This is a genomic window from Pseudomonas sp. G3-19, assembly GCF_054855875.1.
Genome location: NZ_JBMPIQ010000001.1, coordinates 1 through 55,518, shown reverse-complemented (window position 1 = coordinate 55,518; position 55,518 = coordinate 1). Strand labels below are relative to the sequence as shown.

The window sequence follows — 55,518 nt, the reverse complement described above, 5'->3', positions numbered from 1 at the left end:
CTTCGTCGCGATCCGGCTGCAACTTGTCCCAGCTGTTGGCTGCGAATGTAGTGCCCGACACCGGCAACAAGCCGATACCGATGAAAAGAGCGAGGGCGGTGCTGGGGAGCAAATGCTTCATGCTGATTCGACGCGGGGACAATTGATAACGCATATTAGGCCGTCTTTGAAGTCGCCGGTTCTACGAGAGCCGGTCGCATAATGCAAAAAGCCCGGCGCTACAGCTTCGGGCTCAGTCCAGACTCACTATGGAGGCACTGTGAAGGCATTGCAAGGCGTTGAAGGTCAAGTGGCATGGCTTGAAGAGCCGAGTCCGGCATGTGATGTAGGACAAGTGCGCATTCGCGTGGCGGCTGCGGGCCTCAATCGCGCCGATTTATTACAGAAAGCCGGGCTTTATCCACCGCCGCCGGGCGCCAGTCAGGTGCTCGGTCTGGAGTGTTCCGGGGTGATCAGCGAAGTCGGCGCCGGCTCGTCCTGGCAGGTCGGCGACCGGGTCTGCGCCTTGCTGGCCGGGGGCGGAATGGCCGAGGAGGTGGTGGTCGACGGACGGCACGTGCTGCCGGTGCCCGAGGGCGTTTCGTTGATCGAGGCCGCGGCATTACCCGAGGTTTATGCAACGGTCTGGCTCAACGTGTTTCAACTGGCGGCGCTGAAACCCGGGGAGAAGGTTCTCCTGCACGCCGGGGCCAGTGGAATTGGTTCAGCCGCCATTCAGCTATGCAAGGCGTTCGGCAATCCCTGTTGGGTCAGCGTCGGGTCGGCTGAGCGATTGGCCTACTGTGAGGCGCTGGGAGCCCAGGGCGGCGTGGTGCGCACCGATGATCTGGAAAGCCTGCGCGACTTCGGGCCGTTTGACGTGATCCTTGATCCGGTCGGCGGCAACTATGCGGCACTGAACCTCAAGCTGACGGCGCTGGACGGACGCTGGGTACTGATCGGCCTGATGGGCGGACGTGAGGCCAAACTGGACCTGGCACAGGTACTGGCCAAGCGCGTGCAGTTGCTCGGTTCGACGTTGCGCAGTCGCGACGATCAGTTCAAGGCCGACCTGTTCAGCGATTTGAGCCAGCATGTGTGGCCGCTGTTTGCCGAAGGGCGGTTGAGTCCGCAACTGGCAAAAGCCTTCCCGGTGAAAGACGCCGAAGCGGCGTTTGCCGAGCTGGCGAGCAACAAAGTTGCCGGCAAACTGGTGCTGGTGGTCGACGAAAGCCTGACCTGAAAACACCGAAAAACCTGTGGGAGCGGGCTTGCTCGCGAAAGCGGTGAATCAGACACGAATTTATCGACTGACACTCCGCCTTCGCGAGCAAGCCCGCTCCCACAGTTGGATCTATGTTTACTTCCAGAGATGGATCGGCCAGCCTGCTTTTTCGGCGTGCTCCAGCAGGACCGGATCCGGATTCACCACATGCGGGAAATCCACCTTCAGCAGCAACGGCAAATCGTTGCGTGAGTCGGAGTAGAAACTCGCGCCTTCCAGATTCTCTTCCTCGGCGTCCAGCCATTCCAGCAGGCGGGTGATCTTGCCTTCGCGGTAGGTCAGCGTGCCGACGGTCTGGCCAGTGTAAACGCCGTGCGCAACGTCCAGTTCGATGCCGAGAATTTCGTCGATGCCCAGGCGCTCGGCGATCGGTTTGACCAGGTGCGTGCCGGAAGCCGAGATCACCAGAATCCGGTCGCCGGCCTTGCGGTGGGCGGCGATGGTTTTGGTCGCGTCGCTGAAGATGATCGGTTCGATGAAGTCTTCCACCCATGGGCCGACCAGGTGTTCGACCTCTTCCGGGGTGCGCCCGATCATCGGTTCGAGGCTGAATTCCATGTACTCTTCCATGCGCAATTTGCCATGGCTGTAGGCGTCCATCAGCTCGTTGTTCTTGCGCATGAACGACTCGGGATCGACCCAGCCCAGGCGCCCCATCTGCTCGCTCCAGAGGGTGGCGCAGTCGCCGTGGATCAGGGTTTCGTCCAGATCAAAAATTGCCAGGGCCATCAGTGCAGTTCTCTCTTCAACGTCAGCAAAGTCATCAGGCTACCTCACACAGGGCCGTCGGATCGATGGAAAGCGCCAGACGCTGACCGTCGGGATGCAGATCCGCCGCCGAGCGGTTGAGCACGTCCACCACCAGTTCCACGCCACGCGCCTCGACTCGATAGCGGATCACGTTACCGAGCAGGCTGTGGCTGCGGATCTGTGCATCGAGTTCGCCATTGAGGCTCAGTTCGATGGCTTCCGGGCGAATCGCGATGCGGTGGTTGATCGGCCGTTGCAGCAGCTTCGAGGCGCTCTCGGCGTCGAGCAGGTTGTAGTTGCCGATGAAGCCTGCGGCGAATATGTCCACTGGTGCGGTGTAGAGGGTTTCGGCATCGCCGCTCTGCACGATCTTCCCTTGGTTCATCAGGAAAATCCGGTCGGACATGGTCAGCGCTTCTTCCTGATCGTGGGTGACGAAAATCGTGGTCAGGCCGAGTTCGCGCTGGATCTGCCGGATCTGTTCACGCAGGTGTTTGCGGATACGCGCATCCAGCGCCGACAGCGGTTCATCCAGCAGTAACAGGCGTGGACGGGTCACCAGCGAGCGGGCGAGGGCCACGCGTTGACACTGGCCGCCGGAGAGCTGATGCGGATAGCGGCTGGCGAAGTCGTTGAGCTCAACCAGTTTCAGCACCTCGGCGACACGCTTGTGGCTGTCGTCCGAGTTGACTTTTTGCATGCGCAGGCCGAAGGCGACGTTCTGTTCGACGGTCATGTTGGGGAACAGCGCGTAGCTCTGGAACACCATGCCGATCCCGCGTTTCTGCGGGCTCAGCGGCACGATGTCGACGCCATCAAGCAGGATCTTGCCGCCATCCACCGGCGTCAGGCCGGCAATGCAGCGCAGCAGGGTGGACTTGCCGCAACCGGAAGGGCCGAGCAGGGTGACGAATTCGCCCTTGTTGATTTCGCAGTTGATGTCGCTGAACACGGTCGTGCCCGCGTAGTTTTTCTGCAGGTGTTGGACGCTGACATAGCTCATTCGCTTTTGTCCTTGTTCAAGATGTTGGCGATCCAGGTCAGGACCAGCACGAAAAAGAAGTACGAGATCACCAGCGCACTGGTGAAGTGGCCGCTGCTGTTGCGCATGTTGTTCAGGTACACCTGCAGGGTTTCGTAGCGCGTGCCAACGAGGATGTTGGCGAACACGAACTCACCGAACAGGAACGAGAACGACAGCAGCAACGCGACCATCAGGCCCTTGCGCAGGTTCGGCAGCACCACCAGAAATGCCGCCTGAAAGGTGCTGGCGCCGAGCAGTTGCGCGGCGTCCATCAGGTCGCGCAGGTTGATCGCCTGCAGGTTGTTGGTGATCGCCCGGTACATGAACGGCAGCGCCACGGTGAAGTAGCAACCGATCAGAATCCACGGTGTGCCGACCATCGCCAGCGGCCCGGAACCGTACAGTTGCAACAGACCCACCGACGACACCACCGGCGGCACCGCGAAGGGCAGCAGGATAAGGATGTTCATCAGCGCATCAAGTTTCGGGAAGTGGTAATGCACCACGAACAGCAGCGGCAGGATCAGCACCACCGACAGCACCAGCGCGCCGACGCACACCAGCAGCGACTGGCCGAAGGCATGCAGGAAGCGCGGGTCGCTCCACAACTGGAGGTACCACTTGAAGGTGAAACCGCTGGGGAGGATGGTCGCCGACCAGCTGCTGGCAATCGAGTAGATCAGCGTGCCTACCAGCGGCAGCAGCAGAATCGCGAACAGCAGATAAACCACGACGCGGTGGTAGACACCGGCCGGGCCGGATTCAGCGCGAGACATGGTAGCTCCTCTTCAACAGCAGTTGATGCACGACGGTGACGATGGTCATCAGCGCCACCAGCACCACGGCCAGGGCACTGGCCAGATTCGGATCGAGGGAAATATCCCCGGAAACCATTGCCGCGATGCGGATCGGCAGCACGTTGAAGTTGCCGGTGGTCAAGGCGTACACCGTGGCGTAGGCGCCGAGGGCGTTGGCCAGCAGGATCACGAAAGTGCCGAGCAGTGCCGGGGTCAGCACCGGCAGACCGATGTGGCGCCAGAACTGCCAGCCGTTGGCGCCGAGCAGCGCGGCGGATTCGCGCCAGTCTTCACGCAAGGCGTCGAACGCCGGGTACAGCAGCAGCACGCCGAGGGGAATCTGGAAGTAGGTGTAGAGGATGATCAGACCAGTTTTCGAGTACAGGTTGAAGTCCTGAATGATCCCGGCCTGCTTGAGCATGATCGTGATGCTGCCGTTGAAACCGAGCAGGATGATGAACGCGAACGCCAGCGGCACCCCCGCGAAGTTGCTGGTCATGTTGGCGAAGGCATTCACGAAGTTGCGCAGTTTCGAGTCGACCCGGCGCAACGAATACGCACCGAGCACGGCGATGATGATGCCGAATACGCTCGACCAGAAACTGATCTCCAGGCTGTACTGAATCGCCTGCAGATAGAACTTCGAACTGAAGATCTTGCTGAAATTGGCGAAGCCCCAGCCGAACTCTTCCGATTGCAGGCTGTTGATCATCACCCAGACCAGCGGGGCGATTTCGAACACGATAAAGAACAGGGCGAACGGCACCAGACACAGGGCCGCGAGCCATTTGCCGCGAGTCATGGCATTCACTTGAGCAGCTCCCGGCACACAGGTTTGTCATGGGGCACGCCGAGCAGTTCGCAGACGGTGCCGCAGATCTCGGTCTGCTTCGGCGCGGCGTCAGCGTTGAGGCTGAAGGCGTTGCCGAGGACGAACAGCGGCACCTGGCGTTCTTCCGGCAGCAGGCCGTTGTGCGAGCGGTCGTTGTTCATGCCGTGATCGGCAGTCACCAGCACCTGATAACCCGCGTCGAGCCAGCCTTGCAGGTAGTCGGCGAGGATGATGTCCGCCGAGCGCGCGCTGTTGCGGTATTGCGCGGAATCGAGGCCGTGCTTGTGGCCGGCGTCGTCGATGTTCATCGGGTGGATCAGCAGGAAGTTCGGCGCATGGCGCAGGCGCAGGTGTTCCGCGTCGGCGAACAGATGCGAATCCGGGTAGTGGTCACTCCAGTAGAAGTGTCCGTGCTGGATCGGTAACGCTGGATCGTCGGTATGACGGTCGCGGGCCGCTAGGAACGGTGAGCGGTTGTACAGTTCGCTGACCCAGTGATAGGCCGCTGCGGCGGTTTTCAGGCCGGCGTCGCGGGCGTAGTGATAGATGCTGCGCTGGTTGGACAGGCGCGCAACGTTGTTGTGGACGATGCCGCTGTCGATCGGCGGCACGCCGGTAAGGATGCATTCGTAAAGCGGTCGGGACAGGGCCGGCAACTCGCACTCCAACTGATAGAGCGCGGCGCGTCCTGCGCCAACGTAAGCCTGCAGATGCCCCATGGCGTGACGCGCGACCTCGTAATTGAGACCGTCGAGCACGACAAGGATGACGTTGTGCTTCATAGGGGCAAAAACTCCGCGAAAACAGGACATTTCAGATTCAACCTGGATCCCCTGTGGGAGCGGGCTTGCTCGCGAAGGCGGAGTGTCAGTCAATAGATGCTTGACTGATCCACCGCATTCGCGAGCAAGCCCGCTCCCACATTTGGATCTCCAATGGATCCAGCAGTGGGGATTTACAGGATTACTTCATCTCTACGATGACTTCTTCGTTCCACTTCTGCGGCAGGGCCTTGGAGGTTTTTTCCCAGGCGTCGGCGTCCTTGATCGGCGTGACCTTCTTGTACTGCTCGTTCGGCAGCAGCTTGGCCTTCACGTCTTCCGGCAGTTGCAGGTGTTCGGCGCGGATCGGACGAGCATTGCCGCGGGCGAGGTTGGTCTGGCCGGCGTCGCTGAAGATGTATTCGCGGGTCAGCTTGGCGGCGTTCGGGTTTTTCGCGTACTTGTTGATGATGGTGGTGTAGCCGGAAATCACCGAGCCATCCGACGGGATCAGCACCACGTAGTCATCCGGGTTGGCCATCTTGGCCTTGTAGCTCAGGCCGTTGAAGTCCCAGACCACGCCGACTTCGATTTCGCCTTTTTCCATGGTGGCGATGGTCGGGTTGGCCATCGACAGTCGACCTTGCTTGGCGATGTCTGCAAACAGCAGCAGGGCCGGCTGGATGTTCTTCTCGTCGCCACCGTTGGCCAGGGCAGCGGCCAGTACGCCGTTGGCGGCTTGCGCGGCGGTGCTCACGTCACCGATGGAAACCTTGTATTTGCCGCCCTTGAGGTCGGCCCATTTGGTTGGAACTTCGGAGCCGTGCAGCAGCTTCTTGTTGACGATGAAGGCGATGGTGCCGGTGTAGGCCAGTGCCCAGTTGCCGTCCTTGTCCTTGGCCCAGTCCGGGACTTGATCCCAGGTGCTTGGTTTGTACGGTTGCACCACGCCCTGCTTGACCGCGATCGGGCCGAAGGCCGCGCCGACGTCGCCGATGTCGGCAGTGGCGTTGTCTTTTTCGGCGGCGAACTTGGCGATTTCCTGGGCCGAGCTCATGTCGGTGTCGATGTGTTTCAGGCCATAGGTCTTGGCCAGGTCTTCCCAGGTGCCTTTCCAGTTGGCCCAGTCATCGGGCATGCCGACGCTGTTGACGGCGCCTTCCGCTTTCGCAGCGGCTTCGAGGGTTTTCAGGTCGGTACCCGCCGCCATGGCGGAGGTGCACATTGCAATGGTCGAGCCTAACAGTGTTGCCAGGAAAAGCTGTTTCATTCCGAAGCTCCTTGGTCGTGTTCAACGCTGCGATTGCGGTTTGTGTTGGTCTAGGTCAGCAATACCTGAGCCAATTTAAGGGGGCTGGATGACACTTTGATGTCGGCGGTCGCCCGGCAGGCCTTTTATTGGCCCGGTTTCGGCGCTTGCCCGGTAAGCGTAGACCAAGGTCAAAGCCCCGGCGGACAAGGCACTTGGCCGATGTATTGCAAGTCATGAGGGCGACCGTCGGGCGGGTTTGTCATCTCTCGGTCATCTGCACTGCCTAGGCTTGCAATACAAGGAAACGGCTTGCAGGCCGTACGGTTTTTGCCCCGAAACAGTGCTGGTCTAGTCCAGATAGGTAACGTTGATGCGCGATGAGGCAACAAAAGCGGTGACAGCGATTGGTCAGGTGCTGCAGGAGCAACTTGATCACGGCCTGCTCGCGCCTGGGAGCAAGTTGCCGGCCGAGCGCAAGCTCAGTGAGTTGTTCGGCACCACGCGCATTACTGTGCGTGAGGCCTTGTTGCAGTTGGAGGCGCAGGGGCAGATCTATCGCGAGGAGCGCCGTGGCTGGTTCGTTTCGCCGCCACGTCTGGCGTACAACCTGATGCAGCGCAGTCATTTTCACGCGATGGTCAGTGCGCAGGGGCGGGTGCCGTCGACCGAGGTGATTTCGGCGCGGTTGCAGCCGGCGTCGGTGGCGGTTTGTGCGTTGTTGCAGTTGCCTGCTTTGTCGAGCGTGATTCAGATTTGCCGGTCGCGGCGGATTGACGGGCGGCTGGTTTTGTATGTGGAGCACTATCTGAATCCGCAGTATTTTCCGGGGATTCTGGGATTTGATTTGAATCAGTCGATGACCGAGTTGTATGCGCGGCATTACGATTTGCGCTATGGGCGGGTGCGGTTCGAGATTGTGCCGACGTCGTTGTCGGTGGATGCGGCGGCGGCTTTGCGGGTTTCTGTCGGGAGTCCGGGGTTACGGATTGCTCGGGTCAATTATGATCAGCATGAGCGGTTGATTGATTGTGATCTGGAGTTTTGGCGGCATGATGCGATTCACGTTGGTGTAGATGTTGTTTGACCTTGGCGGCCTTTGGGCCGACCAGGTTCTTGGGGTTTTGGGTTTATATCCGTTGCTTCGGGTGTTGCCACTGGCGGTTTCGCTTTTACAGCGAGTCCCTTTGGCAAACGCCCCAAAGGAACCAAAGGTCTGTGCCCTGACGTTCGGCCCGCTCGCTAAAGCTCGGGGTTCCTTCGCTCCGGGATCGATCCGGGCGCATCGCCTCCGGTTTGCTTCGCTGCACCTCCTCTCGATGTGTTCGACTTCGTCGAACGGTCGCTTCGCTCCCACCCCCGGATCAATCCCTCCGCTCAGCCTGCCGACGGGCCGGTGAGTCAAGATCAAGAGCTTTCGGCGAGCTGACACTCGGCCATTGAGTGGTGAAGAGCCTGCGGTCGGCTTTTGCTTTTCTGTAGGAGTGAGCCTGCTCGCGATGGCGGCCTGAAAGCCGACCAATCACCAACTGCCTGCACTCAATCCAACTGTGGGAGCTGGCCTGCCAGTGGTGGTGACCTCCCAGCCGACCAACTCCAACAGCCCCCACCCAATCCCACTGTGGGAGCTGGCTTGCCAGCGATGGCGGCCTGACAGCCGACCAATCTCTAACTGCCTGCACCCAATCTCTCTGTGGGAACTGGCCTACCAGTGATGGTGACCTCCCAGCCGACCAATCTCCAACTGCCTGCACCCAATCTCTCTGTGGGAGCTGGCCTGCCAGTGATGGTGACCTCCCAGCCGACCAATCTCCAACTGCCTGCACCCAATCCCACTGTGGGAGTGAGCTTGCTCGCGAAGGCGGCCTGACAGCCGACCAATCTCCAACAGCCCACACCCAATCCACTGTGGGAGCGGGCTTGCTCGCGAAGTCGCCCGCACAATCACCCCATCTCTATCTGGCCAGCTGAGCATTCCCATACAAATAATCCGTCGCCAACGACGCCATCGTCCTCACCCCAACCACCAGCGCCGACTCATCCACAAAGAATCCCGGATTGTGATTCGGCGCCGCCTTACTCATGTCCTGATCCCGTGGCGTCACCCCGAGAAACACGAACAGTCCCGGCACTTCCTTGGCAAAGAACGAGAAGTCTTCCGCGCCGCCCACCAGCGGCGCATTGACCACGTCATCCTTGGCGGCCCACTTCAACGTCGGCAGCATTTTTTCCGTCAGTGCCGGGTTGTTGATCGTGGGGTCGTATTTTTCGATGATGGTGACGTCGGCTTTCGCGCCGCCGCTTTCGGCGATTTTTTCGATGGTCTGGCGTACGTCGGCGTGGAGTTTCTGGCGGATGCCGTAGTCGTAGGAGCGGATGGTGCCGCTCATGTCCACGGACTCGGGAATGATGTTGTAGCGGGTGCCGCCGTTGATGGTACCGATGCTGACCACCGACGGGTAGGACGAAATGTCGGTGCGGCGGCTGACCACGGTTTGCAGGCCGACGATGGTTTGTGCGCCGACGGTGATCGGGTCGATGCCGTCCCACGGGCGGCCGGCGTGGGTCTGTTTGCCGAGGATTTTGATGCGCAGGTCGTCGGAGCTGGCCAGAGTGGCGCCGGGGCGGTAGGCGATCTGGCCGGCGGGGACGCCGGCCCAGACGTGGAGGCCGAAGACGGCGTCGGGTTTGGGGGATTTCATCACGCCTTCTTGCACCATCATTTTCGCGCCCCAGGTGTTTTTGCCGTCGGGGATGAAGTCGCTCGGGCCTTCTTCGGCGGGCTGGAAGTAGAACACCACGGTGCCGGGCAGGGTGTCGCGCAGGCCAGTGAGAATTTTCGCCGTGTTCAGCAGGATCGCAGTGTGGGCGTCGTGGCCGCAGGCGTGCATCACGTCGACTTCTTTGTCCAGATAAGTGCCTTTGGCTTTCGAGGCGAAGGGCAGGTCGGCGACTTCCTTGACCGGCAACGCGTCCATGTCGGCGCGCAGGGCCACGGTCGGGCCGGGCAGGGCGCCCTTGAGGATGGCAACCACGCCGGTGCGGGCGACGTTGGTTTTGACTTCCAGACCCATGGCCTTCAGTTGTCTGGCGACCAGTTCCGCGGTGCGTTTCTCGGTGTTGCCCAGTTCCGGATGCGCGTGGATGTCGCGGCGGGTTTCCAGCAGTTGCGGTTCAAGTGCCTTGGCTTGCGTGGCGATCTGTTCGCGGGTGCTGTCCAGGGTGGCGGCGCTGGCGGTGCCGGCCAGCAGGGTGAGCAGAACGGACTGGGCGATACGTGTCAGCTGCATCGGGTGTCTCCATGGTTATTGTTTTTCTGGCTTCCCTGCCTGTGACCCGAGTGTCTGCGCGAAGTGCTATTCCTTCGGCTGGCCACCGCCGGCAGTGATGACCTGCACGCTCATGCGTGGCGTCGCCAGATCGAGTCCGGCTTCGTCCAGATGGCGTTTGAGCGACAGGTTGAACGCTCGGGAAACTTCCCATTGTTTGATCGGTGCAGTCTTGAACCGCGCGCGCAGGATCGCGCTGCCGGATTCGAAACTTTCCACGCCCTGGATCTCCAGCGGCGACCAGATGTTCCGCCGTTGCAGTGGGTCGGTACGCATTTTCTGGCCGACTTCGCGCATCAGTTTGATCGCGTCGTCGATTTCCATGTTGTACGGCACCGCCACGCGGAAGATCGCGTAGCCGAATTCCCGCGAGTAGTTCTTGATGCTTTTGATTTCGCTGAACGGAATGGTGTGGACGATGCCGTCGATATCGCGCAGGCGCACGGTGCGGATGGTCAGGCCTTCGACGGTGCCGAGGTGGCCGCCGACGTCGACGTAGTCATCAATGGCCAACGAGTCTTCGATGATGATGAAGAGGCCGGTGATCAGGTCCGCCACCAGCGACTGCGCACCGAAACCGATGGCCAGACCGATCACACCGGCACCGGCCAGCAGTGGCGTGACGTTCATGCCCATATTCGCCAGGGCGACGATCAGCGCGATGATGAAAATCGCCACGAACAGCACGTTGCGGATCAGCGGCATCATCGTCTGCGCGCGGGCATTCGCCAGGCCTTTGCGCGAGCGGGTGAGGGCGTGGTGCACGGCGGTGTCGGCGAGGATCCAGATCAGCCAGGAGAAAATCAGCGTGCCGATCAGGCTGAACAGTTTGACGCTGACGTCATGCCCTTCGCCCTCGGCAAAGCCGATCAGCGACTTGCCCCACACGCGCAGGCCGAGCTCGATGAAGATCAGCCACACCAGCAGGTGGGCGAGGGTGTAGAAGAAGCTTTTCAGGCGCTCCGAGTACAACGCATGGCGCTTCGGCCCGCGTTGCGGTTTGAGTGAATGACGGCGCACGAGGCCGTTGATCACCATGCACATCACCAGCAGCACCGTGCAGATCAGCGACTGACGCAGGGCGGTGCTGGTGTCGCCGGCGGAGACGAAGGTGGCGAACAGCGAGATGCCGACCAGCACCAGCGCCGGCACGTACCAGAAGGTGCCGAGGATATCGATGGTGTCGCTGAGGGCGCGGCGGGTCAGGCGGCGGGACAACGGCTGGTTGCGGATCAGGTGCGCGATCGGCCGGCGGAAACGCAGGATGAACAACCCGGTGAACAGCGCCGCGAGCACGTTGGTGATGGTCGCGGTGGTGTGCGCCAGGTGCACGCCGAGGCCTTCGACCAGGCGCGGGTCACTCAGCGCTTCACCGAATGCGGCGAAGCTGCCGATCAGCCACAACGGACGGAAGGCCTGATGCCGCAGGATGTACAGCGCCCGGTGCCGGTGCGGGCCGTCGAGCAGCGAGAAGGCGATCACGCAGATCGCCGAGAAACAGGTGCCGACCACCAGCGCATAAGCCAGCACCATCGCCAGGCTTTTACCCAATGACGACGGCAGCGCGTAGCTCATGTAAACGGTGATGACCAATGCAATCAACCACGGTCCGAGCTTGCGCAGGGCGAAGCGCAGCATGTCGAGGGCCTTGGGGTGTTGCGGCAGTTCTTCGGTCAGGCCGAAGCGCATGCGCACCCGGTGACCGAGCCAGATCAGCGCGGCGGCGAGCAGGCTCCAGACCATCAGGATCACCGCGAAGCCGAAGATGATCGGCAGCCATTCGCTGGCCGGCAACATCAGGTTGTCGAGTTCGTCCCTGGCCAGATCGAACTCGTCGGACCAGCGGGTCAGCGGGCTGTCGTCACCGGAGAACTGTTTCTCGAAGCTGGCCAGGGTGCCGCCGATCAGGCCCAGCACGCCTTCTTCCGGTGAAGCCTGGGCTTTCTTGGTGGCGTCGCGCAGCTTTTTCAGATCGCTCAGCAATTGTGCGCGTTGCTTGTCGTTTTCCAGCGACTTGATGACTTCATCCAGCGACTGGCCCAGCGGCTCTTGCGCCTCCGGCTGCGTCTTGGTGGTGTTGAGCAGGCCCGGCAACCCGACCGCCTGGGCAGGGGCCAGCGGCAGCAGCGTCATCAGGCAGACAAGGAACAGGCAGGGCAGAGCAAACAGACGAGCGAACACTAGGCGGTCAACCTCGCAAAGGGGCGAATTGAGCGAGTGTACGAGGCAGCCAGAATCAATGCGAGCCGGGCGCGGATTTATTCGTTGAGTTTGGCGAGGATCTTGTAGACCACGGTCGCCAGGATCATCAGCATGCCGACCCACATGGCAAACACACCGGCGTTCTTGTCGCGGAAGTTGAAACCGATCGCCAGCAGGATCATCCCGGACAGTATCGGAATGAGCATGGCGTGGAAGGAGGACATCGAAATCATGGTGACTGCCTTGTCGAAGGGAATGATTTAAGTCTAGGTCGCTTTCTGCAGCGAGGAGTGATGTGTATCAGGAATGATTCGGTTCTACGATGAATCTTTGTTGTCTGCACGAGCGCTTTCGCGAGCAAGCCCGCTCCCACAGGTTGAAATGCATTCCAATGTGGGAGCGGGCTTGCTCGCGAAGCTTTTCAGCTTTTAAGGCAACTCGCGGCTGGCGTAGAACGCGCTCAGCACTTTGACCAGGTGCGCCAGATCGTGGCTGCCGCACAGTTCGCGGATCGAGTGCATGGCGAAGGTCGGCAGGCCGATGTCGACGGTGCGCACGCCCAGGTGGCTGGCGGTGATCGGGCCGATGGTCGAGCCGCAGCCCATGTCGCTGCGCACCACGAAGCTCTGTACCGGTACTTCTTCGGCCATGCACAGGTGGCGGAAGAACCCGGCGGTTTCGCTGTTGGTGGCGTAGCGCTGGTTGCTGTTGACCTTGATCACCGGGCCGGCGTTGAGTTTCGGACCGTGGTTGGCGTCGTGCTTCTCGGCGTAATTGGGGTGCACGCCGTGGGCGTTGTCGGCCGAGACCAGCAGCGATTTCTGGATGGTGCGGACGAACTCGTCACCTTCCGGCAGCAGGCGGCGCAGGGTCTGTTCGAGCATCGGGCCATCGGCACCGCACGCCGAGCAGGAGCCGACTTCTTCGTGGTCGTTGCACACCAGCACGCAGGTTTCTTCGGTGTCGGCGGTGAGCAGGGCTTGCAGGCCTGCGTAGCACGACAGCAGGTTGTCCAGGCGCGCACCGGCGATGAAGTCGCCATGCAGGCCGATGACCGCCGCGCTCTGGGTGTCGTAGAAACTCAGCTCGTAATCCAGCACCACATCGGCGTTCAGGCCATGTTCGCGGGCCAGTTGATCGGTCAGTACCGCACGGAAGTCGACGCGCTCGTCACCGGCGAACTGCGCGAGGATCGGCGGCAGCTCCGTCTGTGCGTTGATCGCCCAGCCTTGGTTGGCTTCACGGTTGAGGTGAATCGCCAGGTTGGGAATGATCGCGATTGGCGCCTTGAAGTCGATCAGCTGGCTTTCGACCTTGCCGTCGCGACGGAAGGTGACGCGCCCGGCCAGCGACAGGTCGCGGTCAAACCACGGCGCCAGCAGCGCGCCGCCGTAGACTTCAACGCCCAGTTGCCAGAAGCCCTGACGTTGCAGTTCCGGTTGCGGCTTGACCCGCAGACACGGGCTGTCGGTGTGGGCGCCGACCAGACGGATCCCGTCGTGCAGCGGCGAGTTGCGGCCCATTTTGATCGCGACAATCGAGGAGTCGTTACGGGTGACGTAATAGCGGCCGTTGGCCTCGGTGGTCCACGGCTCGCGCTCGTCGAGGCGCACGTAACCGGCGGCCTCCAGACGCTGAACAAGGCTGGCGGTGGCGTGGAACGGGGTAGGGGAGGCCTTGAGGAAGTCGATCAGGCCTTGGTTCAACTCTTCGCGCATAAGAAGCTCCAGACAGCAATGGGCGCGAGTTTAACGCATCGGCCCGGGAATTGAATCCGGACAGGATCGGGGTGGGAGCGGGCTTGCTCGCGAAAGCGGTGGGTCAGATGCAGATTTTTTGGATGACACACCGCTTTCGCGAGCAAGCCCGCTCCCACAGGGGATGGTGTGGATCAGCGGGCGGCTACGCGTTTTTTCAAATAGTTCATGATGACTTTTTCATCTTCCGGTTTATCCGGACGCGGCAGCTGTTGCGGCCAGGACTTCTGGCTCAGCAGTTTTTTCTGCTGGCTCTCGTCCCAACGCAGAATTTCCCGCGAGGCGCATTCCCACCATTCGTGTCGGCAAACGCTGTAGTACGGATCTTCCGGCGCGGCGCTGCCGTACAGCAGATCACGACCGACCTTGCGCAGGGCACCTTTCTGGTGGCGCAGCTTCCATTTGATTTTCAATCGGCGCCAGGCCGAGGGGAACGGTTTGACCCGTGGCACATCGCTGCACAGATCCACCAGGCGCTGGCTGAACTGCTCGCCGTGCTGGGAGAAGAAGTACGTCTGCATCGCGTGGAAGAAACGTTTTTCCGCGAAGTAGTGGTAGACGTGTTTGCGCGCTTCCACCACCTGACGCTCGCGCATGGCATACGACAGGGCGATCTGTTCGATGGTGTGGATTTCGAAGCCGCCGAGTGTCCACTCATCAATCAGGCGGATCGACTCTTCGAACAGCGCCGAGTCGCTGTCGGTCACGCCGCACAAGCCGCTGTTGTAGAGCTTGAAACCGTTATCCGGCGTCACGCCGTGGCTGCGCAGGTCGCGACCGAGTTTTTGATAGTCGGGACGCTGGTGCACATCTTTCCAGTCGTACTCGAAGCGATCCATCACCGAGCGGTTCGGCTCGATGAATTTGAACAGTTGGCTCGGGTGGCGGGTGAACAGGGTGTCGGTGTCGACGAACAGGGTTTTTTCCGCCCACTGCATGCCCGCGGCGATGGCGCAGGCCTTGCGGCGGTGGTGATAGCCGTGGGTGCCTTGCCAGCGGGTCAGAGTCGCTTCATCCAGCAACACCGTGTCGACCGGCCAGCCCGCATAGTCGTCGGGGCGATCAGTGAGAATGCGGATCGCCGGTCGCTCGCCGTTTTTAGCCTGGGACAGCGCGGTCAGGATGCTGAACTTGGCTTCGCGCCGGTACACATCCTGATTGCCGTAAATCAGGTAAAGCAGTTGATGACGAACTTTCGTGAGGGGGGTTACCAGGGAATCGATACAACTCATCCGAAAACAGAATCCTTGTCCAAAAGAAAACAGCGCCGCCACTCAGGCAGCGCTTAAAACGGTGCCGGGCATTCGAAGCGCAAACGCTCGCCGGTTTGCGGGTGGGTGAAGCTCAGCATGCTGGCGTGCAGGCACAGACGCGGCCAGGCCGCCAAGGCCTGCTCATGGGCGTACAGCCCGTCGCCCAGCAGCGGGTGACCGATGGACAGCATGTGCACACGCAACTGGTGCGAGCGACCGGTGATCGGCGTCAGTTCGACGCGGCACCAGTCGCCGCAACGTTCCAGTACGCGCCAGAAGGTCAGCGCATGCTTGCCAAATTCGTGGTCGACCACGTGCCGCGGTTTGGTCGGCGGATCGTAGCGCAGCGGCAGGTCGATGCTGCCGCTGCCCAGCTCCGGCTGACCCCAGCAGAGCGCAGTGTAGGCTTTCTCTGTTTCACGATCGTGAAACTGCCGCGACAGTTCGCGGTGAGTATCCGCGTCACGGGCCAGCAGAATGATGCCGGAGGTTTCCCAGTCCAGGCGATGGACGATGCGCGCTTCCGGGTAGCCGTTTTCCTGCAGGCGGGTGATCAGGCAGTCCTTGTTGTCGTCGGCGCGACCGGGCACCGAGAGCAGCAACGTCGGTTTGTCGACCACCAGTACGGCGGCGTCCTGATGAATGATGCGGATGTTGGACAACGGCATTAAAACAGCCTCGTAACAAATGCCAACGGCGGCTCAGGGCCATTCCGCGATGGGAATGGCCCTGAGCCGCCGTCGTTCCTGCCGGATCGACTCAGCGATCGGGCAGGGTGATGTTGAGTTCCAGAATCGAGCAACTGCCCTGGCTTTCCAGTGCAACATGTACGTCGTCGTTGCCGATGTTGACGTACTTGCGGATCACGTCGACCAGTTCCTTCTGCAAGGCTGGCAAGTAATCCGGCGTGCTGCGCTGGCCGCGCTCATGCGCCACGATGATCTGTAGACGCTCTTTCGCTACCGAGGCGGTACTTGGCTTTTTGTTGGCACGAAAGAAGTCAAAAAGGTTCATTACCTACCTCCAAACAGGCGCTCGAAGAATCCCTTCTTCGTAACATCGAGGAAACGATGTTCTTTTTCTTTGCCCAGCAGACGATCAACGGCATCGCTGTACGCCTGACCGGCATCGCTCTGGTCGTCGAGAATCACTGGAACGCCCGAGTTGGAAGCCTTCAGGACCGCCTGCGACTCAGGGATGACGCCCAGCAGGGTCACGGCCAGGATTTCCTTCACGTCTTCGACGCCCAGCATCTCGCCATCGCTGACGCGCTGCGGGTTGTAACGGGTCAGCAGGAGGTGTTCCTTGATCGGGTCTTCGCCTTTTTCGGCGCGACGCGATTTGCTGGCCAGCAGGCCGAGCATGCGGTCGGAGTCACGTACCGAGGACACTTCCGGGTTGGTCACGATGATCGCTTCGTCGGCGAAATACATGGCCAGGTGCGCACCTTTCTCGATGCCCGCCGGGGAGTCGCAGACCACGAAGTCGAAGTCTTCCTTCAACTGCATCAGGACTTTTTCCACGCCTTCCTGGGTCAGCGCGTCTTTGTCGCGGGTCTGGCTGGCGGCCAGCACGTAGAGATTTTCCAGGCGCTTGTCTTTGATCAGGGCCTGCTGCAGGTTGGCTTCGCCGTTGACCACGTTGACGAAGTCGTACACCACGCGACGCTCGCAACCCATGATCAGGTCGAGGTTACGCAGGCCCACGTCGAAGTCGACGATCACTGTTTTATGGCCGCGCAGAGCGAGGCCGGTACCGATAGCGGCGCTGGTGGTGGTCTTACCCACACCACCCTTGCCGGATGTAACCACGAGAATCTTGGCCAAGGTGTTTCACCCCTAAGGAAGAAGGACTTTTTAGCCCCTGAAAAACATCTCTTGAAAACTACTGCAGTCGGACAGCCTTGGCTGGAATTCGGCGCAAGTCGCAATTGCCGGGGGCAAACGCTGCTTGTTCCTTTTTCCTACTTCGTTTGAGCCGTTTTCGCTACGTTTTAGAGATGCTTGGAAAATGCGGCAGTATCCGTTAAAGCCGAATGATGTTCAACACGTCGGCCGACAGGCTGACCTGGACGCCGGAGCCCCACAGTGGATCGCGGCGCAAATCTTCGGAAACCTTGTAATGCCCGGCGATGGAGATCAGTTCAGCGCTCAATTGCTGACAGAAAATCCGCGCCTTGGTGTCGCCTTTGACGCCGGCCAGTGCGCGACCGCGCATCGGGCCGTATACATGGATGTTGCCATCGGCCAGAAGTTCCGCCCCCGGACTGACCGAGGACACCACCACCAGATCGCCACCCTGGGCATATATCTGTTGGCCACCACGTACTGGCGTGGTGATGACGCGGGTCGGTTTGACCGTTGGCTCCGGCGGCTTTTCCGGCTTCTTTTTGACTTCCGGTTCCGGCGCTTCCAGCGGTCGCTCGCGGGCGCCGGACGGCGGCAGCACCGGGATGTCGATGGCGATGGCGGCAGCGATGTCTTCGATACGGCTGGCGCGGATCGCCAGGGTGCGCAGGCCATGTTGACGGCATACGCGCATCAGGCCGGGCAGATCGACCGCGCCTTCGCCGGGCGGCAGTTTGTCCAGCGCCAGGACCAGCGGTGCATTGCTGAAGAAATTCGGCGCCTGGGCGACTTTGGCGGCCAGTTGCCGATCAAGGCTGTCGAGGTCGTTGCGGGACAGTTCCAGCACCGTGATGGCCAGCATGCTGCCCTTCAACTGGAACACGGGATCTCGGTCTGGCGTTTCGTTTTGGCTCATATCGGCATACAACGGCTTGTCACTAAAAGTGCCGAGACTTATAACGAGAACGCCCGCGAGCCGCAAGCCGGGTCGAACGATGTAGAATGCGCGGCCACTGAATTTACGGAAGCTTTAATGGATCGCCCGCGTTTTCGAAGAGCCTATCTTTCTCCCCGCTTCTGGCCGCTCTGGTGCGGTCTGGGGCTGTTGTGGCTGGTCGTGCAGTTGCCGTATGCGGTTTTACTGACGATCGGTCGTGTGCTGGGCGCATTGATGTATCGCGTAGCCGGCGACCGGCGGCGTATCGCCAAGCGCAATCTCGAGCTGTGCTTCCCGGAAAAATCCGCCGCCGAGCGTAAACGCTTGCTCAAGGAAAACTTCGCCTCCACCGGCATCGCTTTTTTTGAAATGGCGATGAGTTGGTGGTGGTCCCGTGAGCGTCTGGCCAAACTGGCGCATGTCGAAGGCCTGGAGCATCTGCAAAAGGCCCAGCGCGAAGGCAAGGGCGTGATCCTCATGGCCGCGCACTTCACCACCCTGGAAATCGGCGCCGCGCTGCTCGGTCAGCAACACACCATCGATGGCATGTACCGCGAGCACAAGAACCCGTTGTTCGACTTCGTCCAGCGTCGGGGCCGTGAGCGGCACAATCTCGATTCGCTGGCGGTGGAGCGTGACGACGTGCGTGGCATGCTCAAGTTGCTGCGTTCGGGCCGGGCGATCTGGTACGCACCGGATCAGGATTACGGCGCCAAGCAAAGCATCTTCGTGCCGCTGTTCGGCATTCAGGCTGCGACCGTGACCGCGACCACCAAATTCGCCCGCTTGGGTAAAGCGCTGGTGGTGCCGTTTACTCAGGAGCGTCTGGCGGATGGCAGCGGTTACAAACTGGTGATCCACCCGCCGCTGGAAGACTTCCCGGGTGAAACCGAAGAGGCCGACTGCCTCCGCATCAACCAGTGGGTGGAAAGTGCGCTGCGCGCCTGCCCTGAGCAATACTTGTGGGCGCACCGCCGCTTCAAGAGCCGTCCACCGGGTGAGCCGAAGCTTTACCCGAAACGGCGCGGCTGATTCACTCACACTTTCAAGCACCATGGAGCGTTGCGATGAGCCCAGCGGAACCGGTCACAGGTTTGATTCTTTCCGGCGGCGGGGCTCGGGCGGCGTATCAGGTGGGGGTGCTGGCGGCGATTGCCGAATTGCTGCCGCTGGGCGCGGACAATCCGTTTCCGGTGATCGTCGGCACTTCGGCCGGGGCGATCAATGCGGTCAGCCTGGCCAGCGGCGCCACCGATTTTCGCGCGGCCATCGAACGCCTTACGCTGTTCTGGCAGGGCTTTCGCAGCCATCGGGTGCTGCGCAGCGACTGGCCGGGGGTGATCCGTCAGGCCAGCCGCTTTGTCAGTCACAGCCTGCTCGGCATCGGTCGCCAACTGCCGGTGGCGCTGCTCAACAGTTCGCCGCTGCGCGAGCTGCTCAATGAAAAAATGCACATGCCCGGGATCGCCGAATCCATCGCCCGCAAGCAATTGCATGCGGTGGCGGTGACCGCGTTCGGCTACGAATCGGGGCAGGCGGTGACCTTCTATCAGGGCGGCGGCACGATCGATGCGTGGTTGCGCCATCGGCGGATCGGCGTGCCGGCGCAATTGTCGGTGGATCACCTGCTGGCCAGTTCGGCGATCCCGTTGCTGTTTGCCCCGGTGAAAATCGGTGAGGAATATTTCGGCGACGGCGCGGTACGCCAGTCGGCGCCGATCAGCCCGGCGCTGCACCTGGGTGCGAGTCGGGTGCTGGTGGTGGGCGTCAGCGGCAACCCGCGCGGGTTTGATCCGCAGCAGCCGCTGGAGCGCGCCTACAGCGGTCAGCAGCCAACGCTGGCGCAGATTGGCGGACACATGCTCAACAGCACGTTCATTGACAGTCTGGAGAGCGACATCGAGTTGCTGCAGCGTCTGAACCAGTTCAGCCACTTGATGCCCGAGGGCACGCCGACCCGAGAGTTGGGTGTGGCACCAGTGGAGGTGCTGGTGATTGCGCCGAGTCAGCCGATCGACGAGATCGCGGCGCGACATCGACAGGAATTGCCGGCGGCATTGCGTCTGTTCTTGCGCGGCCCGGGGGCGACCAAGACCAGTGGGGCAGGGGTGCTGAGTTATCTGTTGTTCGAGGCGGGGTATTGCAGCGAGCTGATCGACCTGGGACGGCGCGATGCGTTGGCCAAGCGTGAGGAGTTGTGCCGGTTTCTCGGGATCACCGAGGCGGTCGCGCCCACCTGATATTTGTGCTGAAGCCATTCGCGAGCAAGCTCGCTCCCACATTGGTTCTGTGTTGGTCACAAAACCAGTGTGGGAGCGGGCTTGCTCGCGAAGGCGTCCTTGCAGACGCCACTGATACCAGGATCAGAAGTGGAACTTCACCAGGAAGCTGGTCACGTTCTGATTGGTGGTGAACGCACGGGTGTCGTCGATCCCGTACTTGTCTTTCCAGTAGTCGTATTCAACACCGACGTACAGCTGCTTCTCGCCGAAATTCAGCGCCTTGCCCAGGTCGTATTTGACCTGTGGGTTGAAGTGCAGGTTGGCGTGGTATTCGCCTTTGCTGTTGACGTCGTTGTCGACCACCCAGTCCATGAAACCGTCGATCAGGATGTTCGAGTCGCCAACCGGAATGGTGTAGGACCAGACCGGGGTGATCTGCCAGACGTTGTCACCGGCGCGCGAGCCTTCGGTGTGGCGCTGGTAGAAGTTCAGCTGGAAGTAGTCGAAGCCTGGAATCGCCAGGTCAAAACCCGGGCCGATCAGGTACGACTCGACGTCGCCTTCACCGAACTCGTAAGTCATCGCCAGCAGCACATCCTTGACCGGACCGAATTCGATCTTCTGGTCGAGGATCTTGCCCAGCGACAGGCGTGGGCTGAATTCGCCATAGTAAGTGTTGTTGCCGACGCCGCCATCCGGCTTGCCGTTGTAGAAGATCTTGTCGACGAACAGGAAGTTGTCCCCGTACTTCCAGGCATCGGCGTGCTCGAAGGTGACGGTCTGCTGGATCGCCGGGTTGACCTTGAAGTCTTTGCCGTAGAGGTAGGTCAGGCTGTTGTTCTGCCATTGCAGCAGGCCGTCGGCCATGGCCTCGCCGCCGGCCAGCATCGATCCCGCGAGCATCAGGCTGGTGCACATACGTTTCATTCGGTTGCTCCCAAAGTAGGTGTTCCACGTTTATTTTTTTAAGATCGGCGCTCTGGTGTGGCGCCTTTTTTCGTCGCTGCAAAAGTCATCCGATCGGTCAGCTTCGCTGGTGATAGCAAGAGCTGGGCCAACGCTTTCGAAAAGCAAAAAAACGCCCGTTCGGCTGCTGAAAAACAGTCGATTGCGCGTGTTTTCGGGATGCCTCGGTACTGACCGGGGCCGGGATAAGTTGGCTTGTCGGTCAGGAATTAAATCCGGGCTTTTTTTTAGACCGAATTCAAGAGGCCGCGGAGAATACTGACTCCTCGGCCAGCTCTCAAGTGCCCCGCAACAGAGCACCGACGACAGGTATGGGGCACGGTTGCGGGCCATCTCAGAAGTGCACCTTCACCAGCAGGCTGGCGGTGTTCTGGTTGGTGTCGAGGTTGTGGCTGCTTTCGACGCCGTATTTGTTCTTCCAGTAGCTGTATTCGGTGCCGACATACAGCTGCTTGTGGCTCCAGCCGAGGGCTTTGCCGAGGTCGTATTTGATCTGCGGATTGATGTGCAGGTTGGCGTGGTAGGTGCCGCGCGAGTTCTGGTCGTTGTCGACCACCCAGTCCAGATAGCCGTCGATCAACAGGTCGGAATTGCCCAGCGGCACGCTGTACGACCAGCCCGGGGTGATCTGCCAGACGCCGTCGCCGGGGCGCGGGCCTTCGGTCTGGCGACGGAAGATGTTCAGGGTCACGTAGTTGAAGCCGGGCACCTTGAGGTCGAAGCCGGGGCCGATCAGGTAGGCCTCGCTATCGCCTTCGCCGTACTCGTAGGTCATCGCCAGCAGCACGTCCTTGATCGGGCCAAACTCGATTTTCCGGTCGAAGATCTTGCCGAACGAGAAGCGCGGGGTGAATTCGCCGTAGAAGGTGTGCGGGCCTTTGTTGCGGTCTTCCTGACCGTTGTAGAAGATCTTGTCGACGAACAGGAAGTTGTCGCCGTACTTCCACTTGTCGGCGTGCTCGAACGTCACCGTCTGCTGGATCGACGGGTTGATCGCGAAGTTCTTGCCGTACAGGTAGCTCAGGCTGTTGGTCTGCCACAGCAGTAAATCGCCGGCCATGGCCTGACTCGCGGCCAGCAGGCCGCTACTCAACAGAACGCTGGTTTGCGTGCGAATCATCGGTTGCTCCCTCTTGTTTTTATTTTTAAGGCGCAGAGCTGTTTCCCTTTGTAGGAGTGAGCCTGCTCGCGATGGCGTTCTTTCAGTCAACTCAAGTGTTGAATGTCATACCGCTATCGCGAGCAGGCTCACTCCTACAGGGTTAAATCGGTTGCTGTTAATGCTGATGTGCGTGGCAGTCGTTGATCGCTGCGCGTTCGGCGCCGCCGAGGATGTTGAACAGCAGATTCAACGTCAGCGCGCTGAGCGTGGCCATGGCGATGCCACTGTGGGTGATCGGGCTCATCCACAGCGGCAGATGCGCGAAGAACTCCGGACGCACCACCGGGATCAGGCCCATGCCGATGCTCACCGCCACCAGCAGTTGATTACGCCGGTCACCGATGTCGGCTTCTTGCAGGATCTTGATCCCGGTGGCAGCAACCATGCCGAACATCGCGATCGCCGCACCGCCCAACACCGCCGGCGGAATCGACGCCACCAGGAATGCGGCTTTCGGCAGCAGGCTGAGCACGATCAGCAGACCACCGGCGACGATGGTCACCGAGCGGCAGCGCACGCCGGTCATCTGCACCAGACCGATGTTCTGCGCGAACGAGGAGTGGGTGAAGGTGTTGAAGAACCCGGCAACGAACGAGGCGCCGGCATCGCACAGCAGGCCGCGACGCAGCATCCGCGGGCAGACTTCCTGACCGGTGATCTTGCCCAGCGCAAGGAACATCCCGGTGGACTCGACGAAAATGATCACCACCACCAGACACATCGACAGGATCGGCGCCAGTTCGAATTTCGGCATGCCGAAGTGCAGCGGGGTGACGAACTGAACCCACGGCGCGTTGGCCATGCCGCTCAGGTCGACCATGCCGATGGCGCCGCAGAGCACGTAGCCCAGGCACATGCCGATCAGCACGGAAATGTTGACCCAGAATCCGCGCATGAAGCGGTGAATCAGCAGAATCGTCGCCAGCACCAGAGCGGCGATGGCCAGGTAAATCGGCGAGCCGAATTGCGCCGCGGCGGCACCGCCGCCGGCCCAGTTCACGGCCACGGGGAACAGCGACAAACCGATCGAGGTGATGACCGTGCCGGTCACCAAAGGCGGGAAGAAGCGCACGACCTTGGACATGAACGGCGCGATGAGCATGCCGAAGAACCCGGCGGCGATGGTCGCGCCGAAGATCCCTTGCAGACCGATACCGGGCATGCCGGCCATGGCGACCATGCTGCCGACGGCGGCGAAACTGGCGCCCATCATCACCGGCATGCGGATGCCCATCGGGCCGATACCCAGCGACTGGACGATGGTGGCGATACCGGCGACCAGCAGGTCGGCGTTGATCAGGAAGGCAATTTCTTCACGACTCAGGCCAGCGGCCTGTCCGATGATCAACGGCACCGCGATGGCACCGCCGTACATCAGCAGAACATGTTGCAAACCGACCAGGATCAGTTGCAAAAGGGGCAAACGCTGAATGGCGGGTGCGTCGGGGATGCGCGCTTTGGACAGCTCGGACATGCAACACCTCGGATCTTTTTTATTCTTGTGATTGAACAGCTGCCGGGTGGCTCACAGCTGTCCTTTTGCATCATTCGTATATGTGGCAAAAAGCTTGTTGTGGTGAGGAAACCATTTGTTATGAGGAGATTTATTGTGGCGAGGGGATTTATCCCCGATGGGCTACGAAGTAGCCCCAAAAACCTGCAATCGCAATACATCAGGCAGATGGCAATTACAGGTATTGCGACGGCTGCGCCGCCGATCGGGGATAAATCCCCTCACCACAGGTAGATCCTCAAGCACAGGTAAATCCCTTCACCCCAAAAGCCTGCTTTTACACAGGCTTTTGTCTGGCTCAGTTGGTCTGGGCTCCCTGGGCGATCCATGCACCGATCAGGTCACGTTCCTGCTGGGTCATCTGCGTGATGTTGCCCAGTGGCATGATCTGCGTGGTGATGGCTTGCGCCTGGATCCGCGCCGCGTTCTGGCGGATCTGCTCGGGGGTGTCGAACATCACACCGGCGGGCGCCGCGCTGAACAACGGGCTGGTCGGTTTGGCCGAATGGCAGACCGCGCAGCGTTCCTGGATCACGTTGTGCACCTTGTCGAACGCAGGGCCTGCGTTGGACGCTTGCGCCGGTGCTGCTGCAGGGGCTGCTGGCGCTGCAGGTGCCGCCGTTTCAGCCGGTTTCGCGCCACCGCCCAGTGCCGTTTCCGGCAGCGGTTGGTACTCGATTTTCGCGGGTGCCTTGGCCACGTCCGGTGCGGTCGGCATCGGCGCAGGGCCGGTGACGTACGCCAGGGTGATCATGCCCACCGCTGCCACGGGCAGGGTCCAGGCAAACTTGTGGCTGTCGTGACGGGTGTTGAAGTAGTGACGCACCAACACCGCCAACACCGCGATCCCGGCCAGAATCAACCAGTTGTACTGGCTGCCGTAGGTGCTCGGGAAGTGGTTGCTGATCATGATGAACAGCACCGGCAGGGTGAAGTAGTTGTTGTGACGCGACCGCAGCAGGCCTTTGGCCGGCAGCGCCGGGTCCGGTGTACGGTTCTCGGCGATCGCTGCGACCAGTGCACGCTGTGCCGGCATGATGATGCGGAACACGTTGCCGACCATGATGGTGCCGATGATCGCGCCGACGTGCAGGTATGCACCGCGACCGCTGAACACCTTGCTGAAGCCATACGCCGCGCCAATGATCAGCACGAACAGGATGAAGCCGAGCAGGGCGGGTTTCTTGCCAAGGGCCGAATCGCAGAGGAAGTCGTAGATGAACCAGCCGGCGATCAGCGAACCGATGCCGATGGCCACGCCTTCAGGGCCGGTCAGGCCGCTGCCGGGTGCCACGAGGTAGAGCACGGGGTTGGAGTAGAACACCACGCACAGCAGCGCGATCCCCGACATCCAGGTGAAGTAGGCTTCCCATTTGAACCAGTGCAGGTTCTCCGGCATCGACGGCGGAGCCAGTTTGTATTTTTCCAGGTGATAGATACCGCCGCCGTGGATCGCCCACAGATCACCGGCCAGACCGGTTTTCGGGTTGACGCGGTTGAGGTTGTTCTCCAGCCAGACGAAGTAGAACGACGCGCCGATCCAGGCCACGCCAGTGATCATGTGAACCCAGCGCACGCTCAGGTTCAGCCATTCCAACAGATGTGCTTCCACAGTCTTTACCTCTCGCCTGTCACTCTTGTTGTCGAGTGATCAGACCTTCTCTTATTGGTGGGGGGCGAGGATCAAACGCTCATCCTCTTTGAAAAAATGCTCATCGCAGTTATTGCCTGTGCCACTGCGATCAACCACCAGGAAGTCATCCCGCTTTTCGATCGTCAGCACCGGGTGGTGCCAGACGCCGCGATGGTAATTGATGCCCTGCCTGCCGTTGGTGACGAAGGCGCGGACCAAGCCTGATACAGGTACATCGCCAAGTGGCGCGACCACGATCAGAAAGGGGTTGCCGAGCAGCGGAATGAAAGCCTGGCTGCCCAGCGGATGGCGTTCCAGCATGCTCACGGTCAGCGGCATGTCCTGCGCGTCGGCGCGGAAGATGCTGATGATCGCGTTGTCCTCAGGCGTAGCGGTTTCGACCGTCGCCAGTTTGTGGAAGCGCATGGTCGAACCGTTGTTGATCATGAAGTGGTCGCTGCCGTCGGTTTCGATCACGTCACCGAAGGGGGCGAAGGCTTCTTTGGTCAGCGGTTCAATCGTTAGTGTGCGCATGCTGTTCTTCTTATCCGAATTCTGTGTTGTTTGATCTGACGCTTTCGCGAGCAAGCTCGCTCCCACAGGAATTGCGATCAATGTGGGAGCGAGCTTGCTCGCGAATGGTCGCGCCGCTTACTTCGCTACCTTGCCGAGAACGCGCAGGCGGCTCACACCACCGTCCGGGAACACATTGAGGCGGATGTGGGTGATCGGGCCCAGTGCCTTGATCTGCTCGACAAAGGTGTGTTCGGCGTGCATTTCCAGCTTTTGGCTCGGCAGCAGTTCACGCCAGAACAGCGACTGGGTTTCGATCTGGCTGTCGGTGCCGCCCTTGACGAACGCGCCCTGGATCGAGCAGGTGTCCGGGTAGTTGCCCTTGAAGTGCAGGGTGTCGACGATGATTTTTTCGATCTCGCCCGGGTGGCCCAGCGCGACGATCACCCAGTCATTGCCCGGGGTACGACGACGTGCGGTTTCCCAGCCGTCGCCCATGTTGATGCCACGGCCCGGGTTGAGGATGTTGCTCATGCGACCGAAGTGTTCGTCGGAGCAGGCGAGGGCGCGGCCACCGTTGAGGGCTGCTGCCAGGTCAACCTGTTCGTTGTCGCCAACAGCGGACCAGTCGCGGAACGGAATGCCGTACACGCGCAGACGGGCGACACCGCCGTCCGGGTAGATGTTGAAGCGCAAGTGGCTGAACGCTTGGTCATTGCTGATTTCGTGGTAGTGGTGGCTGTTGCCTTGCAGCTCGACGGCCGACAGCACTTCAGTCCACTGGGTGTTTTCGTCCGGCTCGCCCGAGGCCAGGAAGCACGCTTCCAGCGAGGCCGATGGCGGGAAGTTGCCGGTGAAGAATGAGGTGTCGATGTCCACGCCTTTGATCGAACCCGGTACGCCCAGGCGGATCACCGCGCTGTCGTAGCCTTCAAAGCGCTTGCGACGCGATTCCCAGCCGTCCATCCACTTGCCGTTGTCGTCGAACACCCCCTCCTTCCACACGGCCGGGGTCGGCTGAAACAGACGATTGGCGTCTGCGAACCAGTCATCGGTGACCGAGATGATTTTGGTGCCCAGACGGGCATCGGCCAGGTTGACGAACTTCTCGAAAGGTACGGCGTAAGCTTTCATTCTTCTTGTCTGCCTTTAATAAGTTGGCTGGGGATGCTTGCAAGGCCCTGGGTGCTCTCCGCGTTTGACGCACTCGGGCCAGGCTTCGCTAAAGAGTCAGTAAACGGAACAGGGCGATCTTGTTGATCTCCGCCAGCGCGCATTTGAATTCGGTGTCGACCGAGTTGTGAATGCGCGTTTCGAACGCCGCGAGGATCTGATGCCGGTTGCTGCCTTTTACCGCCATGATGAAGGGAAACTTGAACTTGGCCTTGTAGGCGTCGTTCAGCTCGGTGAAGCGCTGAAACTCTTCGGCCGTGCATTGGTGAATACCGGCGCCCGCCTGTTCATTGGTGCTGGCTTCGGTCAGTTGGCCCTGGACGGCAGCTTTGCCGGCCAGGTCCGGGTGAGCGTTGATCAGTGCCAGTTGACTGGTGTGATCGGCGCTCAACAGGATGTCGCTCATGCGCTGGTGCAGGGTTTCGATCTCGTCGATCGAGGCGTCCGCTCCCAGGTCGTAGGCCTTTTCGGCTACCCATGGCGAATGTTCGTAGATGTCGGCGAAGGCTTTGACGAAAGCGTCGCGGCTCAGGCTCGACGGTTGCAGGGTTTGAAAGCGGCTCATTGGGCGGCCCCTTGGTACGGGTGGGTTTCGTGCCAGTGACGCGCGATGTCGACGCGACGGCTGAACCACACCTGTTCATGACTTTTGGCGTATTCGATGAAGCGCTTGAGCGAGGCCAGACGCGCCGGACGGCCGATCAACCGGCAGTGCAGACCGATCGAAAGCATCTTCGGCGCTTCGGCGCCCTCGGCGTACAGTACGTCGAACGCGTCTTTGAGGTATTCGAAGAAATCGTCGCCCTTGTTGAAACCCTGCACCTGGGTGAAGCGCATGTCGTTGGTGTCGAGGGTGTACGGGATCACCAGGTGCGGTTTGCCGGTCGGGTTGTTCGGTTCCCAGTAGGGCAGGTCGTCGTCGTAGGTGTCGCAGTCGTAGAGGAAACCGCCTTCTTCCATCACCAGGCGCCGGGTATTCGGGCCGGTGCGGCCGGTGTACCAGCCCAGTGGGCGTTCGCCGGTGAGTTCGGTGAGGATGCGGATCGCTTCGAGCATGTGCTCGCGCTCCTGCGCCTCGTCCATGTACTGGTAGTCGATCCAGCGGTAGCCGTGGCTGCAGATCTCGTGACCGGCTTCAACCATCGCGCGGATCACATCCGGGTGGCGCTGGGCAGCCATGGCCACGGCGAAGATGGTCAGGGGAATGTCGAATTCCTTGAACAGCTTGAGGATCCGCCAGACGCCGGCGCGGCTGCCATACTCGTAAAGCGATTCCATGCTCATATTGCGCGCGCCTTGTAGCGGCTGGGCAGCAACCATCTCGGAGAGGAAGGCTTCGGATTCTTTGTCGCCGTGCAGAATGTTGCGCTCGCCGCCTTCTTCGTAATTGAGCACGAAGGACAGGGCGATGCGCGCGTTGCCCGGCCAGTGTGGGTGAGGAGGGTTACTGCCGTAACCGATCAGGTCGCGTGGGTAGTCAGCGCTCACTGCAGTCTTCCTTCTTATTCGTTGACAGGTTTGTGTAACGGCCTGCACAGGCTGGCGTCACAGCGATGGGCTGATTGTATACAACTTTATTCGCAATTTGTAAGCCTGAATTTTCGCATTTTTCACCGACTGTCATCTTTTGCTGTTAATGGCGTGAGCCTGCAAGAAACCTGCCTGATCAGTCAGCTAATGGATCGCAGGTTCAATAGCCAGGCACTTGGGGGGCATATCAAGGGTAAACACCCGAATGGCGGGGGTGATGCGAAAAATGTCGTTTTTATTGTGTACAATTTTTTTGAAAAGTGTCTTAATCAGTCGCTCGCCGCAACTTTTCGTGCTCCGAATCGGTGCGGTCTCCTTTTTACCTGACTTCGGGAGGCGCGAAGTCTGACTGCTCTTTGCGGCCAGGCGCGCAGAATCAATGGGACGTTTGACAACACACGTTTTGGACGCTGCACACGGTTGCCCGGGCAGCTCGATCAAGGTCGAGCTGTACCGCGTTGAAGGTTCGCACCTGGAATTGGTCGCCAGTGCGATTACCAACAGCGATGGCCGGGTCGATGCGCCGCTGCTGCAAGGCGATGACTACCGCACCGGGGTCTATCAGGTGCAGTTTCACGCCGGCGATTACTACCGCGCCCGTGGCGTGCAACTGCCGGAGCCGGCGTTCCTCGACGTGGTGGTGCTGCGTTTCGGCATCTCCGCCGAGCAGGATCATTACCACGTACCCCTGCTGATCTCGCCTTACAGCTATTCCACCTATCGGGGCAGCTGACCCCCAAGCAGCTGCCCCCACCGGGAAGCGACTGCGCATATAGCTTCTTTGGTCTTTCGCCCGCTCACACTGCGGGCTTTTTTTCGCCTGGAGGAAAGTGTTGTCTGATCTGACGCCTTCGCGAGCAAGCCCGCTCCCACAAGGGGATGCATTCCAAATGTGGGAGCGGGCTTGCTCGCGAAGCTTTTGCTGTCAGCGGCTCAACAGCGACGCAGCACCGGCACCACTGAACAATCCGGCACTCACCCGGTTGAACCAGCTCTGCCCCTTGCCGCTGCGCAGATAGCGCGCCGCGCCATGTGCACCCAGCCCGTAAGCCAGTTTGCAGCACAGGTCGAGCACCACCCAGGTCGCGATCATGATCAGCAACTGCGGCAGAAACGGTTGTTGCGCGCTAAGGAACTGCGGCAGAAACGCGGCGAAAAACAGAATGTCCTTCGGATTGCTCGCGCCCAAGACAAACGCGCGGCCGAACAGCGTGCGGAAACGTGGCACCGGAGCGGCCTGCGGCACTTCGGCGCCGACCGCTGGCTGGCGCGATTGCTGCCAGCTCTGCCAGGCGAGGTAGAACAGGTACAGCGCGCCGACGATTTTCAGGGCGCTGAACAGTTGTTCCGACGCCAGCAGCAGGGCGCCAAGCCCCAGCGCCGACGCACTGAGCAGGCAGATCGAAGCGATCACGCCGCCGAGAAATGCCGGGTAAGAGCGGCGCAAGCCGTAGTTCAGACTGTTGCTGATCATCAGCAATGACAGCGGCCCCGGAATCAGGATCACCACCAATGCCGCGCCGCTGAACAGCAGCCAGGTTTCCAGACTCATCACTTTGCTCCTTTTTTTGTTGTACTCAAGAATGTGCAAAAGCCCCACCCGCGAGGGTGAGGCTGGTTTGACGCTTGAACCGCGTGACGCTTACAAGAAGATGAACTTGGCGATGAAGATCGCGCAGAGCACCCACAGGCTGACGGAAATTTCCTTGTACTTGCCGGTACCGGCCTTCAACGCCACGTAGGTGATGAAGCCCAGCGCAATGCCGTCGGCGACCGAGAAGGTCAGCGGCATCATGATCGCTGTGACGATTGCCGGAATGGCGTCAGTAGCTTCATCCCATTCGATGTGGGCCATGCCGCCCATCATCAGCATCGCGACATAAATCAGCGCGCCGGCGGTGGCGTAAGCCGGAATCATCCCGGCCAGCGGTGCGAAAAACATCGCCGCTATAAATAGCACACCCACGGTGACTGCGGTAAGACCAGTCCGACCACCAGCCGCTACACCCGCGGCACTTTCCACATAGCTTGTTACCGGAGGGACACCGACTACCGCGCCGAAGACGCTGGAGGCGCTGTCGGCTTTCATCGCCCGGGAAAGGTTTTCGATACGCCCGTCAGCGTTGACCAGATTGGCGCGCTGAGCCACGCCCATCAGGGTGCCCGCGGTGTCGAACATGTGCACGAAGAGGAAAGCCAGGACCACGCTGATCATGCTGACGTTGAACACACCGGCGATGTTCATGGCCATGAACGTAGGCGCCAGGCTCGGCGGAGTCGACATGATGCCTGAGTAGTGCACGATGCCCAGGCCCCAACCGGCCAAGGTCACGGTGATGATGCTGATGAGGATCGCGCCAAAGACTTTGTGGTAGCTGAGGATCGCGATCATCAGGAAGCAGATCGCCGCCAGCAGCGGGCCGGGTTCACGCAGGGAGCCGAGTTTGATCAGGGTGGCCGGGCTGTCGACGACAATGCCAGCGGTTTTCAGACCGATCAGCCCGAGGAACAGGCCGACGCCAGCGCCCATCGCAAAGCGCAGGCTGACCGGGATGCTGTTGAGCAGCCATTCGCGAATCCGCGAGAAGGTCAGGATCATGAACAGCACACCGGAAACAAACACCGCACCGAGCGCGGTTTCCCAGTTGTAGCCCATGGTGCCGACTACGGTGTAAGTGAAGAAGGCGTTGAGGCCCATGCCCGGTGCCAGGCCCACTGGCCAGTTGGCGTACAGGCCCATCAGCAGGCAGCCGAGCGCGGCGGCGATGCAGGTGGCGACGAAGGCTGCACCGTGATCGATCCCGGCATCGGCCATGATGTTCGGGTTGACGAAGATGATGTAAGCCATGGTGATGAAGGTTGTCAGACCGGCAATCAGCTCGGTCTTCACCGTGGTGCCATGCAAGCTGAGTTTGAAGATGCGCTCCAGCACGCCTGTGCGTAAGGGCGGCGAGAGTTCCAGCGTCGATGCTTCGGATTTGCGGCTTTCCACAGCGAGTACTCCTCAAGAGTTTTATTGTTATTTCCAGGGCCGGACCCATGAGGGGTGGCAGCAGCCCTTTGAGGCATACGCGAATTTGTTGACCATTCGGTCAGGAACTCGCACGCAGTGGATTATGCTTTTGTGTACAAATAAAGCAAATATTGTTTTTGGTTTTGTTTACGAAAGGTCAGGCGATAGGGATATATCGCTTGTTCTGGCCCCTTCGGGAGCAAGCCCCCTCCCACAGGGTTCTGCTGGTTACCCATGATTAGGGTCCACTGGATCCACTGTGGGAGGGGGCTTGCTCCCGAAGAGGCCAGTCCAGTCAATCAAGATGTGACTGAGTGCTCCCAAGCGCCATATTCACCGACAACCACCCATTCACCGCCGCCTCCCCAGCCTCAGCAAACACCCGCTCGAGCAATTTCACCTGCTCACGCCGCAACGCCTGCTCAAACTTCTCACCTTCAGTAGTCAGCTCCAGCAGGCGCTTACGCTTGTCTGCCTCCGACGCCACGCTTTCCACAAGGTGCATTTCCTGCAACTGGCGCAACGGCATGTTCAGCGCCTGTTTACTCACGCCGAGCAATCCCAGCAATTCCTTCACGCTCAAATTCGGATAACGCGCGATGAAGAACACAATCCGCTGATGCACCCGGGACAGGCCGCGCCGCTCGAGCATTTCATCAGCCTTGGCGGTGAACGCCTGATAGCCGAAGAAAAACGCTTCCATCGCCTGTTGCTGGCTGGCGGGGTTTTTAAGGTCAAGCATGTTGACGTACTCGCTCAAGCTGTCGTAGTTTCAGTCAACCAGTTTGACTCATTTTTCCCAGGCCTCGCTACCGGTGACTCCCATGGCTTTTTCCGAACGTGTTTCGCGCCTTAAAAGTTCTCTGATCCGTGAAATCCTCGCCGCCGCCCAGCGCCCGGAGGTGATGTCGTTCGCCGGTGGCCTTCCCGCCGAAGCCATGCTGCCGAAAGTCGAATGGTCCGAGATGCCGCTGGCGCTGGGTCAGTACGGCATGAGCGAGGGCGAGCCGGCGCTGCGTGAAGCGCTGGCGGCGCAGGCGCGAGCGTTGGGGCTGGAGTGCACGGCGAGTCAGGTGTTGGTGGTCAGCGGTTCCCAGCAGACCCTGGATCTGGCGGCCAAGTTATACATCGACAAAGGCACCGAAATCCTGCTGGAGGCGCCGACCTATCTGGCCGCGCTGCAGATCTTTCAGCTGTTCGGCGCCGATTGCCTGACCGTGCCGCAAGAGGCCGATGGCCCGAATCTGGCCCAACTGCGCAGTCGACTTGAGCAACATCGCCCGGCGTTCATCTACCTGATCCCGACGTTCCAGAACCCCTCCGCCGTGCGCTACAGCGAAGCCAAGCGCGCCGCCGTCGCCGCGTTGCTGGATGAATTCGGCGTGACCCTGATCGAAGACGAGCCGTACCGCGAATTGACGTTCGATGGCGGCAGCGCCAAACCGATTGCCGGGCGTTTGCAGAAAGCCAGCTGGATCTACACCGGCACCGTGTCGAAAACCTTGCTGCCGGGTTTGCGCGTCGGCTACCTGATCGCCAGCCCGGACCTGTTCCCGCATTTGCTCAAGCTAAAACAATCGGCGGATCTGCACACCAACCGCATCGGCCAGTGGCAGGCGCTGCAATGGATCGGCACGGAAAAATATCAGCAGCACCTGAGCGAACTGCGCGGTTTCTACCGGCAGCGCCGCGATGCTTTCCAGTCAGCGCTGGAAACGCACTTTTCCGATCTGGCGCACTGGAACATGCCGCAGGGCGGGTTGTTTTTCTGGCTGACGCTCAAGCAACCGCTGGATACGCGAACCTTGCTCAACGAAGCGCTGGCCAGTGACGTGGCGTTCATGCCGGGCGAGCCGTTCTTTCCCGAACCGGATAAAAACCTCGGGCATCTGCGTTTGAATTTCAGTCACATCGACCCGGCGCGACTGGATGAAGGGTTGAAGCGGTTGGCGGCGGTGGTGAGGCAGGCGCAACTAGACAAAGCAGCCTGAAAAAAATAAACCGGCTCGAGGGCCGGTTTATTTTTGTCTGGGATTTATGATGCCCTCAAGTGCCTCATCGCGAGCAGGCTCACTCCTACAGGAGAACGCATTCCAATTGTAGGAGTGAGCCTGCTCGCGATAGGGCCTTCAAATGCACCCAAAAAGACTCAGACCGCCGCGAAACGCTTATCCAGATAATCAATAATTACCTTGGACTCGTACATCCAGGTCGTCTGCCCATTCTCTTCAATGCGCAGGCACGGCACTTTGATCTTGCCGCCCTGGTCCAGCAGCGTCTGGCGATCCTGTTCGTTGTTCTTCGCGTCCTTCAGTGCGACCGGCACATTCAGGCGACGCAGCGTACGACGGGTTTTCACGCAGAACGGGCAGGCGTGGAACTGATACAGGGTCAGGCCTTTGGCGGCGGCGTTGACTTGCGCCTGTACCTCGGCCGGGCGCTGTTTCTTGCCTGGGCGGGTGATGAAGTCAATGAAGATGATCAGTTGGCCAAGGCCGACACGAAGCGCTTTTACGAACACGTTGAAAGCCTCACGGTGCAAAGAGAGAAGGGCGCGCAGCTTACCCGATTTTTCACAGGCGAAAAAAAACCGGCGATCAACGCCGGTTTTTTTCTGCAGCCGATTACTTGATCAGGCTGAGGAACTCGCTGCGAGTCGCCGCGTTTTCGCGGAACTCACCGAGCATCACCGAAGTGATCATCGACGAATTCTGTTTCTCGACACCGCGCATCATCATGCACATGTGCTTGGCCTCGATCACCACGGCCACGCCCAGCGCACCGGTGACTTGCATCACCGCATCGGCGATCTGACGGCTGAGGTTTTCCTGGATCTGCAGGCGGCGGGCGTACATGTCGACGATCCGCGCGACCTTCGACAGGCCCAGCACCTTGCCGCTCGGGATGTACGCAACGTGCGCCTTGCCGATGAACGGCAGCAGGTGGTGTTCGCACAACGAGTACAGCTCGATGTCCTTGACCAGCACCATTTCGCTGTTGTCGGAGCTGAACAGGGCACCGTTGGTGACCTCTTCGAGCGTCTGTTCATAACCGCGGCAGAGGTACTGCATGGCTTTGGCGGCACGCTTTGGCGTGTCGAGCAGGCCCTCGCGGGACACGTCCTCGCCCAGTTGGCCGAGAATCGCGGTGTAATTCTGTTCCAGGGACATGAAACTACCTGTGGGGATTTTCGCAAAGGGCAAGGGTACGGTGGCGGACACAACCCTGCAAGTTCGGTGTAACGCGATTATTCGTCGCGGCCTTCCATCATGGTGCGTTTGAGCATCACGTACACCGCGCCGGCACCGCCGTGTTTCGCCTGGCACGAGCAGAAACCGAGCACTTGCGGATGCTGGCGCAGCCAGGTGTTGACGTGGCTTTTGATCATCGGCCGCTTGCCGTCCAGGCGCACGGCCTTGCCGTGGGTGACGCGCACGCAGCGGATTTCGAATTTGGTCGCTTCGGCGAGAAAGGCCCAGAGGGTCTCGCGGGCTTTTTCGACGTTCATGCCGTGCAGGTCGAGGCTGCCTTCGAACGGGATCTGGCCGATCTTGAGCTTGCGCATCTGGCTTTCCTGCACCCCGTCGCGGGCCCACATCAACTCGTCTTCGGGGCCGACGTCGATCACGAACTGATCGGACAGGCCATCCACGGTGGTGGTGTCGGTGCGCACGGTGGCGGACTGGCGCAGTTTGGCGATCTGCGCGCGGTCAGCCTTGGGTTTGCCGGTGTCGGCGCGGTCGTGCTTGATCGGCTTGACGCCTTGGATCGCACTTTTGAACAGGGAAAAATCGTCGTCTTGCATGTCAGCCTCCGCGAAGGGCGGCCAGTTTACCCAAGTCGAAACAAAACGGCCCGGCAAAAAGCCAGGCCGTGGAGTCAGTCGTGTTTTTTCATCAGGTGCGGGGACATGTTCAGCTCCCGCGATTGCCGGGCGCGCCGCCGGCATCGACGCCACAGGGCCACGCCGAAATACAGGAACAACAAGCCGACCGCGAGAATGATCGCCGAACCCGTCGGCGTGGCATTCAAGTCGCCGAGCGCCGGCGGGCGCCCCAGCAGGCTGGCGGCACCGGCCATCGCCAGCAGCACACCGAACGTCGCCAGAATGGCGGCGATCGCTGCGCCGAATCGAAAACGCCAGTTGCTTTGGCCTTTGGGCCGCAAGCGGCGTGCGTCAAATCCATCGGATAACTTCATTCCGACCTTCCTCAATGGGTATCGGCCCTTCGACCGGGAGTTGACCGGGTTGTTCCTGAGGCTAAGGCAATTGAAGCAAATGCGAGGCTTTTGCGGATGAGCGGCGTGCTGAGCCGCTCATCAGAGCAGATCAGATCAGATCTTGAGTCAGGGCGAGGGTGGCGAAGTTGTCGGCCATGATCGCCATTTCCGCTTCCTGCACCACGGCGGCGCTGAGCACGCGGCCCTTGAACGGCAGGTCACGGGTGGCGCAGGCGTCTTCGACCAGGGTGCAACGGAAGCCCAGGTTCTTCGCCGCGCGTACGGTGGTGCTGACGCTGGAGTGGCTCATGAAACCGCAGACGATCAGGTCCAGCGAGCCAAGATTCTGCAAACGGTCGAGCAGTTCGGTGCCGTGGAACGCGCTCGGCAGCAGTTTGCCGATGATGGTTTCGTCACCTTGTGGCTCAAGGCCGGGGATGAATTCGCCGCGTTCGCCCTGCGGGTCGAACAGGCCACCGACGGTGCCGAGATGACGCACGTGCACGATCGGCCGACCGGCTGCACGGGCCGCGGCGACCAGTTGTTTGATGTTCGCGACGGCCGCGTCCATGCCGCTCAGGGCCAGCGGGCCACTGAGGTACTCTTTCTGGGCATCGATGATGACCACGGTGGCATGGCTCAGTGTGGCCGCTGCGTAACCGCGGCCGCTGAGTTGAAACATCGTTTTTGGAACGGACATTCGGGGCTCCTTGGGGTGGGGCTTTTGCGGCATTGTCCTCTGGCTGAGCGGTTCTGTGAACCGCTACCATCGTAGGCAGCGTCGTTACTGGCCTGCAGCCTTGTCAAGTTACACGTTCTGTTCAATAGCTGATGCAAAAAACAGAAAAGTCCTACTGTCGGCCGCGAATGTTTCCCGCGTCGTCGTGACGCGTTTTGGCTGGTAGAATCGCCAGTCGTTTTTTCTGGAGTTCTGCCCCGTGATCACTTCCCGACTTCGTACCCTGCGCGACCACATCCGTTGGGCCGTCAGCCGCTTCCATGGGGAGGATCTGTTTTTCGGCCATGGCACCGACAACGCCTGGGATGAAGCCCGGCAGTTGGTGCTCGGTGCCTTGCACCTGCCGTGGGAGATCGCCGACAGCTACCTCGACTGTGCGCTGGAAGACGACGAGCTGGTCAACCTGCAACGCCTGCTCAAGCGCCGCATCGAAGAGCGCATCCCGACGGCGTACCTGCTGGGCGAGGCGTGGTTCTGCGGCATGTCGTTCATCGTTGATGAGCGCGTGCTGATCCCGCGTTCGCCGATTGGCGAGCTGATCGAAAACCGCTTCGCACCGTGGATCGGCGACGAGCCGGCACGCATCCTCGACCTGTGCACCGGCTCGGGCTGCATCGGTATCGCCTGCGCCTACGTGTTCCAGAACGCTGAAGTGGTGCTGGCGGACCTGTCGTTCGAAGCGCTGGAAGTGGCCAACCAGAACATCGAGCGCCATGGCGTCGATGAGCGTGTGTACACCGTGCAGGGCGATGGTTTCGATGGCCTGCCGGGGCAGCGTTTCGACCTGATCGTGTCGAACCCGCCGTACGTTGATGCCGAAGATTTCGCCGACATGCCGGACGAATACCAGCACGAACCGGAGCTGGGCCTGGCCTGCGGAGATGACGGTCTGAACCTGGTGCGGCGGATGCTCGCCGAAGCGGCAGATCACCTGACCGAGAAGGGGCTATTGATCGTTGAGGTGGGCAACAGCCAGGTGCACGTCGAAGCGCTGTACCCGGAAGTCGATTTTGCTTGGCTCGAATTCGAGCGCGGCGGGCATGGTGTGTTCATGCTGACGGCGGAGCAGTGCCGCGATCATCAGGCCTTGTTCGCTTCCCGCGTCTGACCTGACTGACTTTTGTGGCGAGGGAGCTTGCTCCCGCTGGTCTGCGAAGCAGACCCAAAATATGCAATGACGGTGCACCAGACATACCGCATGTGCATGTTTTACGACTGCTTCGCAGTCGAGCGGGAGCAAGCTCCCTCGCCACAGGTCAACGCTGATTTCAGCGGTGCGTAGCAATCCAGATCAACAATCCCGCCTGAAACACCGCAAACGCCACCAGACAGGTAATGGTAAAGCGCAATCCAGCGTCTTCACGCTTGAACTTGCTGACCTTGTCTTCCTGCTTCTTCAGCTTCACTTCCTGCTCGGCGAGGTTCTGCTCGGCCTGTTGCAGCATCTGCGCCGCTTCGAGAATCTCGACGATCTGCAGCTTCTCGCTGTTCCAGTCGCCCAACAGGTCACCGACCTGTACCTCTTTGACGCTGCCCTTCAAATGCTGGGCGTCGGCGTAAACCACGTCAAAACCATGCACGCGCAAGAAGTGATCGCGACGCAGGCGGGTGTCTTCGTTCAGCGCGTCCTTGTTGTTCAAGTCCATGCCGTCGACGGTGTAGGCGGGCCAGCGTTTTTTCGCCCAGTTGATGCCTTGCGCGGCCATGAAACGGCCGATGCCACGGTTCAACGGTTCGATCTGCAAACCGCTGTCGGGGCCGAAGTGCACACGTTTGCTGGTGTGATCGACCCAAACGTCGAGGTGGTTCTGCTCTTTGCGCACGCGCTGACCGGGCAGTTTGATCGCCATGCGCATCAGGCTGTGTTCTTTGCTGTTGCGCTCGGCATAGCCGAATTCGACAAAGCGCAACGGCCGGCCACCGGTGTGACGATCAGTCTGCAGTGGGGCCAGGCGGAGCATCTTGTGGTGCTCGACGCTGACGTCCGCCCATGGCAGCTCGACCGCTGGCGGTGCGTCTTTTTCAGCGGTGGTGTCGGGTGAAGTCGGGGTATCAGTCATAACGGCGAGATCCTGTCCAAGCTCTGCTTGTCGCCAGCCGGTACGCTGGCGACAAAGGCTTATCGGCCGTTTTTTGCAGGACTGGAGGGCAAACTACGGTTAACGGTTGCGAATGCCGTCAATAAATTCGATGAGTTTGCCGCCCAGTTCCGCCGCCAGTGGCAAATTGGGGTCCTTGTACGAGGCCAATTGCCGCTTCACATCGGCGGGGACGATGCGCATGACGTGGTTCATACCTTCGATCACCACCAGTTCGGCGTCGGGTTTGGCGGCTTTCAGCGCCTGCGCATCGCCGACGCCGACCTGCATGTCGTTGCTGCCCTGGACGATCAGCGCCGGCATCTTCAGTTGTGCAAAGGCATTGGCCGGGTCCTGGCGAAACAGCGAAATCAGGTACGGCTGCACGCTCGGGCGGAAGATCGGTTGCAACGGCGCCGGCACGTCGGCATCGGTGTGACCGGCCTTGAGGCTGTCGAGAATCTGGTTGCTGCGCAACATCAACGGTGGCGGCAGGCTGCGCGCCAGTTGCTCGCGGATCACCTGATCCACCGGGCGGGCACTGCCGGACAGCGAAATCAGCGCAGCAGCCTCCGCGCGCGGGGCTGCGAGGGTGGCGATGAGGGCGCCTTCGCTGTGACCGAGCAGAATCAATGAACCGAAGCGCGGATCGTTTTTCAGCTTCTGGCTCCACGCCACGGCGTCGTCGACGTAGCCTTCCACCGACAGATTGCGCTCGTCAGGTGTGGCCGGCCGGCTCGCAGCCACCCCGCGCTTGTCGTAGCGCACGCTGGCGATGTTGTGTTTGGCCAGCACCCAGGCCAGCCGCTTGAGGCTGTCATTGCGTCCGCCATCGGGGTTATTGCCGTCACGATCTGTAGGACCGGAGCCGGCAAGGATCAGGACAACCGGCACTGGGTTGTCGGATTTTGGCAGCAACAGCGAGCCGAAAAGTTCACCGCTCCCGGTATCCAGAGAGATCGGGCGCTGCAGGACAGTCGCGTGGGCAAAACCGGTAAACAGGGTAAGACTCAAGATCAGAACTCGCAGCATCATCACGCCATCATTCGCCAAGGTGCCGGTTGGACTCACCAACACCACTAAGGTTCGAGGATGAACTACTCGGTTAGCCTGCGTATACTGGCGCGCATCACGAATTCGGGTTTGATTTCACGGAGCGTCCTGCATGTCCGGCAATACCTACGGCAAGTTGTTCACTGTCACCACCGCTGGCGAGAGCCATGGTCCGGCGTTGGTCGCCATTGTCGACGGCTGCCCGCCGGGCCTGGAGATCTCCCTCGAAGACCTGCAGCGCGACCTCGATCGGCGCAAGCCAGGCACCAGCCGCCACACCACCCAGCGTCAGGAAGCCGATGAAGTCGAAATCCTTTCCGGCGTGTTCGAGGGCCGCACCACCGGTTGCTCGATCGGCCTGCTGATCCGCAACACCGACCAGAAGTCCAAGGACTACTCGGCGATCAAGGATCTGTTCCGCCCGGCGCACGCCGACTACACCTACCACCACAAATACGGCGAGCGCGACTACCGTGGTGGCGGTCGCAGCTCGGCGCGGGAAACCGCGATGCGTGTGGCGGCAGGTGCGATTGCCAAAAAGTATCTGGCCAGCCAGGGCATCGTCATCCGTGGCTACATGAGCCAGCTGGGTCCGATCGAAATCCCGTTCAAGACCTGGGATTCGGTGGAACAGAACGCGTTCTTCAGCCCGGATCCGGACAAGGTCCCGGAACTGGAAGCCTACATGGACCAGTTGCGCCGTGATCAGGACTCGGTCGGGGCGAAGATCACCGTGGTTGCCGAAGGCGTGATGCCGGGTCTCGGCGAGCCGATTTTCGACCGCCTCGACGCTGAACTGGCGCATGCGCTGATGAGCATCAACGCGGTGAAAGGCGTGGAAATCGGCGCCGGTTTCGCCTGCGTCGCCCAGCGCGGCACCGAGCATCGCGATGAACTGACCCCGCAAGGTTTCCTCAGCAACAATGCTGGCGGCATCCTCGGCGGCATCTCGTCCGGTCAGCCGATCGTCGCGCATCTGGCACTGAAGCCGACGTCGAGCATCACCACCCCGGGCCGTTCGATCGACATCCACGGCAACCCGGTGGACGTGATCACCAAGGGCCGTCACGACCCGTGCGTCGGCATCCGCGCCACGCCGATTGCCGAAGCGATGATGGCCATCGTGCTGATGGATCACCTGCTGCGTCATCGTGGGCAGAACGCCGACGTGCGCGTCAGCACCCCGGTGCTGGGTCAGCTTTGATGGTTGATCGCCAAGCCGTCGCGGTCTGACCGTGGCGGCGCTCCCGTACTGGCGGCTGTCCAGTTTCTATCTGTTCTATTTCGCCTTGCTCGGTTCGACAGCGCCGTTTCTGGCGCTGTACTTCGATCACCTCGGGTTCAGTGCTGCGCGGATCGGCGAGCTGGTGGCGATCCCGATGCTGATGCGCTGTGTGGCGCCGAACATCTGGGGCTGGCTCGGCGACTACACCGGCAAACGCCTGGCCATCGTGCGCTTCGGCGCGGTGTGCACGTTGCTGACGTTCTCGCTGATTTTCGTCAGCAAGACCTACGCCTGGCTGGCGATGGTCATGGCGTTGCACGCGTTCTTCTGGCACGCGGTGCTGCCGCAGTTCGAAGTCATCACTCTCGCGCATTTGCAGGGGCAAACCGCGCGCTACAGCCAGATTCGCCTGTGGGGCTCGATCGGTTTCATCATCACCGTGGTCGCGCTGGGCCGACTGTTCGAATGGCTGAGCCTCGACATCTACCCAGCGGCGCTGGTGCTGATCATGGCCGGCATCGTCCTCAGCAGCCTGTGGGTGCCGAACGCGCAGCCACCGCAAGGTAATCGGCCGAGCGGGGAGGGCTTTCTCAAGCAGCTGCGCAGCCCCGGTGTGCTGGCGTTTTACGCCTGTGTCGCGCTGATGCAGATGAGCCACGGCCCGTATTACACGTTTCTGACCTTGCACCTTGAACGCCTCGGTTACACACGCGGCACAATCGGCATGCTCTGGGCCGTGGGCGTGGTCGCCGAGGTGCTGATGTTCATGGCCATGAGCCGGATTCTCGCGCGGTTTTCCCTGCGCCGCGTGCTGATGGCGAGTTTTCTGCTGGCGGCGCTGCGCTGGTTGCTGCTAGGTTCGTTCGCCGAATTCCTCTGGGTACTGTTGTTGGCCCAGGTGCTGCACGCGGCGACCTTCGGCAGCTTTCATGCGGCTGCCATCGCGTTCGTGCAACGTAGCTTCGGTGCGCGTCAGCAAGGTCAGGGTCAGGCGCTGTACGCGGCGCTGGCCGGCACCGGTGGCGCGCTGGGCGCGTTGTATTCCGGTTACAGCTGGAATGCCCTCGGTGCGACATTGACCTTTAGTATTGCCAGTCTCGCGGCGCTCGCTGCTGCCGTTATCATTGCCACACGTATGCAAGAGGACAGGCCATGAGCCTTACGCGTGAACAGCTCGCCCAGCAGATCGTCGACGCCGGGCGTTTCCTTTATGGTCGCGGCTGGTCGCCGGCCACCAGCAGCAATTACTCGACGCGTCTGTCGCCGAGCGAAGCGCTGCTGACCGTGTCCGGCAAGCACAAGGGCCAGTTGGGCCTGGACGACGTGCTCGCCACGGATTTGTCCGGCAACAGCCTGGAACCGGGCAAAAAGCCCTCGGCCGAAACCCTGCTGCACACCCAGCTGTATAGCTGGCGCCCGGAGATCGGCGCGGTGCTGCACACCCACTCGGTGAACGCCACGGTGCTGTCGCGCCTGACGCCGCAAGACTTTATCGAGTTCGAAGACTACGAACTGCAAAAAGCCTTCAGCGGCATCTCGACCCACGAATCGCGGGTGCGCGTGCCGATCTTCGACAACGATCAGGACATTGCGCGCCTTGCCGCCAAGGTGCAGCCTTGGCTCGACGCCCATCCCGATTGCGTCGGTTATCTGATTCGCGGCCACGGCCTCTACACCTGGGGCGCGCAGATGAGCGATGCCCTGCGGCAGATCGAGGCCTTCGAATTTCTGTTTGAATGCGAGTTGAAAACCCGCAGCGTCATGAACCGCCAAGGCTGACTTCACCCGAAGCCGCCCATTTGCCTGATGAAATGCACTGCCCGACCGGTCTGCAAGAACCGGACGGCAAGGCCGATACCGAGGAATTGCCCATGAGCAGCCTGTCCGTCTATCACGTATCCAGCCCCGAGATTCCGAACAAGGTGCTGACCCATTTCGAAGACATCGCCTCGACGCTCGCCGAGCAGGGCGTGCGCTTCGACCGCTGGCAAGCCGCCGCGAAGATCCAGCCCGGCGCCAGCCAGGAAGAGGTGATCAGCGCCTATCAGGAGCAGATCGACAAGCTGATGACCGAGCGCGGTTACATCACCGTCGATGTGATCAGCCTCAACAGCGATCACCCGCAAAAAGCCGAACTGCGCGCCAAGTTCCTTGAAGAACACCGCCATGGCGAAGACGAAGTGCGCTTTTTCGTTGCCGGTCGTGGCCTGTTTACCCTGCACATCGACGATTATGTCTACGCGGTGTTGTGCGAGAAGAACGACCTGATCTCGGTGCCGGCCGGTACCAAGCACTGGTTCGACATGGGCGAGCACCCGCACTTCGTGGCGATTCGCCTGTTCAACAACCCGGAAGGCTGGGTCGCGAATTTCACCGGCGAAGACATCGCCGGGCGCTTCCCGCGTCTGGAGGACTGAGCTGATGTCGATCAAAGCCATTGTCACTGACATTGAAGGCACCACCAGCGCGGTGAGTTTCGTTTTTGATGTGCTGTTCCCGTATGCGGCCAAACACCTGCCGGATTTTGTTCGGCAGAACGCCGAACGTGCCGATGTGGCTGAGCAACTCGACGCCGTGCGCCGCGACAGCAATGCACCGCAGGCCGATGTTGAACGGGTTGTTGAAATTCTCTTGAGCTGGATCGAGGAAGATCGCAAAGCCACGCCGCTCAAAGCCTTGCAAGGCATGGTCTGGGCGCAGGGTTACCACGCCGGGCAGTTGAAGGGCCACGTGTACCCGGATGCCGTTGAAGCGCTCAAGCGCTGGCATCAGGCCGGTTATCAACTGTTTGTGTATTCGTCGGGTTCGATCCAGGCGCAGAAGCTGATCTTCGGCTGCTCCGAGGCGGGGGATCTGACACCGCTGTTCAGCGGGTATTTCGATACCACGTCGGGGCCCAAGCGTGAGGCGCAGTCTTACACCAACATTCAACAGGCGATTGGTGTCGAACCGCAGGACATTCTGTTTCTGTCCGACATCGTTGAGGAGCTGGATGCCGCTCAATCGGCAGGCCTGCAGACCTGCGGCCTGGCGCGCGAGGGTGGGGAGCTGGGCAGCCATATCACCGTCGACAGCTTCACCGGCATCGAACCCGAAGCCTTTTAACCACCCTCGATCCAATGTGGGAGCGGGCTTGCTCGCGAAAGCGGTGTGTCAGCCAAATATTTTTGACTGACACACCGCTTTCGCGAGCAAGCCCGCTCCCACACGGAGTTTTGCATCAGCCAAAAAAACAGGCCGGACAGTGAAAGCTGCCCGGCCTGTTTTTGTTTAAAGCTGTTTAAAGCTTCGAATCAATTACAGCGAGTGATACGTCGGCAGGGCAAAACGCTGCTGGCTTTGCAGCATCGCAATCTGCGGCAGCTCACTGGCTTCTTCCGCCAGGTCACGACGGATCGCGCTGATCGCCCACGACAGTTGGTCGGCGTTGTGCATTTGCTGATACGTCAGGGCGCGCTTGAATACTTTGCCTTCACTGCTGCGCAGCGTCAGCAGGATCCCGCCATCGGGACGTGGCGCAGTGGTGACGTTGAAGTTGGAGAACAGCGAGGTAAATTTTTCTTGGATCAGGCTCATGTCTTTCAGCTCCGTATGCACTTGAATGGCAAGCATGCAGAGGAGGTTGCAGCGATTGTGCCAGCACACGAAAAAATAAAAATGCTTATAAATCAATAAGTTAAAAATCGTGAAATTTGCATTCGTCGTGCAATCTGCATGAATGGCCATCGTGCATCCTGCATTTTGCGGGATTCTCATGAGTTGAACGGAACCAAACGGCAAAGTCGTAATCACCGCCGCCAGGCGTGACAGGGCGGATACAAAACATTGCAAAAACCGCGTGTACAGGCCGAGAAGCGCTGACGTATTTTCGATCTCGACCTTGCCCACAACGCAGGTCATGCCCACAGCCCGAACAATAAAAAAACCGGCCGACCAGGCCGACCGGGGAGCTGCCATGCGTCACGCGTCGAGCGACACGATTACCTGGAGCATGATGCTCCGCAAACTGCCGACGATCGCCAAAGCCATCCCGCGGGTGGTCAAGGGCATGAAAGTCGCCAACGTCACGGATCCGACCCAAACGTGCGGCCTCGGCTGGACCTTCGAGCAAGCGACGCTGCGCAATCCAGAGGGGCAGGCGATCTTGCAGGACGACGTCTTGCTGACCTATGCGCAGGTCAACCAGTGGGCCAACCGCATCGCCCACTATCTGAGCGCGCAGGGCATCGGCAAGGGCGACGTGGTCGCGGTGTTCATCGAAAATCGTCCCGAGCTGCTGGTGACCATTCTGGCGCTGGCCAAACTCGGCGCGGTCAGTGCGCTGCTCAATACTTCGCAAACCCGCGACACACTGATTCACAGCGTAAATCTGGTGGCGCCGGTGGCGATTGTCCTCGGTGAGGAATTGCAGCCGGCGTTTGCCGCGATCCGCGAGCAGGTGTCGATCCCGGCGCAGCGCACCTGGTTTATCGCCGACCGTGACACCTATAGCCACCCAGGCATTGCGCCCGAGGGCTACGTCAATCTGATCAGTGCCAGTGCTGACGCCTGCACTGAAAACCCGCCCAGCAGCGGCGAAGTGTTCTTCGACGATCCGTGCTTCTACATCTACACCTCCGGCACCACCGGCCTGCCCAAGGCCGGGGTGTTCAAGCACGGCCGCTGGATGCGCAGCTCGGCCAGCTTCGGCATGATCGCCCTGAACATGACGCCCGACGATGTCGTCTATTGCACCTTGCCGCTGTACCACGCCACCGGCCTTTGTGTGTGCTGGGGCTCGGCGATCAATGGCGCTTCCGGGTTTGCCATCCGCCGCAAGTTCAGCGCCAGCCAGTTCTGGCCGGATGTGCGTCGCTACAACGCGACCACCCTCGGCTATGTCGGCGAATTGTGCCGTTATCTGGTCGATCAACCGCCCAGCGCCGATGACAGCCGTCACGCGGTGCGCAAGATGATCGGCAACGGCTTGCGTCCCGGCGCTTGGGCCGAGTTCAAAACCCGGTTTGCCGTCGAGCACATCTGCGAGCTGTACGCGGCGAGCGACGGCAATATCGGCTTCAGCAATATCCTCAACTTCGACAACACCATCGGTTTCTCGCTGATGGCCTGGGAGCTGGTGGCGTACGACCACGACAGCGGGCAGCCGTTGCGCAGCGCCGATGGCTTCATGCGCAAGGTCGGCAAGGGCGAACAGGGCTTGCTGCTGGCACGGATCGACGAAAAAGCCCCGCTGGACGGTTACACCGATCCGCAGAAAACCGCCAAGGTGGTGTTGCACGATGTGTTCAGCAAGGGCGACCGCTTCTTCAACACCGGCGACCTGCTGCGCAATATCGGTTTTGGCCATGCACAATTCGTCGATCGGCTCGGCGACACCTATCGCTGGAAGGGCGAAAACGTCTCGACCACTGAAGTGGAAAACCTGCTGCTGCAGCATCCGCATATCTCTGAGGCCGTCGCCTACGGCGTCGAAGTGCGCAACACCAACGGTCGCGCCGGCATGGCGGCAATCACGCCCGCCGAGTCACTGGCGACCCTGGATTTCGCCGAATTGCTCGCATTCGCCCGCCAGCGCATGCCGGCCTACGCGGTGCCGCTGTTCCTGCGGGTGAAGGTGAAAATGGAAACCACCGGGACCTTCAAATACCAGAAGACCCGGCTGAAAAACGAGGGTTTCGACCCCGGCCAGACGGGCGACGACCCGATCTACGCGTGGCTGCCTGGCACCCAGACTTACGTGCAAGTGACGGACGAAATTCTGGCCGATATTCATCAGGGCAAATATCGCTATTGAGATTGGCTATAGCCTGACTTGAGAAAAAGGGGGTGACAGCTATCGTCGCGCTCCGGGAAACTGTCGGCTTTGCGATCAACCGAAGTGGAGTTACCCCATGTCTGACCAAAGCCGCCAGATGACCCCTGAAGAAGCTGCCGAATTCACCGAGCAGGTTTTCAACAAGGCACGCGACGGTGATGCGCTGATGCTCGATCGGCTGATCAGCGCCGGTTTGCCGGTGAACCTGAAAAACAGCAAGGGCGACACGCTGCTGATGCTCGCCAGTTACTATGGCCACGTCGACGCCGTGCAGGTGCTGCTCAAACACAAGGCCGACCCGGAGCTGCGTAACGGCAACGGCCAGAGCCCGATTGCCGGCGCCGCGTTCAAGGGCGATCTGGCGGTGGTCAAGGCGCTGGTGGAAGCGGGCGCCGAGATCGAAGGCTCGTCGTTCGATGGCCGTACCGCGCTGATGATGGCGGCGATGTTCAACCGTGTTGAAATCGTTGATTACCTGATCAGCAAGGGCGCCGACCCGCAAGCCAAGGATGCCAATGGCGTCACCGCGCTGGACGCGGCCCGCACCATGGGCGCGGTCGATACCACGGCGCAGCTGGAAAAACTGCTGACCTGAGGACTGTCGAGATTCTGTGGCGAGGGAGCTTGCTCCCGCTCCAGTGCGCAGCGCTGGTAAAAATGGTGAACTCACTGTTTGGGGTCGCTTCGCGCGCCAGCGGGAACAAGCTCCCTCGCCACAGATGTTCTGTGTGCAGCCTGAGGTTGCAATGCGCTATCCTCCGCGCCCTCAAATTCAACCTTCCACAGGATCCGCCCTCATGAAAGCCGCACTCGTCGAACTCATCAGCAAAATCAGCTCCGGCTGCATGGGCGAGGACGAGATCCTGAATGTGGCCGACGAAGCGGCGCAGGCCTACGCCGATGCCGACGCCTTTCTGGCAGCCAACCCGGACATCAACTACGACGACACCTTCCCGATCCCGCTGGGCGAGTGGGTGGTGGTCGGCAGCCTGCCGGAAACCGTGCTGTTCCAGGCTGATACCTACGCTGACCTGTTCGCGCAGATCGTCGCCTCGTTTGGTCCGGGCGTGGATTTCAACCTCAAGCCCAAGCAACTGGCCAAGACCGAAGCGCTGACCGCACTCAACCGCATCCAGGTGCAGATGAGCAGCCTGAACAAGGAAAACGGCGGTTACACGCTGATGAACTTCAGCCAGTTGCTCGACGACGAGCTGCAAGTGGTGCTGGTCTATGGCAACGACGTGCCACGGGTGCTAGAGCTGTGCGCCGAAGTCGGCATCACGGCCGCGCCTTCGCTGGAAGCGCTGAAGGTCGCCGTTCACGTCTGAGCGCAATAAAAGGGAACCCTGCGCGCGACCGTCTATCCTAAAAGTGCATGCCACTATTCTGGAGTGACACCATGGGTTCCACGTTCAACGGTCTGATTGGCCTGATCATTCTTGCCCTCGATATCTGGGCGATCATCAACGTACTGAAAAGCGGCGCCGAGACCGGGATGAAAATCCTCTGGGTTCTGCTGATCATCCTCCTGCCAGTACTGGGCCTGATCATCTGGGCGATCGCCGGGCCACGGGGCAATGTGCGGGTCTGACGCTTTCCCGAAAACACGCTGATCCCCTGTGGGAGCGGGCTTGCTCGCGAAGGCGATTGTTCAGTCGAAACACAGGTTGAATGACACTCCGCTTTCGCGAGCAAGCCCGCTCCCACATTGGTCTTGTGGTAGCTCCAGAGTGTGCCCTGTCGGAGGAAGGTTCGACCTGTCATCTTCGGCAACGTAGAATGCGCGCCTTTCCCGGGCAATCGTCCCCCACGATTGGCGCCCGCGCATTCATCGGAGCACTTGACCATGACCGTAACCAAAACCAGCGAATACCTGGAAACCCTCTACGAAGGCTACGGCCAGCGTTTTCGCATGGAAAAACTGCTGCACGAAGTGCGCACCGAACACCAGCACCTGGTGATTTTCCAGAACCCGCGCATGGGCCGGGTGATGGCGCTGGACGGCGTGATCCAGACCACCGAAGCCGATGAATTCATCTACCACGAAATGCTCACCCACGTGCCGATCCTCGCCCACGGCACCGCCAAGCGCGTGCTGATCATCGGCGGCGGCGACGGTGGCATGCTGCGCGAAGTGACCAAGCACGCCAGCGTCGAGCACATCACCATGGTCGAGATCGACGGCACCGTGGTCGACATGTGCAAGGAATTCCTGCCGAACCACTCCAAGGGCGCCTACGACGATCCACGGCTGAACCTGGTGATCGACGACGGCATGCGTTTCGTCGCCACCACCACGGAAAAATTCGACGTGATCATCTCCGACTCCACCGACCCGATCGGCCCGGGCGAAGTGCTGTTCTCGGAGAACTTCTATCAGGCGTGCCATCGTTGCCTGAACGAAGGCGGGATCCTCGTGACCCAGAACGGCACGCCGTTCATGCAGATCGACGAAGTCAAAACCACTGCCGGTCGCCTGCGCAGCCTGTTCCCGGACTGGCACTTCTATCAGGCGGCCGTGCCGACCTACATTGGCGGTTCGATGACCTTTGCCTGGGGCTCGACCAACCCGGCCTACCGCAAACTGAGCCGTGAAACCCTGCAACAGCGCTTCATCGGCAGCGGCATCGTCACCCGCTATTACAACCCGGAAATCCACATCGGCGCATTCGCGCTGCCGCAGTACGTGCTGCAGGCGATCAACAAGCCGAGCAACGACTGACGCACTATTCCCGGATCGGTGATAGATCCCCTGTGGTGAGGGGATTTATCCCCGACCGGCTGCGCAGCAGTCGTAAAATCGGCAGACGCGTTGGAACTGACACTATGCGTTCGCTGAATTCAGGGACGCTTCGCGCCCATCGGGGATGAATCCCCTCGCCACACAAGCCTGTTTCCCCATCGGTTAATTTTTTTTCATGTTCGTCCGCTGCAATCCTTTTGAACGATCAATCTCGCCAAAAGTCGAGATAGTAGTAAGCCCATTTGCGGGTTTGATCGAGGAGGCACCGATGCAAAAGTGGAAAGTCACTTTCGTGGACGATCATGGTGAAATTGTCGATGAGGTGTTCGAGCGCGCGGAATGCCCCAGCGACGACGAGGCTGCACGCCTGATCAAGGAACGGCTCCTGCCGGTGGCCGCCGAACTGGATATGAACGATCTTGAAGGGCGCACCACCGATGCTGGCGTGAAAAGCCTGAAAACCCAGAACAGCATCGAAATCCGCAGTATCACGCCAATCTGAAATTCTTCCTGTCACTTGAAGCACCAGGCCTTGGCAGCAGCTCTATCTTGGGGCTACTCTGCAAGCGAGATCAGCGAAACAATCGCTAAGGTCTGGTCTTGTCAGCTACATGCTTGTTTCCCGCGTGCAACCACGTTGCCGAAGTACTTTGGCCTGTAAGGCCCGGGGCGGGAATACGGAAAGTCTATCCATCTATCCGAGGGGGACGATTCATGAGCACAGCCTATCAAGAAGACATCAGCAGCAATGTTCTGCGCCGCATGAAAGAAGGCGGTTTCGACTTTTCCCGGTTCCATCCCATCGAGTTCTACGCCATTTTCCCGGACGAGGAGCGGGCGCGCAGGGCGGCAGGCAAATTTCGTGGTGAATCCATCAATGCCCAGGTCAGTGCGCGCGACGATGGCGCCTGGTCGCTGGAACTGAGCAAAGTGATGTACGCAACCTATGACGACATTGGCGATTTCGAGCAAGGTTTCTCTGCCGTGGTCGAGCCGCTGGGCGGCATCATCGAGGGCTGGGGCGTCAAGCAGGAGGTGCGTAACCGCCATCGTCTGAACTGATCTCTGGTTTCAGGTATTGAGCAACGGCTGACCTTCGGGTTGGCCGTTGTCGTTTCTGGCCGCCGAATAGCCCGTGGCAAAACCCTGAAACAAGAATCCCGGGCAAAAAAAAGCCACCGGAGAGGGTGGCTAAAGGGAAGACCGATAAGGAGAGGAAACCGGTCAGGGTTACGGCCTGCGGGGACTGCGCGGGCAGTCCGGATCAGTGGAGCTGAAGTCTTCACCGGGGAAGTTTTCAGCGGATGCGCCGATTATCCGCAGCTCGGTGCGAGCGGTGAAATCAACTCTGACTATGCTGGTGATAGGCGATGCAATGCGTCGCAATGAGGCGGGGGCAATCGGCTTGGGGCATTTGCCGCACAGGAATGGTGCGGTGCTTGCGGCGTGATTATCCAACCGATTGAAATCAAAGCGTTTATGCCGATGGCACGGGCCTTGCGAAGGCCTGTAGGTCCGGGTGACAAGGAGTACGGCATGATCCGCACCTATTTTGATGAAATGTACGATGCCGGCGGCCAGGTCCGCCCGCATTACCGGGAGTTCGCCCGCTGGCTGGCCGACACGCCTGACGAGTTGCTGGCACAACGGCGACGCGAGGCCGATCTGCTGTTCCACCGGGCCGGGATCACGTTCACGCTCTATGGCGACGAGCAGGGCACCGAGCGCCTGATTCCGTTCGACACCATCCCGCGCAGCATTCCCGCCAGCGAGTGGCGGATCGTCGAGCGCGGCTGCATCCAGCGGGTCAAGGCGTTGAACATGTTCCTCGCCGACCTTTATCACGAGCAGCGCATCATCAAGGCCGGGATTATCCCTGCCGAACAGGTGCTGGCCAACGAGCAGTACCAGTTGGCGATGCAGGGCCTGGATCTGCACCGCGACATCTATTCGCACATCTCCGGCGTCGACCTTGTGCGCGACGGCGATGGCACTTACTACGTGCTCGAAGACAACCTGCGTACTCCGAGCGGCGTCAGCTACATGCTCGAAGACCGCAAAATGATGATGCGTCTGTTCCCGGAGCTGTTCGCCGCCCAGCGCATCGCGCCCATCGACCACTACCCGAATCTGTTGCTCGACACCCTGAAAAGCTCCAGCCCGATCGACGACCCGAGCGTGGTGGTACTGACGCCGGGGCGCTTCAACAGTGCGTTCTTCGAACACGCTTTCCTGGCGCGGGAAATGGGCGTTGAACTGGTGGAGGGCGCCGACCTGTTTGTGCGTGACGACAAGGTCTTCATGCGCACCACCGACGGGCCGAAAGCGGTGGACGTGATTTATCGCCGTCTCGATGACGCGTTCCTCGATCCGCTGGCGTTCAACCCCGATTCGATGCTCGGTGTACCGGGACTGTTGTCGTCGTATCGCTCGGGCAACGTGGTGCTGGCCAATGCCATCGGTACCGGGGTGGCGGATGACAAATCGGTGTACCCGTTTGTCACCGAGATGATCCGTTTCTACCTCGATGAAGAACCGATCCTGAAGAACGTGCCGACCTGGCAGTGCCGCAACCCCTCGGAACTTTCCCACGTACTGGCCAATCTTCCGGATCTGGTGGTCAAGGAAACCCAGGGCTCCGGCGGTTACGGAATGCTGGTGGGGCCGGCGTCAACCACGGCGCAGATCGATGCGTTCCGTGAGCGGATCAAGGCCAAGCCCCACGCGTACATTGCGCAGCCGACATTGTCGCTGTCGACCTGTCCGACCTTTGTCGAAAACGGCATTGCGCCGCGTCATATCGACCTGCGTCCGTTTGTATTGTCTGGCCGCGAAACCCGGGTCGTGCCCGGCGGTTTGACCCGTGTCGCCCTGCGTGAAGGCTCCCTGGTGGTGAATTCCTCCCAGGGCGGCGGCACCAAGGACACCTGGGTGGTCGAGGATTGAAGGAAGCTTGCCATGTTAAGTAGAACTGCCTCGGATCTGTACTGGATGTCGCGTTACCTGGAGCGGGCGGAAAACCTCGCGCGGATGCTCGATATCAGCTATTCGCTGTCGCTGATGCCGCAGGACGGTCGCGGCGACGGTTTGCACGAACTGGCGATGCCGCTGTTGATCACCGGCACCCTCGACGATTATCTGGAGCGTCACGGCGAACTGCATGCCGAACGCCTGCTGCATTTCTTCGCCCTGGACGCGGCCAACCCGGCGAGCATCTACAGTTGCCTCGGCGCGGCGCGGGCCAGTGCGCATGCGGTGCGCGGGCGTATCACCGCGGACATGTGGGAGAACATCAACGCTACCTGGCTGGAGATTCGCGGCATTGCCGAGCAGGGCCTCAGTCGTTACGGCATGAGCCGTTTCTGCGAGTGGATCAAGGAGCGCTCGCACCTGTTCCGTGGCGCGTCCTACGGCACGATCATGCGCAACGATGCGTTCCGTTTCATTCGTCTGGGGACGTTCATCGAGCGTGCGGATAACACGCTGCGCCTGCTCGATGCGCGCTATGAAATGGCCGGCGATCAGGCCGAGGCCGTCAGTGACGGTACGGCGCACGCCTATTACCAGTGGAGTGCACTGTTGCGAGCGCTGTCATCGTTCGAGGCCTACACCGAGATCTACCGCGACGCACCCGGCGCCCGGCATGTCGCCGAGCTGCTGCTGTTGCGCGCCGATGTGCCGCGCTCGCTGCGCGCCTGCACCGAGGAAATCGACCAGATCCTCGCCCAGTTACCCGGCGCCAATGGCCGTCCGGCACAACGCCTTGCTGCCGAAATGGACGCACGCCTGCGCTACACCGGCATCAACGAAATCCTCGCCGAAGGCCTGCACGCCTGGCTCACCGAATTCATCCCGCTGGTGCGCCAGTTGGGCAACGCGATTCACAGTTCATACCTGGAGGCTGCATGAGACTTTCCATAAGCCACGAGACCACCTATCACTATGAAGATCAGGTGCGGGCGAGCATCCAGTATTTGCGCCTGACCCCGCACGACAGCGAGCGTCAGCACGTGTTGAGCTGGCAACTCGACCTGCCGCGTCCGGTGCGCGCCCAGCTCGATCCGTTCGGCAATATCCTGCACGTGCTGACCATGGATGAGCCGCACGAAGCGATCATCATCGGCGCCCGCGGCCAGGTCGATATCGACGAATTGCGTGAGGCCGAGCATGAGAGCCAGTCGGCGCTGCCGTTCCTGCGTTTCACCCGGCTGACCGAGGCCGACGAAGGGCTACGGGCGTTTGCCGACAAATCCTGTAAGCAGCGGCGCGATCGCACCGCGCTGATCGACCTGATGCACGGTTTGAACCAGCACATCAGCTATACGCCGGGTTCGACTGAAGTCGACACCAGCGCCGCCGAAGCCTTTGCCGGGCGCGCCGGGGTTTGTCAGGATCACACCCATGCGTTTCTCGCCTGTGCACGCAGCCTGGGGATTCCGTCGCGTTATGTGTCGGGTTATCTGTACAGCGAGGACGCCGAGCATCTGGCCAGTCACGCCTGGGCCGAAGCGTGGCTGGATGACGCCTGGTACAGCTTTGATGTGACCAACCAGTTGGCCCGACCGGAGCGGCATCTGAAACTGGCGGTGGGCCTGGATTATCTGGATGCCTGCCCGGTGCGCGGCATGCGCCGGGGCGGTGGTTGTGAGCAGATGCATGCGAAGGTGTTCGTGTCGCCGACGCCGGTTATTTCCGTGCAACAACAGTAGATCCGGGATACCGCTATCGCTGGCAAGCCAGCTCCCACAGGATTACCGCGAATTCAGAGTCAGCGCTAACCTGTGGGAGCTGGCTTGCCAGCGAAGAGGCCGGTGATATCACCGCAACGCTTATGGTTTAACCTTGCGCCCAGCCATGTGTTGCAAATAGCCGATCAACAACTGCAAATCCCTCTCCGGCAACACCTCTGCCGAAAACCCCGGCATCTTCGCCTGAGGCCACTGGCGCAAGCTCTGTGGATCGCGAATGTAGCGCTTGAGGAAATCGGCGCCGAAATACTCGGGTCGGGTTGTACGGAATATTCAAGTCCGGCCCGAACTGCGCATCCCCCGCACCGTTCAACCGGTGGCAGGCCAGGCAGTTCTTCTGAAACAGCGCAAAACCCTGATTCACCGGGTCATCCGCTTTCAGCTTGGGATCCGGCAACAGCGCCGGGAAGCGCTCGGCCACCGGCGCCATGCGCTTGATGCTCGCCACTTGGAACGGCCATTGCTCAGGGCTGATGTTGCCGGCCTGCGGGTCAGTCCAGCACCAGATAGAACGGCCCGGCGCTGTGTTTACCCTCGGACAGCGGCGGCCACGGCTGCGTCGGGTCTCGATCGCCAGCCAGGCCTGCGCGCCTTTGCTGTTGAGCAGCGGTGCAGCACTGAATTCTGCGGCAAAACCGTCCAGCGCCACGGCTTGCAAGTGATCGTCGGGCTTGATGCCGGTGAGCAGCGCCGCCACGGGCACTTCGGCTTGATAAGTCATGTCCTTCTTGTAGGACACATCGTTCTTGATGGTCAGAGTTTGTGCTTGCGGATGCTTGAGCAACTCTTCGGTCTGCCAGGTGCGACTGTTCGCGCCCAGCTCCAGCGTGAGCTGCGCCGCAGACAAGGGCATGCTCAGCAGCAAGGCCCAGAACACAATGAGCGTTTTCAAATGATCGCCGTCCCTGTCGTGGAAGTGCGCAAAGGTTCGCACAGCCACGCTGGCCCGGGTAGCGGGCCAGTCACATTTTCTGTCTGGCGATAGCGGACGCCTGCCGCTTGAGTCAGCCAATCACCTTGGTCAGATTGGCAGAAAAATTCAACAGCAGCGTTGAAGCGGCGCACGAAAAACGCGAAAGCGTTTCACGATAAATGCGAAAACACGTAACTTGGTTTGTTCCCTGAAAGGTTAATATCGGGGGCTGCCATAGAACGAAATACACACACAT

Annotated in this window: 57 protein-coding genes and 1 pseudogene (1 of these 58 only partly in view); 22 read left to right on the top strand and 36 right to left on the bottom strand. The window is 60.5% G+C overall.

Annotated elements, in window-relative coordinates; translation table 11 throughout:
* Window positions 1-121 carry the 5' portion of a carboxy terminal-processing peptidase gene (locus tag ACOYXI_RS00290; protein WP_167734107.1) on the bottom strand. Its footprint begins 1,964 nt before the window's first position, so only the first 121 of its 2,085 coding nucleotides appear in the window; its start codon is at window positions 119-121; its stop codon lies beyond the left edge, outside the window.
* A 138-nt stretch (window positions 122-259) separates the two neighbouring features.
* Between ACOYXI_RS00290 and ACOYXI_RS00285 the strand changes: the two genes are divergently transcribed.
* Window positions 260-1,222: a zinc-binding dehydrogenase gene (locus ACOYXI_RS00285; RefSeq protein ID WP_098967907.1), complete on the top strand. Its 963-nt coding sequence runs from the start codon at window positions 260-262 to the stop codon at window positions 1,220-1,222.
* Between the two features lie 117 nt (window positions 1,223-1,339).
* On the opposite strand, the gene ACOYXI_RS00280 is transcribed toward ACOYXI_RS00285, so the two are convergent.
* From ACOYXI_RS00280 to ACOYXI_RS00255, 6 genes are all read right to left on the bottom strand, one after another.
* Complete coding sequence (locus ACOYXI_RS00280) at window positions 1,340-1,993, bottom strand: HAD family hydrolase (RefSeq protein WP_134785810.1); 654 nt, start codon at window positions 1,991-1,993, stop codon at window positions 1,340-1,342.
* Between the two features lie 34 nt (window positions 1,994-2,027).
* Window positions 2,028-3,017: an ABC transporter ATP-binding protein gene (locus tag ACOYXI_RS00275; RefSeq protein ID WP_096797027.1), complete on the bottom strand. Its 990-nt coding sequence runs from the start codon at window positions 3,015-3,017 to the stop codon at window positions 2,028-2,030.
* Window positions 3,014-3,814, bottom strand: a complete 801-nt coding sequence (locus ACOYXI_RS00270) for an ABC transporter permease (protein WP_007965346.1) — start codon at window positions 3,812-3,814, stop codon at window positions 3,014-3,016. The genes ACOYXI_RS00275 and ACOYXI_RS00270 overlap by 4 nt, the downstream gene beginning before the upstream one ends.
* Complete coding sequence (locus tag ACOYXI_RS00265) at window positions 3,801-4,637, bottom strand: ABC transporter permease (RefSeq protein ID WP_163005303.1); 837 nt, start codon at window positions 4,635-4,637, stop codon at window positions 3,801-3,803. Before ACOYXI_RS00265 ends, ACOYXI_RS00270 begins: the two co-directional genes overlap by 14 nt.
* A 5-nt stretch (window positions 4,638-4,642) precedes the next feature.
* Entirely contained in the window at window positions 4,643-5,449 is an 807-nt protein-coding gene (locus ACOYXI_RS00260) for an alkaline phosphatase family protein (protein WP_461674105.1), read from the bottom strand.
* A gap of 181 nt (window positions 5,450-5,630) precedes the next feature.
* The gene (locus tag ACOYXI_RS00255) at window positions 5,631-6,698 is read right to left on the bottom strand and encodes an ABC transporter substrate-binding protein (protein ID WP_027613356.1); all 1,068 of its coding nucleotides are present in this window, start codon (window positions 6,696-6,698) and stop codon (window positions 5,631-5,633) included.
* Window positions 6,699-7,050: 352 nt separating this feature from the next.
* Here ACOYXI_RS00255 and ACOYXI_RS00250 point away from each other — a divergent pair, with 352 nt between their 5' ends.
* Window positions 7,051-7,764 (top strand): UTRA domain-containing protein, encoded by a 714-nt coding sequence (locus ACOYXI_RS00250; RefSeq protein ID WP_007965348.1) that lies wholly within the window; start codon window positions 7,051-7,053, stop codon window positions 7,762-7,764.
* 868 nt (window positions 7,765-8,632) lie between these two features.
* Here ACOYXI_RS00250 and ACOYXI_RS00245 read toward each other — a convergent pair.
* From ACOYXI_RS00245 to minC, 9 genes are all read right to left on the bottom strand, one after another.
* Complete coding sequence (locus ACOYXI_RS00245) at window positions 8,633-9,967, bottom strand: amidohydrolase (RefSeq protein ID WP_461674104.1); 1,335 nt, start codon at window positions 9,965-9,967, stop codon at window positions 8,633-8,635.
* A gap of 66 nt (window positions 9,968-10,033) precedes the next feature.
* Window positions 10,034-12,187 carry a mechanosensitive ion channel family protein gene (locus ACOYXI_RS00240; protein WP_098967912.1) on the bottom strand — a complete coding sequence of 718 codons (2,154 nt, stop codon included), beginning with the start codon at window positions 12,185-12,187 and terminating at the stop codon, window positions 10,034-10,036.
* Between the two features lie 77 nt (window positions 12,188-12,264).
* Entirely contained in the window at window positions 12,265-12,441 is a 177-nt protein-coding gene (locus tag ACOYXI_RS00235) for a hypothetical protein (protein WP_007965354.1), read from the bottom strand.
* Window positions 12,442-12,636: 195 nt separating this feature from the next.
* Entirely contained in the window at window positions 12,637-13,926 is a 1,290-nt protein-coding gene (locus ACOYXI_RS00230; protein ID WP_047598982.1) for a M18 family aminopeptidase, read from the bottom strand.
* A gap of 173 nt (window positions 13,927-14,099) precedes the next feature.
* Window positions 14,100-15,197, bottom strand: coding sequence for a hypothetical protein (locus ACOYXI_RS00225; protein WP_210559048.1), 1,098 nt, complete (start codon window positions 15,195-15,197; stop codon window positions 14,100-14,102).
* A 53-nt stretch (window positions 15,198-15,250) separates the two neighbouring features.
* Window positions 15,251-15,886, bottom strand: coding sequence for an RluA family pseudouridine synthase (locus tag ACOYXI_RS00220; protein WP_461674103.1), 636 nt, complete (start codon window positions 15,884-15,886; stop codon window positions 15,251-15,253).
* A gap of 91 nt (window positions 15,887-15,977) precedes the next feature.
* The gene (gene minE, locus ACOYXI_RS00215) at window positions 15,978-16,232 is read right to left on the bottom strand and encodes a cell division topological specificity factor MinE (protein WP_003223146.1); all 255 of its coding nucleotides are present in this window, start codon (window positions 16,230-16,232) and stop codon (window positions 15,978-15,980) included.
* Window positions 16,232-17,044 (bottom strand): septum site-determining protein MinD, encoded by an 813-nt coding sequence (minD, locus tag ACOYXI_RS00210; RefSeq protein WP_098967914.1) that lies wholly within the window; start codon window positions 17,042-17,044, stop codon window positions 16,232-16,234. Before minD ends, minE begins: the two co-directional genes overlap by 1 nt.
* A 199-nt stretch (window positions 17,045-17,243) precedes the next feature.
* Entirely contained in the window at window positions 17,244-17,981 is a 738-nt protein-coding gene (minC, locus tag ACOYXI_RS00205; RefSeq protein WP_098967915.1) for a septum site-determining protein MinC, read from the bottom strand.
* A gap of 117 nt (window positions 17,982-18,098) precedes the next feature.
* Here minC and ACOYXI_RS00200 point away from each other — a divergent pair, with 117 nt between their 5' ends.
* A complete protein-coding gene (locus ACOYXI_RS00200; RefSeq protein ID WP_461674102.1) occupies window positions 18,099-19,034 on the top strand; it encodes a lipid A biosynthesis lauroyl acyltransferase in 936 nt (311 codons plus the stop codon).
* Window positions 19,035-19,069: 35 nt separating this feature from the next.
* Window positions 19,070-20,242 (top strand): patatin-like phospholipase family protein, encoded by a 1,173-nt coding sequence (locus ACOYXI_RS00195; RefSeq protein WP_247842999.1) that lies wholly within the window; start codon window positions 19,070-19,072, stop codon window positions 20,240-20,242.
* A gap of 123 nt (window positions 20,243-20,365) precedes the next feature.
* Here the strand turns inward: ACOYXI_RS00195 and ACOYXI_RS00190 are convergent, their stop codons facing one another.
* The 8 genes from ACOYXI_RS00190 to puuE form a co-directional block, all read right to left on the bottom strand.
* Window positions 20,366-21,151 carry an outer membrane protein OmpK gene (locus tag ACOYXI_RS00190; RefSeq protein WP_027613346.1) on the bottom strand — a complete coding sequence of 262 codons (786 nt, stop codon included), beginning with the start codon at window positions 21,149-21,151 and terminating at the stop codon, window positions 20,366-20,368.
* A 373-nt stretch (window positions 21,152-21,524) separates the two neighbouring features.
* Window positions 21,525-22,310: an outer membrane protein OmpK gene (locus tag ACOYXI_RS00185; RefSeq protein ID WP_139055452.1), complete on the bottom strand. Its 786-nt coding sequence runs from the start codon at window positions 22,308-22,310 to the stop codon at window positions 21,525-21,527.
* Window positions 22,311-22,467: 157 nt separating this feature from the next.
* A complete protein-coding gene (locus tag ACOYXI_RS00180) occupies window positions 22,468-23,826 on the bottom strand; it encodes a nucleobase:cation symporter-2 family protein (RefSeq protein ID WP_047292943.1) in 1,359 nt (452 codons plus the stop codon).
* 337 nt (window positions 23,827-24,163) lie between these two features.
* Window positions 24,164-25,477 carry a urate hydroxylase PuuD gene (locus ACOYXI_RS00175; RefSeq protein WP_134785817.1) on the bottom strand — a complete coding sequence of 438 codons (1,314 nt, stop codon included), beginning with the start codon at window positions 25,475-25,477 and terminating at the stop codon, window positions 24,164-24,166.
* Window positions 25,478-25,528: 51 nt separating this feature from the next.
* Window positions 25,529-26,032 (bottom strand): ureidoglycolate lyase, encoded by a 504-nt coding sequence (locus ACOYXI_RS00170; protein WP_027613342.1) that lies wholly within the window; start codon window positions 26,030-26,032, stop codon window positions 25,529-25,531.
* Between the two features lie 117 nt (window positions 26,033-26,149).
* Window positions 26,150-27,145, bottom strand: coding sequence for an allantoicase (alc, locus tag ACOYXI_RS00165; protein ID WP_003223166.1), 996 nt, complete (start codon window positions 27,143-27,145; stop codon window positions 26,150-26,152).
* Between the two features lie 88 nt (window positions 27,146-27,233).
* Window positions 27,234-27,749 (bottom strand): 2-oxo-4-hydroxy-4-carboxy-5-ureidoimidazoline decarboxylase, encoded by a 516-nt coding sequence (uraD, locus tag ACOYXI_RS00160; RefSeq protein WP_135295277.1) that lies wholly within the window; start codon window positions 27,747-27,749, stop codon window positions 27,234-27,236.
* Window positions 27,746-28,672, bottom strand: a complete 927-nt coding sequence (puuE, locus tag ACOYXI_RS00155; protein ID WP_096797017.1) for an allantoinase PuuE — start codon at window positions 28,670-28,672, stop codon at window positions 27,746-27,748. The genes uraD and puuE overlap by 4 nt, the downstream gene beginning before the upstream one ends.
* A 421-nt stretch (window positions 28,673-29,093) precedes the next feature.
* On the opposite strand from puuE, the gene uraH reads away from it, so the two are divergent.
* Window positions 29,094-29,447 (top strand): hydroxyisourate hydrolase, encoded by a 354-nt coding sequence (uraH, locus tag ACOYXI_RS00150; protein ID WP_003223171.1) that lies wholly within the window; start codon window positions 29,094-29,096, stop codon window positions 29,445-29,447.
* Window positions 29,448-29,639: 192 nt separating this feature from the next.
* Here the strand turns inward: uraH and ACOYXI_RS00145 are convergent, their stop codons facing one another.
* The 3 genes from ACOYXI_RS00145 to ACOYXI_RS00135 form a co-directional block, all read right to left on the bottom strand.
* Window positions 29,640-30,266 carry a LysE family translocator gene (locus ACOYXI_RS00145; protein ID WP_003223174.1) on the bottom strand — a complete coding sequence of 209 codons (627 nt, stop codon included), beginning with the start codon at window positions 30,264-30,266 and terminating at the stop codon, window positions 29,640-29,642.
* Window positions 30,267-30,356: 90 nt separating this feature from the next.
* Window positions 30,357-31,706, bottom strand: a complete 1,350-nt coding sequence (locus ACOYXI_RS00140) for an NCS2 family permease (protein ID WP_003223176.1) — start codon at window positions 31,704-31,706, stop codon at window positions 30,357-30,359.
* 316 nt (window positions 31,707-32,022) lie between these two features.
* The gene (locus tag ACOYXI_RS00135; protein ID WP_134785821.1) at window positions 32,023-32,469 is read right to left on the bottom strand and encodes a MarR family winged helix-turn-helix transcriptional regulator; all 447 of its coding nucleotides are present in this window, start codon (window positions 32,467-32,469) and stop codon (window positions 32,023-32,025) included.
* Window positions 32,470-32,551: 82 nt separating this feature from the next.
* Here ACOYXI_RS00135 and ACOYXI_RS00130 point away from each other — a divergent pair, with 82 nt between their 5' ends.
* Window positions 32,552-33,718 carry an aminotransferase-like domain-containing protein gene (locus ACOYXI_RS00130; protein WP_461674101.1) on the top strand — a complete coding sequence of 389 codons (1,167 nt, stop codon included), beginning with the start codon at window positions 32,552-32,554 and terminating at the stop codon, window positions 33,716-33,718.
* A gap of 158 nt (window positions 33,719-33,876) precedes the next feature.
* Here ACOYXI_RS00130 and ACOYXI_RS00125 read toward each other — a convergent pair whose 3' ends face one another.
* The 5 genes from ACOYXI_RS00125 to ACOYXI_RS00105 form a co-directional block, all read right to left on the bottom strand.
* A complete protein-coding gene (locus tag ACOYXI_RS00125) occupies window positions 33,877-34,248 on the bottom strand; it encodes a glutathione S-transferase N-terminal domain-containing protein (RefSeq protein ID WP_007960660.1) in 372 nt (123 codons plus the stop codon).
* A gap of 103 nt (window positions 34,249-34,351) precedes the next feature.
* Window positions 34,352-34,897: a GTP cyclohydrolase I FolE gene (gene folE / locus ACOYXI_RS00120; protein ID WP_003442011.1), complete on the bottom strand. Its 546-nt coding sequence runs from the start codon at window positions 34,895-34,897 to the stop codon at window positions 34,352-34,354.
* Window positions 34,898-34,974: 77 nt separating this feature from the next.
* Window positions 34,975-35,532 carry a Smr/MutS family protein gene (locus tag ACOYXI_RS00115; RefSeq protein ID WP_027613336.1) on the bottom strand — a complete coding sequence of 186 codons (558 nt, stop codon included), beginning with the start codon at window positions 35,530-35,532 and terminating at the stop codon, window positions 34,975-34,977.
* Window positions 35,533-35,606: 74 nt separating this feature from the next.
* Window positions 35,607-35,927, bottom strand: a complete 321-nt coding sequence (locus ACOYXI_RS00110) for a hypothetical protein (protein WP_003223191.1) — start codon at window positions 35,925-35,927, stop codon at window positions 35,607-35,609.
* Window positions 35,928-36,057: 130 nt separating this feature from the next.
* On the bottom strand, window positions 36,058-36,648 hold the full coding sequence (locus ACOYXI_RS00105) for a cysteine hydrolase family protein (protein WP_003223193.1): 591 nt from the start codon (window positions 36,646-36,648) through the stop codon (window positions 36,058-36,060).
* Between the two features lie 238 nt (window positions 36,649-36,886).
* On the opposite strand from ACOYXI_RS00105, the gene prmB reads away from it, so the two are divergent.
* Entirely contained in the window at window positions 36,887-37,795 is a 909-nt protein-coding gene (gene prmB, locus ACOYXI_RS00100) for a 50S ribosomal protein L3 N(5)-glutamine methyltransferase (protein ID WP_461674100.1), read from the top strand.
* Between the two features lie 160 nt (window positions 37,796-37,955).
* Here prmB and ACOYXI_RS00095 read toward each other — a convergent pair whose 3' ends face one another.
* On the bottom strand, window positions 37,956-38,747 hold the full coding sequence (locus ACOYXI_RS00095) for a hypothetical protein (protein ID WP_150369873.1): 792 nt from the start codon (window positions 38,745-38,747) through the stop codon (window positions 37,956-37,958).
* A 99-nt stretch (window positions 38,748-38,846) separates the two neighbouring features.
* Window positions 38,847-39,800: an alpha/beta hydrolase gene (locus ACOYXI_RS00090; RefSeq protein WP_461674099.1), complete on the bottom strand. Its 954-nt coding sequence runs from the start codon at window positions 39,798-39,800 to the stop codon at window positions 38,847-38,849.
* Window positions 39,801-39,930: 130 nt separating this feature from the next.
* On the opposite strand from ACOYXI_RS00090, the gene aroC reads away from it, so the two are divergent.
* From aroC to mtnC, 5 genes are all read left to right on the top strand, one after another.
* Complete coding sequence (gene aroC, locus ACOYXI_RS00085; RefSeq protein WP_027613332.1) at window positions 39,931-41,022, top strand: chorismate synthase; 1,092 nt, start codon at window positions 39,931-39,933, stop codon at window positions 41,020-41,022.
* A 31-nt stretch (window positions 41,023-41,053) separates the two neighbouring features.
* On the top strand, window positions 41,054-42,199 hold the full coding sequence (locus tag ACOYXI_RS00080; RefSeq protein WP_461674098.1) for an MFS transporter: 1,146 nt from the start codon (window positions 41,054-41,056) through the stop codon (window positions 42,197-42,199).
* Window positions 42,196-42,822 (top strand): methylthioribulose 1-phosphate dehydratase, encoded by a 627-nt coding sequence (locus ACOYXI_RS00075; protein ID WP_007959997.1) that lies wholly within the window; start codon window positions 42,196-42,198, stop codon window positions 42,820-42,822. Before ACOYXI_RS00080 ends, ACOYXI_RS00075 begins: the two co-directional genes overlap by 4 nt.
* A 92-nt stretch (window positions 42,823-42,914) precedes the next feature.
* Window positions 42,915-43,460: a 1,2-dihydroxy-3-keto-5-methylthiopentene dioxygenase gene (locus tag ACOYXI_RS00070; RefSeq protein WP_027613329.1), complete on the top strand. Its 546-nt coding sequence runs from the start codon at window positions 42,915-42,917 to the stop codon at window positions 43,458-43,460.
* Between the two features lie 4 nt (window positions 43,461-43,464).
* Window positions 43,465-44,148 carry an acireductone synthase gene (gene mtnC / locus ACOYXI_RS00065; RefSeq protein WP_098967926.1) on the top strand — a complete coding sequence of 228 codons (684 nt, stop codon included), beginning with the start codon at window positions 43,465-43,467 and terminating at the stop codon, window positions 44,146-44,148.
* Window positions 44,149-44,340: 192 nt separating this feature from the next.
* Here mtnC and ACOYXI_RS00060 read toward each other — a convergent pair whose 3' ends face one another.
* Window positions 44,341-44,619, bottom strand: coding sequence for a DUF3509 domain-containing protein (locus ACOYXI_RS00060; RefSeq protein ID WP_027613327.1), 279 nt, complete (start codon window positions 44,617-44,619; stop codon window positions 44,341-44,343).
* Between the two features lie 379 nt (window positions 44,620-44,998).
* Between ACOYXI_RS00060 and ACOYXI_RS00055 the strand changes: the two genes are divergently transcribed.
* From ACOYXI_RS00055 to ACOYXI_RS00010, 10 genes are all read left to right on the top strand, one after another.
* Window positions 44,999-46,837 (top strand): long-chain-acyl-CoA synthetase, encoded by a 1,839-nt coding sequence (locus ACOYXI_RS00055; protein ID WP_461674097.1) that lies wholly within the window; start codon window positions 44,999-45,001, stop codon window positions 46,835-46,837.
* A gap of 97 nt (window positions 46,838-46,934) precedes the next feature.
* Window positions 46,935-47,453, top strand: a complete 519-nt coding sequence (locus ACOYXI_RS00050) for an ankyrin repeat domain-containing protein (RefSeq protein ID WP_461674096.1) — start codon at window positions 46,935-46,937, stop codon at window positions 47,451-47,453.
* Between the two features lie 202 nt (window positions 47,454-47,655).
* Window positions 47,656-48,186 (top strand): hypothetical protein, encoded by a 531-nt coding sequence (locus ACOYXI_RS00045; protein WP_135295284.1) that lies wholly within the window; start codon window positions 47,656-47,658, stop codon window positions 48,184-48,186.
* A 71-nt stretch (window positions 48,187-48,257) separates the two neighbouring features.
* Window positions 48,258-48,449 (top strand): PLDc N-terminal domain-containing protein, encoded by a 192-nt coding sequence (locus ACOYXI_RS00040; RefSeq protein WP_007960694.1) that lies wholly within the window; start codon window positions 48,258-48,260, stop codon window positions 48,447-48,449.
* Window positions 48,450-48,704: 255 nt separating this feature from the next.
* Window positions 48,705-49,580: a polyamine aminopropyltransferase gene (speE, locus tag ACOYXI_RS00035; RefSeq protein WP_041068886.1), complete on the top strand. Its 876-nt coding sequence runs from the start codon at window positions 48,705-48,707 to the stop codon at window positions 49,578-49,580.
* A gap of 289 nt (window positions 49,581-49,869) precedes the next feature.
* Complete coding sequence (locus tag ACOYXI_RS00030) at window positions 49,870-50,103, top strand: hypothetical protein (RefSeq protein ID WP_027613323.1); 234 nt, start codon at window positions 49,870-49,872, stop codon at window positions 50,101-50,103.
* A gap of 212 nt (window positions 50,104-50,315) precedes the next feature.
* Window positions 50,316-50,663, top strand: a complete 348-nt coding sequence (locus ACOYXI_RS00025) for a ribonuclease E inhibitor RraB (protein WP_007960698.1) — start codon at window positions 50,316-50,318, stop codon at window positions 50,661-50,663.
* Between the two features lie 474 nt (window positions 50,664-51,137).
* Entirely contained in the window at window positions 51,138-52,547 is a 1,410-nt protein-coding gene (locus ACOYXI_RS00020) for a circularly permuted type 2 ATP-grasp protein (RefSeq protein ID WP_083366520.1), read from the top strand.
* A 12-nt stretch (window positions 52,548-52,559) separates the two neighbouring features.
* Entirely contained in the window at window positions 52,560-53,510 is a 951-nt protein-coding gene (locus ACOYXI_RS00015) for an alpha-E domain-containing protein (RefSeq protein ID WP_027613321.1), read from the top strand.
* The gene (locus tag ACOYXI_RS00010; protein WP_098967930.1) at window positions 53,507-54,310 is read left to right on the top strand and encodes a transglutaminase family protein; all 804 of its coding nucleotides are present in this window, start codon (window positions 53,507-53,509) and stop codon (window positions 54,308-54,310) included. The genes ACOYXI_RS00015 and ACOYXI_RS00010 overlap by 4 nt, the downstream gene beginning before the upstream one ends.
* 120 nt (window positions 54,311-54,430) lie before the next feature.
* Here ACOYXI_RS00010 and ACOYXI_RS00005 read toward each other — a convergent pair.
* A pseudogene (locus tag ACOYXI_RS00005) lies at window positions 54,431-55,202 on the bottom strand (c-type cytochrome).
* Between the last annotated feature and the right edge of the window lie 316 nt (window positions 55,203-55,518).

Excerpts from the sequence above, each read along its gene's own strand:
- ACOYXI_RS00015 (WP_027613321.1), top strand. The coding sequence starts at position 52,560 with ATGTTAAGTAGAACTGCCTCGGATCTGTACTGGATGTCGCGTTACCTG.
- ACOYXI_RS00095 (WP_150369873.1), bottom strand. The coding sequence starts at position 38,747 with ATGACTGATACCCCGACTTCACCCGACACCACCGCTGAAAAAGACGCA.
- ACOYXI_RS00185 (WP_139055452.1), bottom strand. The coding sequence starts at position 22,310 with ATGATTCGCACGCAAACCAGCGTTCTGTTGAGTAGCGGCCTGCTGGCC.
- ACOYXI_RS00145 (WP_003223174.1), bottom strand. The coding sequence starts at position 30,266 with ATGAGTCTGGAAACCTGGCTGCTGTTCAGCGGCGCGGCATTGGTGGTG.
- ACOYXI_RS00110 (WP_003223191.1), bottom strand. The coding sequence starts at position 35,927 with ATGAAGTTATCCGATGGATTTGACGCACGCCGCTTGCGGCCCAAAGGC.
- ACOYXI_RS00070 (WP_027613329.1), top strand. The coding sequence starts at position 42,915 with ATGAGCAGCCTGTCCGTCTATCACGTATCCAGCCCCGAGATTCCGAAC.
- ACOYXI_RS00180 (WP_047292943.1), bottom strand. The coding sequence starts at position 23,826 with ATGTCCGAGCTGTCCAAAGCGCGCATCCCCGACGCACCCGCCATTCAG.
- ACOYXI_RS00025 (WP_007960698.1), top strand. The coding sequence starts at position 50,316 with ATGAGCACAGCCTATCAAGAAGACATCAGCAGCAATGTTCTGCGCCGC.
- ACOYXI_RS00045 (WP_135295284.1), top strand. The coding sequence starts at position 47,656 with ATGAAAGCCGCACTCGTCGAACTCATCAGCAAAATCAGCTCCGGCTGC.
- ACOYXI_RS00050 (WP_461674096.1), top strand. The coding sequence starts at position 46,935 with ATGTCTGACCAAAGCCGCCAGATGACCCCTGAAGAAGCTGCCGAATTC.
- uraH (WP_003223171.1), top strand. The coding sequence starts at position 29,094 with ATGGGACGTTTGACAACACACGTTTTGGACGCTGCACACGGTTGCCCG.
- ACOYXI_RS00040 (WP_007960694.1), top strand. The coding sequence starts at position 48,258 with ATGGGTTCCACGTTCAACGGTCTGATTGGCCTGATCATTCTTGCCCTC.
- folE (WP_003442011.1), bottom strand. The coding sequence starts at position 34,897 with ATGTCCCTGGAACAGAATTACACCGCGATTCTCGGCCAACTGGGCGAG.
- ACOYXI_RS00030 (WP_027613323.1), top strand. The coding sequence starts at position 49,870 with ATGCAAAAGTGGAAAGTCACTTTCGTGGACGATCATGGTGAAATTGTC.
- ACOYXI_RS00055 (WP_461674097.1), top strand. The coding sequence starts at position 44,999 with ATGCGTCACGCGTCGAGCGACACGATTACCTGGAGCATGATGCTCCGC.
- ACOYXI_RS00275 (WP_096797027.1), bottom strand. The coding sequence starts at position 3,017 with ATGAGCTATGTCAGCGTCCAACACCTGCAGAAAAACTACGCGGGCACG.
- minE (WP_003223146.1), bottom strand. The coding sequence starts at position 16,232 with ATGAACCTTTTTGACTTCTTTCGTGCCAACAAAAAGCCAAGTACCGCC.
- ACOYXI_RS00250 (WP_007965348.1), top strand. The coding sequence starts at position 7,051 with ATGCGCGATGAGGCAACAAAAGCGGTGACAGCGATTGGTCAGGTGCTG.
- mtnC (WP_098967926.1), top strand. The coding sequence starts at position 43,465 with ATGTCGATCAAAGCCATTGTCACTGACATTGAAGGCACCACCAGCGCG.
- ACOYXI_RS00075 (WP_007959997.1), top strand. The coding sequence starts at position 42,196 with ATGAGCCTTACGCGTGAACAGCTCGCCCAGCAGATCGTCGACGCCGGG.
- ACOYXI_RS00010 (WP_098967930.1), top strand. The coding sequence starts at position 53,507 with ATGAGACTTTCCATAAGCCACGAGACCACCTATCACTATGAAGATCAG.
- ACOYXI_RS00260 (WP_461674105.1), bottom strand. The coding sequence starts at position 5,449 with ATGAAGCACAACGTCATCCTTGTCGTGCTCGACGGTCTCAATTACGAG.
- alc (WP_003223166.1), bottom strand. The coding sequence starts at position 27,145 with ATGAAAGCTTACGCCGTACCTTTCGAGAAGTTCGTCAACCTGGCCGAT.
- ACOYXI_RS00225 (WP_210559048.1), bottom strand. The coding sequence starts at position 15,197 with ATGAGTTGTATCGATTCCCTGGTAACCCCCCTCACGAAAGTTCGTCAT.
- ACOYXI_RS00200 (WP_461674102.1), top strand. The coding sequence starts at position 18,099 with ATGGATCGCCCGCGTTTTCGAAGAGCCTATCTTTCTCCCCGCTTCTGG.
- ACOYXI_RS00090 (WP_461674099.1), bottom strand. The coding sequence starts at position 39,800 with ATGATGCTGCGAGTTCTGATCTTGAGTCTTACCCTGTTTACCGGTTTT.
- ACOYXI_RS00105 (WP_003223193.1), bottom strand. The coding sequence starts at position 36,648 with ATGTCCGTTCCAAAAACGATGTTTCAACTCAGCGGCCGCGGTTACGCA.
- ACOYXI_RS00245 (WP_461674104.1), bottom strand. The coding sequence starts at position 9,967 with ATGCAGCTGACACGTATCGCCCAGTCCGTTCTGCTCACCCTGCTGGCC.
- ACOYXI_RS00135 (WP_134785821.1), bottom strand. The coding sequence starts at position 32,469 with ATGCTTGACCTTAAAAACCCCGCCAGCCAGCAACAGGCGATGGAAGCG.
- ACOYXI_RS00195 (WP_247842999.1), top strand. The coding sequence starts at position 19,070 with ATGAGCCCAGCGGAACCGGTCACAGGTTTGATTCTTTCCGGCGGCGGG.
- ACOYXI_RS00265 (WP_163005303.1), bottom strand. The coding sequence starts at position 4,637 with ATGACTCGCGGCAAATGGCTCGCGGCCCTGTGTCTGGTGCCGTTCGCC.
- ACOYXI_RS00190 (WP_027613346.1), bottom strand. The coding sequence starts at position 21,151 with ATGAAACGTATGTGCACCAGCCTGATGCTCGCGGGATCGATGCTGGCC.
- ACOYXI_RS00235 (WP_007965354.1), bottom strand. The coding sequence starts at position 12,441 with ATGATTTCGATGTCCTCCTTCCACGCCATGCTCATTCCGATACTGTCC.
- ACOYXI_RS00020 (WP_083366520.1), top strand. The coding sequence starts at position 51,138 with ATGATCCGCACCTATTTTGATGAAATGTACGATGCCGGCGGCCAGGTC.
- aroC (WP_027613332.1), top strand. The coding sequence starts at position 39,931 with ATGTCCGGCAATACCTACGGCAAGTTGTTCACTGTCACCACCGCTGGC.
- ACOYXI_RS00230 (WP_047598982.1), bottom strand. The coding sequence starts at position 13,926 with ATGCGCGAAGAGTTGAACCAAGGCCTGATCGACTTCCTCAAGGCCTCC.
- ACOYXI_RS00280 (WP_134785810.1), bottom strand. The coding sequence starts at position 1,993 with ATGGCCCTGGCAATTTTTGATCTGGACGAAACCCTGATCCACGGCGAC.
- ACOYXI_RS00255 (WP_027613356.1), bottom strand. The coding sequence starts at position 6,698 with ATGAAACAGCTTTTCCTGGCAACACTGTTAGGCTCGACCATTGCAATG.
- uraD (WP_135295277.1), bottom strand. The coding sequence starts at position 27,749 with ATGAGCCGCTTTCAAACCCTGCAACCGTCGAGCCTGAGCCGCGACGCT.
- ACOYXI_RS00220 (WP_461674103.1), bottom strand. The coding sequence starts at position 15,886 with ATGCCGTTGTCCAACATCCGCATCATTCATCAGGACGCCGCCGTACTG.
- ACOYXI_RS00060 (WP_027613327.1), bottom strand. The coding sequence starts at position 44,619 with ATGAGCCTGATCCAAGAAAAATTTACCTCGCTGTTCTCCAACTTCAAC.
- minC (WP_098967915.1), bottom strand. The coding sequence starts at position 17,981 with ATGAGCCAAAACGAAACGCCAGACCGAGATCCCGTGTTCCAGTTGAAG.
- ACOYXI_RS00130 (WP_461674101.1), top strand. The coding sequence starts at position 32,552 with ATGGCTTTTTCCGAACGTGTTTCGCGCCTTAAAAGTTCTCTGATCCGT.
- ACOYXI_RS00270 (WP_007965346.1), bottom strand. The coding sequence starts at position 3,814 with ATGTCTCGCGCTGAATCCGGCCCGGCCGGTGTCTACCACCGCGTCGTG.
- ACOYXI_RS00170 (WP_027613342.1), bottom strand. The coding sequence starts at position 26,032 with ATGCGCACACTAACGATTGAACCGCTGACCAAAGAAGCCTTCGCCCCC.
- speE (WP_041068886.1), top strand. The coding sequence starts at position 48,705 with ATGACCGTAACCAAAACCAGCGAATACCTGGAAACCCTCTACGAAGGC.
- ACOYXI_RS00115 (WP_027613336.1), bottom strand. The coding sequence starts at position 35,532 with ATGCAAGACGACGATTTTTCCCTGTTCAAAAGTGCGATCCAAGGCGTC.